At 73.9% G+C, this 57671-nt stretch carries 42 protein-coding genes, 5 tRNA genes, 1 pseudogene and 1 riboswitch (2 of these 49 only partly in view); of the genes and pseudogenes, 15 read left to right on the top strand and 33 right to left on the bottom strand.

Features of this window, described 5'->3' with window-relative positions; all coding sequences use genetic code 11:
* The 6 genes from AC0B61_RS03655 to AC0B61_RS03630 all read right to left on the bottom strand — a co-directional run.
* Window positions 1-699, bottom strand: partial view of a C40 family peptidase gene (locus tag AC0B61_RS03655; protein WP_471738976.1) — the 5' portion only. The gene continues 129 nt to the left of window position 1, outside the view; only the first 699 of its 828 coding nucleotides appear in the window; it begins with the start codon at window positions 697-699; its stop codon lies beyond the left edge, outside the window.
* Window positions 696-1991 (bottom strand): SPFH domain-containing protein, encoded by a 1296-nt coding sequence (locus AC0B61_RS03650; protein WP_471738975.1) that lies wholly within the window; start codon window positions 1989-1991, stop codon window positions 696-698. Before AC0B61_RS03650 ends, AC0B61_RS03655 begins: the two co-directional genes overlap by 4 nt.
* A 193-nt stretch (window positions 1992-2184) precedes the next feature.
* Window positions 2185-4971, bottom strand: a complete 2787-nt coding sequence (locus tag AC0B61_RS03645) for an Ig-like domain-containing protein (RefSeq protein WP_471738974.1) — start codon at window positions 4969-4971, stop codon at window positions 2185-2187.
* Window positions 4972-5360: 389 nt separating this feature from the next.
* Window positions 5361-5436, bottom strand: a tRNA-Arg gene (locus tag AC0B61_RS03640).
* Between the two features lie 31 nt (window positions 5437-5467).
* Window positions 5468-5543: transfer RNA gene (locus AC0B61_RS03635), tRNA-Arg, on the bottom strand.
* Window positions 5544-5760: 217 nt separating this feature from the next.
* Window positions 5761-5854: transfer RNA gene (locus tag AC0B61_RS03630), tRNA-Ser, on the bottom strand.
* 177 nt (window positions 5855-6031) lie between these two features.
* On the opposite strand from AC0B61_RS03630, the gene AC0B61_RS03625 reads away from it, so the two are divergent.
* Complete coding sequence (locus tag AC0B61_RS03625; RefSeq protein ID WP_471738973.1) at window positions 6032-9577, top strand: hybrid sensor histidine kinase/response regulator; 3546 nt, start codon at window positions 6032-6034, stop codon at window positions 9575-9577.
* A 102-nt stretch (window positions 9578-9679) separates the two neighbouring features.
* Here AC0B61_RS03625 and AC0B61_RS03620 read toward each other — a convergent pair whose 3' ends face one another.
* The 3 genes from AC0B61_RS03620 to AC0B61_RS03610 all read right to left on the bottom strand — a co-directional run bounded on the left by AC0B61_RS03620 (window position 9680) and on the right by AC0B61_RS03610 (window position 13787).
* Complete coding sequence (locus AC0B61_RS03620) at window positions 9680-11341, bottom strand: long-chain fatty acid--CoA ligase (RefSeq protein WP_471738972.1); 1662 nt, start codon at window positions 11339-11341, stop codon at window positions 9680-9682.
* A gap of 163 nt (window positions 11342-11504) precedes the next feature.
* Window positions 11505-12815, bottom strand: a complete 1311-nt coding sequence (locus AC0B61_RS03615) for a hypothetical protein (RefSeq protein WP_471738971.1) — start codon at window positions 12813-12815, stop codon at window positions 11505-11507.
* A gap of 102 nt (window positions 12816-12917) precedes the next feature.
* Entirely contained in the window at window positions 12918-13787 is an 870-nt protein-coding gene (locus AC0B61_RS03610; RefSeq protein WP_471738970.1) for a DUF1906 domain-containing protein, read from the bottom strand.
* A 152-nt stretch (window positions 13788-13939) separates the two neighbouring features.
* Here AC0B61_RS03610 and AC0B61_RS03605 point away from each other — a divergent pair, with 152 nt between their 5' ends.
* Complete coding sequence (locus AC0B61_RS03605; RefSeq protein WP_471738969.1) at window positions 13940-14917, top strand: EamA family transporter; 978 nt, start codon at window positions 13940-13942, stop codon at window positions 14915-14917.
* 140 nt (window positions 14918-15057) lie between these two features.
* On the opposite strand, the gene AC0B61_RS03600 is transcribed toward AC0B61_RS03605, so the two are convergent.
* The 7 genes from AC0B61_RS03600 to AC0B61_RS03570 form a co-directional block, all read right to left on the bottom strand.
* On the bottom strand, window positions 15058-15894 hold the full coding sequence (locus tag AC0B61_RS03600) for a pyridoxal 5'-phosphate synthase (protein ID WP_471738968.1): 837 nt from the start codon (window positions 15892-15894) through the stop codon (window positions 15058-15060).
* A gap of 402 nt (window positions 15895-16296) precedes the next feature.
* Complete coding sequence (locus AC0B61_RS03595; protein ID WP_471738967.1) at window positions 16297-16626, bottom strand: hypothetical protein; 330 nt, start codon at window positions 16624-16626, stop codon at window positions 16297-16299.
* 454 nt (window positions 16627-17080) lie between these two features.
* A complete protein-coding gene (locus AC0B61_RS03590) occupies window positions 17081-18445 on the bottom strand; it encodes an FAD-binding oxidoreductase (RefSeq protein WP_471738966.1) in 1365 nt (454 codons plus the stop codon).
* Window positions 18446-18575: 130 nt separating this feature from the next.
* The gene (locus tag AC0B61_RS03585) at window positions 18576-19823 is read right to left on the bottom strand and encodes an MFS transporter (RefSeq protein ID WP_471738965.1); all 1248 of its coding nucleotides are present in this window, start codon (window positions 19821-19823) and stop codon (window positions 18576-18578) included.
* A gap of 52 nt (window positions 19824-19875) precedes the next feature.
* Window positions 19876-20703 (bottom strand): MerR family transcriptional regulator, encoded by an 828-nt coding sequence (locus AC0B61_RS03580; protein ID WP_471738964.1) that lies wholly within the window; start codon window positions 20701-20703, stop codon window positions 19876-19878.
* 136 nt (window positions 20704-20839) lie between these two features.
* A tRNA-Ser gene (locus AC0B61_RS03575) sits at window positions 20840-20927 on the bottom strand.
* A gap of 79 nt (window positions 20928-21006) precedes the next feature.
* Window positions 21007-22878, bottom strand: coding sequence for a S1C family serine protease (locus AC0B61_RS03570; protein WP_471738963.1), 1872 nt, complete (start codon window positions 22876-22878; stop codon window positions 21007-21009).
* A gap of 209 nt (window positions 22879-23087) precedes the next feature.
* A riboswitch (TPP riboswitch) is annotated at window positions 23088-23234 on the top strand.
* Here AC0B61_RS03570 and AC0B61_RS03565 point away from each other — a divergent pair.
* The 4 genes from AC0B61_RS03565 to AC0B61_RS03550 all read left to right on the top strand — a co-directional run bounded on the left by AC0B61_RS03565 (window position 23227) and on the right by AC0B61_RS03550 (window position 27619).
* Complete coding sequence (locus AC0B61_RS03565) at window positions 23227-24660, top strand: purine-cytosine permease family protein (RefSeq protein WP_471738962.1); 1434 nt, start codon at window positions 23227-23229, stop codon at window positions 24658-24660. (Overlaps the previous riboswitch by 8 nt.)
* A 133-nt stretch (window positions 24661-24793) precedes the next feature.
* Window positions 24794-25618 carry a glycerophosphodiester phosphodiesterase gene (locus tag AC0B61_RS03560; RefSeq protein ID WP_471738961.1) on the top strand — a complete coding sequence of 275 codons (825 nt, stop codon included), beginning with the start codon at window positions 24794-24796 and terminating at the stop codon, window positions 25616-25618.
* A gap of 406 nt (window positions 25619-26024) precedes the next feature.
* Window positions 26025-26444 (top strand): ATP-binding protein, encoded by a 420-nt coding sequence (locus AC0B61_RS03555; RefSeq protein WP_471738960.1) that lies wholly within the window; start codon window positions 26025-26027, stop codon window positions 26442-26444.
* Window positions 26445-26635: 191 nt separating this feature from the next.
* A complete protein-coding gene (locus tag AC0B61_RS03550; protein WP_471738959.1) occupies window positions 26636-27619 on the top strand; it encodes a DUF5926 family protein in 984 nt (327 codons plus the stop codon).
* A gap of 275 nt (window positions 27620-27894) precedes the next feature.
* Here AC0B61_RS03550 and AC0B61_RS03545 read toward each other — a convergent pair whose 3' ends face one another.
* Window positions 27895-28530, bottom strand: coding sequence for a bifunctional DNA primase/polymerase (locus tag AC0B61_RS03545; protein ID WP_471738958.1), 636 nt, complete (start codon window positions 28528-28530; stop codon window positions 27895-27897).
* A 626-nt stretch (window positions 28531-29156) separates the two neighbouring features.
* Here AC0B61_RS03545 and AC0B61_RS03540 point away from each other — a divergent pair.
* Together AC0B61_RS03540 and AC0B61_RS03535 are read left to right on the top strand one after the other, a co-directional pair.
* Complete coding sequence (locus tag AC0B61_RS03540) at window positions 29157-30632, top strand: PP2C family protein-serine/threonine phosphatase (protein ID WP_471738957.1); 1476 nt, start codon at window positions 29157-29159, stop codon at window positions 30630-30632.
* Between the two features lie 177 nt (window positions 30633-30809).
* Window positions 30810-32309, top strand: coding sequence for an aminopeptidase P family protein (locus AC0B61_RS03535; RefSeq protein ID WP_471738956.1), 1500 nt, complete (start codon window positions 30810-30812; stop codon window positions 32307-32309).
* A 222-nt stretch (window positions 32310-32531) separates the two neighbouring features.
* Here AC0B61_RS03535 and AC0B61_RS03530 read toward each other — a convergent pair whose 3' ends face one another.
* From AC0B61_RS03530 to AC0B61_RS03520, 3 genes are all read right to left on the bottom strand, one after another.
* Window positions 32532-33056, bottom strand: coding sequence for a hypothetical protein (locus AC0B61_RS03530; protein WP_471738955.1), 525 nt, complete (start codon window positions 33054-33056; stop codon window positions 32532-32534).
* Window positions 33057-33563: 507 nt separating this feature from the next.
* Window positions 33564-35006, bottom strand: coding sequence for a hypothetical protein (locus AC0B61_RS03525; RefSeq protein WP_471738954.1), 1443 nt, complete (start codon window positions 35004-35006; stop codon window positions 33564-33566).
* Window positions 35003-35674 (bottom strand): RNA polymerase sigma factor, encoded by a 672-nt coding sequence (locus tag AC0B61_RS03520; RefSeq protein WP_471739366.1) that lies wholly within the window; start codon window positions 35672-35674, stop codon window positions 35003-35005. Before AC0B61_RS03520 ends, AC0B61_RS03525 begins: the two co-directional genes overlap by 4 nt.
* Before the next feature lie 240 nt (window positions 35675-35914).
* On the opposite strand from AC0B61_RS03520, the gene AC0B61_RS03515 reads away from it, so the two are divergent.
* Window positions 35915-37021 (top strand): helix-turn-helix domain-containing protein, encoded by a 1107-nt coding sequence (locus AC0B61_RS03515; RefSeq protein ID WP_471738953.1) that lies wholly within the window; start codon window positions 35915-35917, stop codon window positions 37019-37021.
* Between the two features lie 67 nt (window positions 37022-37088).
* On the opposite strand, the gene AC0B61_RS03510 is transcribed toward AC0B61_RS03515, so the two are convergent.
* The 7 genes from AC0B61_RS03510 to AC0B61_RS03480 form a co-directional block, all read right to left on the bottom strand.
* Window positions 37089-37862 (bottom strand): MerR family transcriptional regulator, encoded by a 774-nt coding sequence (locus tag AC0B61_RS03510; RefSeq protein ID WP_471738952.1) that lies wholly within the window; start codon window positions 37860-37862, stop codon window positions 37089-37091.
* Between the two features lie 134 nt (window positions 37863-37996).
* Entirely contained in the window at window positions 37997-39223 is a 1227-nt protein-coding gene (locus AC0B61_RS03505; protein ID WP_471738951.1) for a hypothetical protein, read from the bottom strand.
* Between the two features lie 260 nt (window positions 39224-39483).
* Window positions 39484-40608, bottom strand: coding sequence for an LPXTG cell wall anchor domain-containing protein (locus AC0B61_RS03500; protein ID WP_471738950.1), 1125 nt, complete (start codon window positions 40606-40608; stop codon window positions 39484-39486).
* A gap of 357 nt (window positions 40609-40965) precedes the next feature.
* A complete protein-coding gene (locus AC0B61_RS03495; RefSeq protein ID WP_471738949.1) occupies window positions 40966-41622 on the bottom strand; it encodes a flavodoxin family protein in 657 nt (218 codons plus the stop codon).
* A gap of 119 nt (window positions 41623-41741) precedes the next feature.
* Window positions 41742-42626 carry an NAD(P)-dependent oxidoreductase gene (locus AC0B61_RS03490; RefSeq protein WP_471738948.1) on the bottom strand — a complete coding sequence of 295 codons (885 nt, stop codon included), beginning with the start codon at window positions 42624-42626 and terminating at the stop codon, window positions 41742-41744.
* Window positions 42627-42792: 166 nt separating this feature from the next.
* Window positions 42793-43218: a YunG family protein gene (locus tag AC0B61_RS03485; RefSeq protein WP_471738947.1), complete on the bottom strand. Its 426-nt coding sequence runs from the start codon at window positions 43216-43218 to the stop codon at window positions 42793-42795.
* A gap of 194 nt (window positions 43219-43412) precedes the next feature.
* On the bottom strand, window positions 43413-43982 hold the full coding sequence (locus tag AC0B61_RS03480) for a GlcG/HbpS family heme-binding protein (RefSeq protein ID WP_471738946.1): 570 nt from the start codon (window positions 43980-43982) through the stop codon (window positions 43413-43415).
* 299 nt (window positions 43983-44281) lie between these two features.
* On the opposite strand from AC0B61_RS03480, the gene AC0B61_RS03475 reads away from it, so the two are divergent.
* Together AC0B61_RS03475 and AC0B61_RS03470 are read left to right on the top strand one after the other, a co-directional pair.
* The gene (locus AC0B61_RS03475; protein WP_471738945.1) at window positions 44282-45544 is read left to right on the top strand and encodes a sensor histidine kinase; all 1263 of its coding nucleotides are present in this window, start codon (window positions 44282-44284) and stop codon (window positions 45542-45544) included.
* Entirely contained in the window at window positions 45541-46203 is a 663-nt protein-coding gene (locus AC0B61_RS03470; protein WP_471738944.1) for a response regulator, read from the top strand. The genes AC0B61_RS03475 and AC0B61_RS03470 overlap by 4 nt, the downstream gene beginning before the upstream one ends.
* 537 nt (window positions 46204-46740) lie before the next feature.
* Here the strand turns inward: AC0B61_RS03470 and AC0B61_RS03465 are convergent.
* Window positions 46741-47235, bottom strand: coding sequence for a hypothetical protein (locus tag AC0B61_RS03465; protein ID WP_471738943.1), 495 nt, complete (start codon window positions 47233-47235; stop codon window positions 46741-46743).
* A 626-nt stretch (window positions 47236-47861) separates the two neighbouring features.
* On the opposite strand from AC0B61_RS03465, the gene AC0B61_RS03460 reads away from it, so the two are divergent.
* Window positions 47862-48980 (top strand): nucleotide disphospho-sugar-binding domain-containing protein, encoded by a 1119-nt coding sequence (locus AC0B61_RS03460; protein WP_471738942.1) that lies wholly within the window; start codon window positions 47862-47864, stop codon window positions 48978-48980.
* A 204-nt stretch (window positions 48981-49184) separates the two neighbouring features.
* Here the strand turns inward: AC0B61_RS03460 and AC0B61_RS03455 are convergent.
* Window positions 49185-49258, bottom strand: a tRNA-Gly gene (locus AC0B61_RS03455).
* A gap of 274 nt (window positions 49259-49532) precedes the next feature.
* On the opposite strand from AC0B61_RS03455, the gene AC0B61_RS03450 reads away from it, so the two are divergent.
* Both AC0B61_RS03450 and dcd read left to right on the top strand, forming a co-directional pair.
* Entirely contained in the window at window positions 49533-49754 is a 222-nt protein-coding gene (locus AC0B61_RS03450; protein WP_471738941.1) for a hypothetical protein, read from the top strand.
* A 93-nt stretch (window positions 49755-49847) separates the two neighbouring features.
* Window positions 49848-50423, top strand: coding sequence for a dCTP deaminase (gene dcd, locus AC0B61_RS03445; protein ID WP_471738940.1), 576 nt, complete (start codon window positions 49848-49850; stop codon window positions 50421-50423).
* A gap of 79 nt (window positions 50424-50502) precedes the next feature.
* Here the strand turns inward: dcd and AC0B61_RS03440 are convergent, their stop codons facing one another.
* The 4 genes and pseudogenes from AC0B61_RS03440 to AC0B61_RS03425 form a co-directional block, all read right to left on the bottom strand.
* Entirely contained in the window at window positions 50503-51393 is an 891-nt protein-coding gene (locus tag AC0B61_RS03440) for an alanyl-tRNA editing protein (protein WP_471738939.1), read from the bottom strand.
* 85 nt (window positions 51394-51478) lie between these two features.
* Window positions 51479-52516: a Yip1 family protein gene (locus tag AC0B61_RS03435; protein ID WP_471738938.1), complete on the bottom strand. Its 1038-nt coding sequence runs from the start codon at window positions 52514-52516 to the stop codon at window positions 51479-51481.
* Window positions 52517-52755: 239 nt separating this feature from the next.
* Window positions 52756-53829: pseudogene (gene manB, locus AC0B61_RS03430) on the bottom strand (mannose-1-phosphate guanylyltransferase); the annotation flags it as partial.
* Between the two features lie 416 nt (window positions 53830-54245).
* On the bottom strand, window positions 54246-56471 hold the full coding sequence (locus AC0B61_RS03425; protein ID WP_471738937.1) for a (Fe-S)-binding protein: 2226 nt from the start codon (window positions 56469-56471) through the stop codon (window positions 54246-54248).
* A 303-nt stretch (window positions 56472-56774) separates the two neighbouring features.
* On the opposite strand from AC0B61_RS03425, the gene dnaK reads away from it, so the two are divergent.
* Window positions 56775-57671, top strand: partial view of a molecular chaperone DnaK gene (gene dnaK / locus AC0B61_RS03420; protein WP_471738936.1) — the beginning only. It continues 945 nt past the right edge of the window; only the first 897 of its 1842 coding nucleotides appear in the window; the start codon lies at window positions 56775-56777; the stop codon falls past the right edge of the window.

The raw sequence follows: 57671 nt of genomic DNA, 5'->3' as shown, positions 1-57671 counted from the left end.
GGCCCGGCCGCTGTCCGACCAGAACACCAGGTCCCCGCGGCGCAGCTGCCCCGCGCTGATCGGTGTGGTGGCCGCGTACTGGTCGTCGGCCACCCGGGGCAGGCTGATCCCGCTGCGGCGGTAGGCCTGCTGCACCAGGCCCGAGCAGTCGTAGCCGGACGGGCCGTTGCCGCCCCAGACGTACGGCTTGCCCAGCTGGGCGAGCGCGTAGTCGACGGCCGCCTCCGTGCTGCCGGAGGCCGGTGCCCGGTCCGCGGCCGCCTTGCCACCGGCGCCGCCGGACCCGCCGGTGCTGCCGGTGCTGCCGGTGCCACCGGACTGGCCGGTGCGGCTCGCGTAGATGTCGTGGTGGCCGGTCCACCGCCACTCGCCGCCGCTGTTCTTGAACCAGTACTTCGACCCGTCCCACCCCTGCTTCCCGGCCGCGGCGTGCGCGGAACCGGCCCCGGCCGTCAGGCCGACCACTCCGGCGCCGGCCAGCACGGTGGTGGCCAGGCAGGTGCTCCGTACGGCGCGGTGTATTCGGCTGCCGCCGGCCGCCGCCGCGGGGCGGGCGGTGCGCGGCCGGGCCGCGCAGTTCGGGCAGCCGCAGCCCGCGATCGCGGGGATGCTGCCGAGGCGCTCCTCGAAGCCGATCAGGCCGGGATCGTCGTCGAGGCCGGTACCGGGTTCGGCGTACGCGCCGGTGGCTATCCTCATGCGGGTCGTCCTTCCTTCCGCCCGGCACGCGCGGCCGGGGACGGTACCGAGGCGGCCACTCCGGCCGGGGCGACGAAGGCGACCAGCAGCTGCTCCATCAGCGCGCTGCGGGCGGCCTCGTCCAGTTCGTGCGCGGTCGCCCGCTCCAGGCGGCGGACGGCGAGCGCCGCCGCCTCCACCGCGTCGTCCACCAGCACCGTCCGCAGGCCCGCGTCCAGGTCGGCCAGTCGGCGGCGGCGCATCGACTCGGCGACCTCGGGCGCGTAGTCCAGCGCCAGCGGCTGCACCGAGTAGACCTCCAGGCCCGCCGGGGCGGCCTCGGCGGCCAGCGCCCTGGTCAGCTCGTCGGCGAACCACTGCCCGTCGCGCAGCGCCGGCCCGGGGGCCGCGTTGCTGTCGCAGGGCAGCATGGACGCGGTGCGGGTGAGCACCGCCTGGACCTGCTCGCGCAGATAGCCCTCGTGGTCATCGATCGCCAGCAGCACCCGCGCGGTGTCCTTGACCCGCCAGACGATCAGCAGCCGGACCACGATCGGCGTGCCGGTGCGGTCGACCACTTTGGCCGGCTCGCTGCGCCAGTGCCGCAGCCGGACGTCCACCCGGCGGCGGCGCAGCAGCGGGTTGACCCAGACCAGGCCGGTCCGGCGGACGGTGCCCCGGTAGCGGCCCCAGCGGGTCAGCACCCGGGTCTCGCCGCCCGCGTTGGCCAGCAGCCCGGCGACCGCGAACACCACCACCAGGCCGGCCGCGCCGACCTCGGCGATCGTCTGGGCGTCCACCTCCGCCCGTCCGCTCGCCCGCGCGACGGCGCCGCGCAGGTCGGGCAGCACGTCTCCGTGCGGCATGACACCGGCGCGCAGCAGGACGACCAGCACCCCAGCCAGGCCGAGCAGCACCACCAGCAGGGCGAGCCAGCCCGGCAGTGCGGTGGCCCCGTGCTCGCGCAGCGCCTGGTCGGCGCGCGGGGGGCGCCGGGAGGTGGCGGCCGCGGGGGCGCCGACCGGGGTGGCGTCGTCCACGAGTCCGACGGTCTCTGGGGCGGCCGTCTCCAGCGGGTCGCGCAGGTCCGCCGGGCCGGCGGGTGACGGGCCGGGGACGACGGCGAGCGGGGTCGTCGCCGGTCCGCTGTCGGCCGGGCCGACCGGCTGGGCGGCCGTGACGGCCGTGACCGTCCTCACCGTCGAGGCTCTGACCAGCGGGCTGGAGCCGGAGGCGGAACGTTCCGGCACGGCCGGCGGGAGCGCCTTGGGCAGGTGGTCGGGTCGCTGCGAAGAATCGCGGGTGACGTCCATGCACGGATCCTCAGGGTCGGTGTGTCGCGCAACGGGCGGCCCGGATCTGACGGGCAGTGCCATGATCAGGCTAAGTTCATACGTCATCAAATGCGACATTTGAGCCGAGGTGTGTCGACATTTACTGACGTATCGTCCAAAGCCGACCTGACGCGCAGGCACATGAACGGACGGTCGGGAGAGTCGGCGCAGGTCAGCGCCGTCGAGCACCGGGCCCGCGACCGAACACCCGACGGGTGATCAGCCCGATCCCGGTGAGCACCAGCAGGACCCCGGCGAGTCCACCGCGCCAGCCGGCCTCCTCGGCCCGCACGGCCTCCGCCCGCGGCACGGGCAGCGGCCGGGCCGTACCCTCGACCGACTCGACGGCCTCGGCCGTTTCGGGCGTCCCCGCCGCTTCCGCGGCTCCGGTCGGCGAAGACCCGCCGGTGACGGCGACGACAGCCGCCCGGGCCGGGGTGACGACCGGCGTCGGCGTCGGCGTCGGAGAAGCCGTCGCAGCGGTCGAGGGCGTCGGAACGGTGGGCGGGGAGGGAACGGAGGGGACGGACGACACCGACGGAACCGGACTCGCCTTCGCGGAGCCCGACGGACCCACCGCCGGACTGGGCGTCGGCGTCGGCGTCGCCGGCAGAGCAGCCACCGGCGGAACCGTCACCCGCGGAACGACGATCGGCAGCACCCCGGAGGGAACCGGCGCCTCAGACACGACCCCGGCGGCCGGACTCTGCGAGGCCGAAGCCGAGGCCGAAGCCGTCGCCCCCGCGCTCGGCACAGCCGAGGCTGCCACCGGCACCGTCGGGCTGGACACCGCCGGGCTGGGAGCCGCCGGGCTCGGCACCGCTGCCGCAGCGGCGACCCGTACCGGCACCGGTTCGGCCGAGGTCCCGTTCCCTGCCAGGTCCGTGGCCGTGACGACCAGCGACTGCTCGCCGTCCGTCAGGTCCCGGTTGGCGGTGCAGGTCCAGCTCCCGTCGAGCGCCGTCGTCGCGCCGCACAGCACCGTCCGCTGGTCCGAGTCGGAGCCGGATCCCGCGCCCGCCCGTACCGTGACCAGCACGTTCGTGCCCGGCTCCGCCCGTCCGGCGAGCTTCGGCCGGTTGACCCGCAGGGTCTCCCCCGACGCCGGTGCGGTGAGCACCGGCCGGTCCGGCGGGATGGTGTCGACCACCAGGGGCACCGTCTGCCCGGCCGTGCGGTTCCCCGCCCCGTCGACCGCGACCGGGGTGAGCAGGTGGTTTCCGTCCGCCAGGTTCTCGACCGGGAGGCAGGACCACTGGCCGTCCGCCCGCACCGCCGTGCTGCACAGCTCGCCCGCGGCGGCCCGGTCGGCGACCGAGACGGTGGTGCCCGCGTCGCCGGTGCCAGTGAGCCGCAGCCCGGGGTCGTTGGTGTACGCGGGCAGGGTGAGCGCGGGCGCGGCCGGGGGCGCGGTCTTCACGGTGACCTTGACCGCCTCGCCGCGCAGCACGACGCCTCCGCTGGTGGTCTCCACGGGGGTGAGGCTGTGCGGGCCGGCCGCGAGGGTCGCGGTGGGGCGGCAGGACCAGGCGCCGCCGCGCGCGACCTTGGCCTTGCAGAGCGCGGTGTCGCCCTCCCGGATCTCCACGGTGGCGCCGGCCACCGCACCCTCGCCGCTGATCTCGGGGCGGGCGTCGGCGAGGACGGCGCCGTCGACCGGCTCGGCGATCTCCGGCCGGGCGGCGCCGACGGCCAGCTTGATCCGCTGGTCGGAGACCTGCCCGGAGTCGGCGAAGCCGCCGGATGAGACGAGTTGGCTGGTGTCGCGGCCGATCCGCAGCCGGGCCCAGGTCTCGCCCGAGGCGGCGCCCGACGGGACGGTCCACTCCAGGGTCGCGGTGTCGGCACCGGGCTGGACCTCGGTCTGCACCCGCCCTGCGGCGTCGAAGTGGCCGGTGTGCCCGAAGTCGATCCAGCCGGCCAGGGTGGCGGGCTGGTCGCCGACCGCGACCGGGACGGTGAGCCGGTAGTAGCGGCCGATCGCGGCGTCGGTGGGGTAGCTGATCGACGGGTCGGCGCCCTGGTACTCGCCGCGGCCGGGCTGGAGCCTGGGCGGCGGCGGCCCGGCGAAGGGGCTGCGCAGTGAGGCGCCGTGGTCGAGCCGGACCAGCGGTCCGTCGTTCGCGGCCGCGGCGGAGCCGTTCGGGGTGCGCCGCGAGGGGCCGGCGGCGTCGGCGCCGAGGAAGAGGTCGGAGACCACGTGGGAGGCGTTGCCGTAGTCCTGTGGCGCGGTGCCGAGTGCCTCGTCGACGCTGACGGTGTAGGCCTGGCGCAGGACGGGCGGGGCGGTGGTGCTGCCGGCCCGGGCGGTGGAGCGCTGCTCGACCCGGAGCACGGCGGTGCGGAACGTCCCGGCGAGTTCGAGGGAGCCCTCGGCGGCGGAGCCTGGCGCGCCGTCGGAGGAGCCGTCCGGGCCCGCGGGGGCCAGGGTGTTGCCGTCGAGCGTCCAGCCGGGCCAGTCCGTGCGGTTGACCAGGGTGGGGGCGGTGGGCGAGCCGCCGGCGACGGTCAGCCGGGCCGCGGTGCTGGTGGTGCCGGATTTCCCGGTGGCGACCGCGGCCAGGCCGCTGAGGTGCACCCTGGGATTGCGGACCGACCGGGAGAAAGTGAGCCGGAGTGTCCCCGCCGTTCGCCAGGAACCGTCCGCCTGCGGACGGTCGGGAGTGAGGACGAAGGCCTGCGCCGGGTTTCCGGGGCGCATTCCGTCCGCATAGGGGGCTGCGGACCGCCCCCCTCCCGATCGGTCGGCCAATTCGCCCGATTCGGCGGTGACCGCCGTTCCGGGAGAGGCCTCGAAATCGAACCGGACGGAAAGCCCGGAGGGCAGCACCGCCCGGTGCTCCGCCGACCAGGCGTCCGGGGACTGCTGGGCCACCGAGAGCGGGGCGTTCCAACCGGTCAGCAGCCCGGCCGTGAGGACGGCCAGGGCGGCAGCGGTACGGGGAAACTGTCGGCTCATCCGGCTCTCCTTCGTGGTCGGCTGCCGGGGTGGCGGGCAGTCTGGGCACAAGATCCGACAAAAAGGAATCACGATCCTGGGCCGGTCATACTCCGACACCTGCGCTTTCGACCGCGCCCCACCCGTTTGGCAGTCATCCGGGCGGCAGGACGGGATGTACCCGAAACAGCTGCATTTCATCCATTAGGCGGCAATAGGCCCCACCCGAATGAACGCGGGAATGGGAATTGCGGGGCTATTCGGGGGATCCCAGCGTCCGATACCTGACCATTCATCGGGGCTCTCTGTTCGAATGTCCCCGACCACCACGGCCGGCCCGCCACGCTCCGGAGGTGGTCACGGAGCCGGGAACGCGAGAAGCCCCCGGCCGGTGGCCGGGGGCTTCTCGTTGGTGCGCTCAGCAGGATTCGAACCTGCAACCTCTTGATCCGTAGTCAAGTGCTCTATCCGTTGAGCTATGAGCGCAAGGATCAGGCGGACCCGATCTTGCGGTGGTTGGTGCGCTCAGCAGGATTCGAACCTGCAACCTCTTGATCCGTAGTCAAGTGCTCTATCCGTTGAGCTATGAGCGCTCGCCCCGGTGAACGTTGCCAGCGGGGCGGTGCGGGGACAACATTACATGACCTGCGACGTGGGGCGAAATCGATTGCCCCGGGGCCCTCGCGGGGCTGTAGCGGGGCTCTCCCGGGGCGGGCTCCGGGATGCTCCGGCCAGCCGCCGCCGGACTCCGGGAACGCCCGGGAACGCGAAGAGCCCCCGTCGACGATGTCGTCGACGGGGGCTCCCGACTGGCGGAGGCTGAGGGATTTGAACCCTCGATGGGCTTTAAGACCCAAACCGCATTAGCAGTGCGGCGCCATAGACCGGACTAGGCGAAGCCTCCCCACAGGGACCATGCCCGCGCGAGCGGACCCGTTCCGTGTGTCAGTGATGATGCCACAACCGTGGGGCTCGGCACCAACCACCGCCAACGTTACTAGGCGGGTCGTCCCTGCCGCAAAGAAGAATGAGATACTGCCGTCTCCGGAGGAGCTGCCCCGAGCCGAGGAGACCTGTCGACGTGAGCAGCAGGCCGATCCGAGGCGCTGCTCGCCTCGCCGCCATACTCGACGCCCTGCCCGACGCACTGCTGCTGGTGAACAGCAACGGGACCGTCGTGGACGCCAACAGCGCTGCGGTCCAGGCACTGCAGGCGCCGGGCACCTCACTGGTCGGCATGGGCGTACTGGGCCTGCTCCCCGAGTTCGACCCCAGCCGGATCCCCGGCTCGATGCGCCCGGCCACCCGCGACGGCGACGCCCTGGAACGTCCGGTCCGGATGACCGCCCACCGCACCGACGGCACCACCTTCCCGGTCGAGGTCTCCGGCAACGACTTCGCCGACGACGGCGGCGACGGCCGCGGCTACGCGCTCTCCCCGCTCGTCCCGTACGACACGTACCGCGAGGGCTCCCGCTCGCCGTCCTCCTCCGACCTGCTCCTGCTGCTGGTCCGCGACCTCTCCGGCCGGCTCGGCGTCGAGGCCGAGCTGCGCCGCCAGCACAAGCAGACCGAGATGATCCTGCGGGCCGCCGCCGAGGGCGTGCTCGGGGTCGACCTCGAAGGTCGCTGCGTGCTGGTCAACCCGGCTGCCGCGCACATCCTGGAGTACCGGGCGAGCGAGCTGGGCGGGCGCGAGCTGCACCCGCTGATCCAGCACTCCCGGGCCGACGGCACCCCTCTGGCGCTGGAGGAGTCCGCGCTGCTGGACACCCTGACCTCCGGGCGCAAGCACCGGGTGCGCGGCACCGTGCTGTGGCGCAAGGACGGTCGGCCGGTCACCGTCGACCTCACCACCGCCCCGGTCCGGGACGGCGACCAGCTGGTCGGCGCGGTGATGACCTTCACCGACCGCAGCCGCGAACTCGCCCTGGTCGCCCGCAACGAGCACCTCACCGCCGTGCTGGAGAGCGAACTGGGCGGCGCCCTGAACGCGCTGAACCAGCGGCTGGACGCGCTCGCCGCCGACCCCGCCGGGCAGTTGTGGCCGGAGGCCAACTGGACGCTGCGCCGGCTCGCCGCCGAGTGCCGCCGCTTCGGGAAGCTGATCGACGGCGTCCTGGACCACCAGCGCTCCGAGGCCGGCGAGGGCGGCGGGGCCGAGGCCAGGGACGGCAAGGAGAGCCCGGGTGGCACGGACGCAAAGAACGGCACGGACGGCAAGGACGGCAAGGGCCGCCGGCCGGCCGCCGCGCCCCGGGTGCCGGTCGCGTTGGACGAGGTCGTCCGCCGGGCCGTCGAGGAGGCCGGCGAGCTGATCGGCCCGGGCCGGGTGCGGTTCTCGGTGCACGCCGCCGCCGTCGAGGTGATCGCCGACGAGCGGCGGCTCGCCCAGGCGCTGGCCCACCTGGTCGCCGACGTCAGCGGCCTCGGCCTGGCGCTGGACGCCCCCACCGCCCCCTCCCCCGGTCTGGCCGTTCCCGGACTGGCCGTGCCCGGGCTGACCGGCGGCGCGGCGCCGGCGCTGGCGCCCGCCCCCGAGCCGCCGACCGTCGTCCTGGCCGCCGCCCAGCGCGGCGAGGTCGCCCGGGTCGAGATCCGCGGCCCCGGCGTCGGCGGCAGCCCCGTCCACCTGCCGATAGCCCGCGCGGTGGTCGAGCGCCACGGTGGCGTGCTCCAGCCGCACGAGCTGCCCGGCAAGGCCGGCACCACGTACGTCGTCGAGCTGCCGCTGGACCCGGCCGCCGCGAAGGCCGCCGCCGAGCGCGCGTCCGTCGAGGGCCGCTCCGACCGGCCCAAGGAGGGTGACAGCGCCGTCCTGCCCGAGCTGCCGGGCATCCCGCAGCTGCCCGGCAGCGGCCGGCCCGCCGAGGCCGCCCCGGCCGCCCCGACTGCCCCGACTGCCCCGACTGCCGAGCTGCCGGGTCACGAGGCCCCGGAGACGGGCCCGGCACCCGCCGAGGAGCCGCCCGCCGCCGCCGAGCGGCGCGGCCGCCGAGGCCGGCCGGCCACCGAGACCCCGGCGCCCACCGCGCCCGACGCCCCGACCGACCAGTGGCCGAACGCCCCCGCCCGGGTCGATCGGGCCGTCCCCGAGCAGTGGAACGGCACCGGCCACGACCCCGCGTACGGCCGTCAGGGCCTGGCCGGCCCGGACGGCGTGCAGAGCGACCCGTGGGGCAAGGACGACGGCCGTTCCGGGCCCGCCTACGCCGTGCCCGTCGAGGGTGAGCGGCCGCAGCAGAACCGGACCGGAGGGCGCGAACCGCTCGCGCTCGGCCCGGCCCCCTCCGCCCCGACCGCTCCGACCGCTCCGACCGCTCCGACCGCCGATGGCACTCCGCCGGGCGGCACCCCGGCCGCCGGGGCCGCGCCGGAGGAGGCCCCGGGCGAGTCCAAGCCGCGTCGGCGCCGTGCCCTGCCCTCCGCCGAGGACTCCTCCGGCGGCTTCGCGCTGCCCGGGATGCCCGACGCCCCGGTGTACCCCGGCCTGGAGCACGCCCTGCCGGCCGACCCCGCGCCCGCGCCACCCGCACCGCCCGCCGAGCCGGCCGCCACGCCGACCGGGCGCCGCCGCCGGCTCGCCGTCCCGCCGGGGCCCGGCCCGGACGCGCCCGCGGGCACGACCGGCACCGCGCCGGCGCCCGCCCGGCCCGCGCTGCCCGCCGCCGAGGAGCCGTCGGGCCCGCGCCCGGTCGGCACCGGCCTGGGCGAGCTCGCCCCGCCTCGCCCGCTCGGCACCGCGCCGGTGCCCGCCGTCGCGCCGCAGCCGCCCGTCCCGGCCGAGGCCCGGACCGCGCCGCGCCCGAGAGCCGAGCTCGCGGCCGCCGAGGAGCGGCCCGCCGCCGGACAGCCCTTCCCCGAGCAGCCGCCGACCCCCGGTGGCGAGCTGGCCAACACCCGTCGTCTGCTGGTCTGGCCGGAGCCCGACCCGGCCACCAAGCAGGCCCTCCAGTCCCGCGGCTACCACCCGGTGATCGTCAGCTCCCGCGAGGAGGTCGACGCCCAGGTCCCCGGCTTCCCCGCCGCCCTCTTCGTCGACCCGCTGACCGGCCCGATCACCCGCACCGCACTGCAGTCGCTGCGCACCGCGGCGCTCAACCGGCGCATCCCGGTGCTGGTCACCGCCGGCCTCGGCCAGGCCACCCGGGACGCCGCGTACGGCGCCGACCCGGCCGTCCTGCTGCGCGCCCTCGCGCCGCGCGACGGCGAGCACCACGCCCCGCGCGTGCTGCTGGTCGAGAGCGACCCGGACATCGCCGCCGCCATGATCAGCAGCCTGGAGCGGCGCGGCATGCACGTCGAGCACGCCGTGGACGAGAACGACGCCGTGGCCCGGGCCAGCAGCGTGCAGCCCAACCTGGTGGTGATGGACCTGCTGCAGATCCGCCGCCGCCGGGTCGGCCTGCTGGACTGGCTGCGCGCCAACGACCGGCTGCACCGCACCCCGCTGGTGGTCTACACCTCGGCGGATCTCGACCCGCGCGAACTGCCCCGGCTGCGCACCGGCGAGACGGTGCTGTTCCTGGCCGAGCGCTCGACCGGCGAGGACGTCCAGGGCCGGATCGTGGACCTGCTCGGACGGATCGGCACGATGGGCGAGGCGGGCGTCGCCGCCGCCGGCTGATCGCCTGCTTCGCGCCCGGCGCGGGCGCGGCGCCGGAAGAGCGAGCGGGCCGGCCGCCCCCGTTCCGTACGGGGGCGGCCGGCCCGGTGCCATCCTCGGCGGCTACTCCTTGCCGAGCACGGTGACGTCCAGCTCGTCCGCCGCGTAACTGGCCCGGATCACCTTCTTGTCGAACTTGCCGACCGAGGTCTTCGGCACCGACTCCACGATCGACCAGCGCTCCGGCAGCTGCCAGGAGGCGATCCGCCCGGCCAGGAAGGCCCGCAGCTCCCGCAGCCCGACGGTCGCGCCCGGGCGCAGGACCACGGTGGCCAGCGGGCGCTCGCCCCACTTCTCGTCCGGCACGGCGACCACTGCGGCCTCGGCCACCTCGGGGTGCGCCATCAGCTCGTTCTCCAGCTCGACCGAGGAGATCCACTCGCCGCCGGACTTGATGACGTCCTTGGCCCGGTCGGTGAGGGTGAGGTAGCCGTCGGCGGTGATCGTGCCGACGTCGCCGGTGCGCAGCCAGCCGTCCTCGGAGAACTTGTCGTCCGGGCGGACCGGGTCCTGCCCGGCGCCGCCGTAGTACGCCCCCGCGACCCACGGGCCGCGCACCTCCAACTCGCCCGCCGCGACGCCGTCGTGCGGCATCCGCTCGCCGCCCGGGCCGATCAGCCGGGCCTCGACGGAGGCCGGGAAGATGCCCTGGGTGACCCGGTACGGCCACTCCTCCTCGGGGGTGAGGCCGCCCGGGGGCTGGGCGAATGAGCCGAGCGGGGAGGTCTCGGTCATGCCCCAGGCGTGGAGGACCCGGATGCCGTGGCGCTCCTGGAAGCCCTCCATCAGCGACGGCGGGCAGGCGCTGCCGCCGATGACCACCATGCGCAGGCTGGAGGTGTCGTAGTCGCCCGCGTCGAGCTCGTCCAGCAGGCCGCTCCAGATGGTGGGGACGGCCGCGCTCACGGTCGGGCGGACGGCGGCGATCATCTCGGCCATCGGCTTGGGCTGGAGGAAACGGTCCGGCATCAGCAGGTTGGCTCCGGACATGAAGGCGGCGTGCGGGATGCCCCAGGCGTTCACGTGGAACATCGGGACCACCGGCAGCGCGGTGTCGCGCGGCGTGAAGGCGAAGTTGTCGCCGGTGTTGACCTGCAGGCAGTGCAGGTAGACCGAGCGGTGGCTGTAGAGCACGCCCTTCGGCTCGCCGGTGGTGCCGGAGGTGTAACAGAGCGCGGCGGCCTGGCGCTCGTCGATGTCGCTCCGCCACGGGTACGCGGTGGGCCGGCCCGCGATCAGCTCCTCGTACTCGTGCACGCCGCCCGCGAAGCCCGCCAGCAGCGAGCGGTCGCCCGGGCCGCTCACCACGATGTGCCTGAGCGTCGGCGCGAGGTCGGGCAGGACGGCGGCGAGCAGCGGGAGGACGGTGCCGTTGACGATGACCACGCGGTCGGCGGCGTGGTTGACGATGAACGACAGCTGCCGCGAGGGCAGCCGCAGGTTGAGCGTGTGCAGCACGGCCCCCATCGCGGGGACGGCGAGGTACGCCTCCAGGTGTTCGGCGTTGTTCCACATCAGGGTGGCGACCCGGTCGTCCGCCGTCACGCCCAGCTCGTCGCGCAGCGCGCACGCGAGCTGCGCGGCGCGGGCGCCCACCTCGGCGTAGGTGCGCACGACCGGGCCGGTGCCGTCCCAGGTGGTGACGGTCGAGCGGCCGTGGACCGTGGATCCGTGCTCCAGGATTCGGGCGACGGTGAGCGGGACGTCCTGCATCGTGCTGAACACGGGTCCTCCTTGACCTGGCGGCACTGTCGGCTGCGCCTGCGGCACCTACTGGGCGGTAATGCGCGGACCTGCCCGATTTTGCCGCCCCGGGCGGCCACTGTCAGCATCCCGGCCCCGTTGCACGGATCACGGAGTCGGCCGCCCGCCCAGGCCGGGCGGCCGGTCAGCTCCGCTCGTGGCGGCAGAGGCGGAGGGAGTTGACGGGGTCGGGGGTGTAGGTGGGGTCGAGGGACCAGCCCTGTTCGGCGGCGATGCGCAGCGCCCGGTGGGCGCCGGCGCCCCGGTACGTCGCGCGGTGGAGCCGGATGCGGCGCAGGTAGGTGCCGTCGGGGGCGGTGACCCGGCGGTAGCTTTCGGCGGTGCGGGCGAGTTCGCGGGTGCCGTCGCGCTTGAGGATGCGGCGGATGTGGCGGTCCCAGGCGGCGGGGCTGCCGGTGAACTCGGCCCGGAAGGCGCGCGGGCCGACCGTCCAGCGGGCGCCCCAGCGCTCCCAGTAGTCCGGCTCGGGGCGGTTCACCCAGAACGTGAGCAGGCCGAACACCGGGACATAGACGATCTGAAGCAGGAACACGAACGGCAGCAGCAGCGCGAAGCGGTTCGGCTGCGGGCCCCACGGGGTGCCGGGAGCGGCGGGCGGGTCCTGCGGGGAGGGGGCGTTCAGGCCGGTCGGCGCGGGGAAGTGGCGGGCGAGCCGGACGTGCTCGGCGTCGGTGCCGGTGCCGGTGCTGGTGCTGGTGCTGGCGCCGGTGCTGGTGCCGGTGCTCGTGCCGGTGCCGGACCCGCTGCGGGTGGCGGTGCCGGGCGGCACCCCGTGCCAGCCCTGCCGCTCGGCGAGCCGGACCACGCCGTCCGCGCCGAGGCCCCGGTAGAGGCGCAGGGCAAGCCGGACCGACACCTCCCGGCCGAGGTCGGCCTGCACCTCGCCGCCGCCGGCCGCGTGGTTCGCCTCGGCGGCGGCGATGCGGCGCCGGAGGATCGGGGTGACGTAACGCTCCCAGTCCTCCGGCCGTCCGGTCAGCTCGGCGCGGAGGCGGCGCGGCGGCAGGAAGCTGCGGTTGACCCTCAGCCAGCCGTCGGAGGTGGGGCCGTTGCCGCTGTACTCCGCGAAGATCAGGACGACGAAGAGGACCACCAGGCCGACGATCCAGAGCGGGGCGTAGATCCACTGCAGGACGAACTGGATCAGCACGCCGACACGGCTGCGGCGCGGCGCGGGACCGGGGAAGCCCCCGGGCTGCGACTGCGGCTGCGCTCCGAACTGTGGTGTTGGGTAAGGGAGTTGAGCCGAGGCGGGCGGCTGAGCGGCGTACGGCTGCTGCGGGGCGTGCGGCTGCGGCGGCACCGGCTGGGCGTACGGGTTCTGCCCGGGCGGTACCGGCTGGGCGTACGGGTTCTGCGGCGGCACCGAGCCGTAGCCGTCCGCGGCGCCCTGGCCGTACCCGCCGGCTCCGCCGTGCTCCTGACCGTTCGGCATGCCGCCCCCCGTCTGCTGTGACCGGGGGCCACCCTACCGGCGGGCCTCTACGGGCGGACCCCATCCGACGGGCCCCGTCCGACGGGCCGCATCCGACGGGCCTCAGCCGGCGGTGGGGCCGTCCACCTGGTTGCGGTCGACGGTGAGGGCGGCGCCGCCGTAGCTCTCCTCGACGTTGCCGTGGTACTGGTGGACGCGCTGGTGGAGGCCCCAGAGGTCCGGGGTGAGGGCCCCGGAGCCGGCGGTGTCCGCGTGGTCGTCCCAGCGGGCGTACCAGAGCGCGTCGGGCATCGGGGAGCTGCCGGCCCGGGCGGCGGCGGCCAGGTCGGCGATGCCGGAGTCGAGGCTGGAGTAGTAGCCGGAGCGGTACCCGGCGGAGTGCAGGGCCTGGGTCCAGCCGAGGGTGAAGTCGACCACGGCCTGGCCGCAGGCCGGGTCGCGCATCGGGTAGGCCTCGATGTCCAGGTAGACCGGGCTGCCGGCGCCGAACCCGAGCGAGCGCAGCCCGCGGACGGCCTCGTCGGCCTCGTCCCGGCCCTGCTGCACGGCGTTCGCCGGGTCGATCCGCCGGGGCTTGCGGCTCGGGTCGGCGCACGGCGCCTGCAGTCCGACGTGCACCGGAAGGAACCGCCAGCCCAGCGCGCGGGCCTGGCCCACCCAGTCGGTGGTGAGGCGGGCCTGGGCACAGCCGCGCTGGGAGCCGCTGGTGTAGATGCCGACCGCCCCGTACGGAGAGGCGCCGCGCCAGGCCCGCAGGGTGTCGAGCGGGGGTGCGGTGCAGGCGTCGAAGGCGGCGCCGCTCCAGGATTCGCGGAACCGGGGCGGGACGGCACGGTCAGGGAGGGTGACGGTCCGGATGCGGGGGACGGCGGCGGCCGGGGCGGCGGCTCCGGCGCTCACGCCCGTCCCGTCGGTGGCCAGCAGGAGCACGAGGGAGGCGACGAGGAGGGCCGCGGGGCGGAGGTAGCGCACCCGGCCTTGTTACTGACGGTGCGTCGGGCGCATCCGGCAGCCACGCCGCGGGCCCCGCCGGGGTCCACCCTTTCGGGCGCACCCGTCCACTTCCGTCCCGATATTTGTAACGAGCTTGCCGGTTTGTCACTCCTTACGGCAAACTCGCCGCTATGCCCACGTCCCACGCCAGCGAAACCTCCGTCGCCTCGTCATCGGCCGCCGCCGTCGTCGAGGCCCTTGCCGCGCCGCCCGCTCCTCAGGGCGCGCCGGCCGGCGAGCGGAGCAGCTGGGAGAGGATCCCGGCGCCGCTCCTCTGCCTGACCGCGATGTTCCTGGTGCAGACCGGCATCGCCCTGTCCAAGCCGCTCTTCGGCCCGCTCGGGGTCAGCGGCACGACCTTCCTGCGGCTCGGCTTCGCCGCCGTCATCCTGCTCGCCGCCACCCGCCCGAAGCTGCGCGACAAGCGCCCGCGCGACCTCGCCGCGGCCGCGCTGCTCGGCGTGGCCTCGGCCGGGATGACCTTCCTGTTCGCCGGGGCGATCGACCGGCTGCCGATGGGCACCGCCGCGACCATCGAGTTCCTCGGCCCGCTCGCCGTCGCCCTGGTCTTCGCCCGGCGCGCCAGCCACCTGCTCTGGGCGCTGCTCGCGGCCGCCGGCGTGGCGCTGCTGACACTGCTCGGCGAAGGCGACGGCGGGGGCTCGCTCGACCCGGTCGGCCTGCTGTACGCCTTCGGGGCGGCCGCCTGCTACGCGCTGTACATCCTGTTCACCGACAAGGTCGGCGCGACCTTCCAGGGATTCCAGGGCCTGGCGGTGTCGATGACGGTCGGCGCGCTGACGCTGGCCCCGTTCGGGCTCGGCCAGGCCTGGCACGGGCTGACCGCCCCCGACGCCTCGCCGCTGTGGCTGCTCGCCGCCGTCGCCGGGGTGTCACTGCTGCTGCCGGTGATCCCGTACGCGCTGGAGATGACCGCGCTGCGCCGGATGCCGCAGCGGGTGTTCAGCGTGCTGGTCAGCCTGGAGCCGGCGGTCAGCGCGCTGGTCGGCCTGGTGGTGCTGGGCCAGCTGCTGGGCGGGCCGCAGCTGGCCGGGATCGGCTGCGTGGTGGCGGCCAGCGTGGGCGCCACGCTGGCCGGGCGGCGGTAGCTCCCAAGCCCCGCTTCCCGCGCGCCTCACGGCCAGAGCAGGGCCGTACGGCCAGAACAGGGCCTCACGGCCAGAACAGGGCCGTACGGCCAGAACAGGGCCGTACGGCCAGAACAGGGCTTCACGGCCAGAGCAGGGCCCTACGGCCAGAGCAGGGTGCGCGACCATTCCGCGGAGCTGACCGGGCCGGTACGGGTGTAGCGCAGCCGGACGTGTCGGCGCTGGGCGTCGCCCTGCCAGAACTCCACCTCGTGCGCCCACAGGGTGTAGACCGCGTGCCCGGGCGCCACGGCGTCCGGGTGCGTCTCCAGTCGGCGACGGGCGACCGCCACCGCCTCGTCGTACTCGGTGAGCGAGGCCAGCGGCTCGCTCTGCCGGCCGACCAGCGCGCCGACCCGGGCGGCGGGCGTGCGGGTGGCGAACTCGGCGGCGGCGACGACGTCGGCGGCCCGCTCGACGGTGCCGCGCACCCGCACCTGCCGGCCCAGCTGCGGCCAGTAGACGGTCAGCGCGGCGGCCGGGTGGTCGGCCAGCTGGCGGCCCTTGGGGCTGTCGGCGGCGGCGGAGAAGTTCCAGCCGGTGCCGGTCGCGTCGACGTCGCGCAGCACCAGCACCCGGGCGTCCGGCATGCCGTCCGCGTCGACGGTGGAGAGGGTGAACGCCTGCGGGTCCAGGACCCCGGCGGCCAGCGCGGTGGCGAGCCAGTCCACGAACAGCGGGCCGGGCTCGGCGGGGGCGCCCGCGTGGTCGAAGGCCGGCAGCGGGCGGGCCATCGGCGGCCGGCCGAGCAGCAGCTCGGGGACGGACCTCGGTTCGGGCTTCGGCTCGGACCTCGGCTCGGGATTCGACTCGGGCTTCGGCTCGGACGGGCGCTCGCCGGCCGGTTCGGCCGCCGGATTCCGGCGGGCGTCCGGCTGCGGCTCCGGTGCGGGACCGGCCTCGCCCGGGCCCGTCAGGCCCTCCTCCTCAGCCGCCATCACGCACCCTTCCTTCCGGTTGCCGCGGTCGTCACCCCGGCCGGGCCGCCCTTCCGGGCCCGGGCACGCGGTGCGCTGTCGGAGCGCAACCGTACCGCCGTGGGCCGACGGGCCCGGGCGCGGGCCCTCGGTGGGCGGATCACGGCCGGTCGGCGGGACGGGCTGCGGACACGCTCGTGGGCGGTGCCGATGGCGGCACCGCCCACGAGGCCGGTTTCGCGGTGACCCTTTCCGCTGGCCGGTCGATGCGCGGATCCCTCTGGTTGTTCCGGTGTCCGGTGCTGTTCCTGTCGTGCCTGGGGTTCCTGTCGCGCCTGCCGCTCAGCTCACCTGTGGTCACCCGTCTCCGGCGCCCCCGCCTTCGATGGTGTCCGGTGCGCTCACGCGGCCCCCCGGGGCAGGTCAGCCGTAGACCGGGGCGAAGATGACGTTGATGTTCTTGTTGCCCTGGCCGGCCAGAACGGCGCCCGCGTTGTCCTTCACCGCGAGGGTGTTGTCCTGGTTGGAGGCGCCCGAGCCGGTGGCCGTCTGCTGGGTGGACACGTAGTTGCCGTCGACCCCGCCGAACACGTTGCCGGTGCCCGTGTTGGACACCACGCCGGCGTTGGAGCCGGCCGCGGCGCCCGCGCCGTTGTCGGCGGCCGCGGCACCGGCGCCCGCCAGCAACAGACCCGCCGCGAGCGGGCCGACAAGCAGGAATCCGGACACCCGGCGGGTGTGGATGCGAGCCATGAAATCCTCCAAGAAGCTGTTAATCGTGTCAATGGTCGAGCATGGTGGGCAAGGTTCGCCGGCCAGACGAACACCTGCGGGCTGCGACGCCGGGAGACAGACTTCCGCAACAAATCGACAAAGCACTAGTCAGCCCCGCAATTTTCGCCCGTTAGCGTGATATCCACCCAGGCCGCGCATAACGGCAGGGAAATCGGACAGGGAGCCGAACCACCACCGATGAGCTGTGGTTCTTCGCGGCCGACGCCGACCTGGCGGCCACCAGAAAGGGTGATTCGGCGTCCCGCGGGCCACGGGTCGCACCGCGCCGGCGCAGACGAACCACGAACGCGTCCACCGAACGGTTCGATCACCCTTCGTTGTCGACTTTCCAGCCATGTGCAGACCATCGGAAAGTCACACCGATTCGCCAGAGGTCGCCGAGAAGGGAGACGCCGGAGGTTTCTGCCGAAAATCAGACCATCTTGCCCGGATTCAGGATCCCCAGCGGATCGAAGACCGCCTTCAACTGCCGCTGCAGATCCAGCGCCACCGGGCCCAGCTCGCGGGCCAGCCAGTCCCGCTTGAGCAGCCCCACCCCGTGCTCCCCGGTGATCGTGCCGCCCAGCTCCAGCCCGAGCGCCATGATCTCGTCGAAGGAGCGCTGCGCCCGGACGACCTGCTCCCGGTCCGCGGCGTCGAAGATCACGATCGGATGGGTGTTGCCGTCCCCGGCATGGCTGACCACCCCGATGGTCAGCCCGTGCCGCTCGGCGATCACCGCGACACCGTTCAGCATCTCGGCCAGCCGGGAACGCGGCACCGCCACGTCGTCGATCATCGTGGTGCCGAGCCGGTCCAGCGCGGGCAGAGCCAGCCGCCGGGCGGCCAGCAACAGGTCTGACTCCGCCTGGTCCTCGGCCGGCACCACCTCGGTCGCCCCGGCCTCCCGGCAGAGCTGCGCGACCCTCGCCAGCTCCGCCGCCCGGTCCGGCCCGTCGAAGGCCACCAGCAGCAGCGCCTGGGTCGACTCCGGCAACCCCATCTGCCCCAGCTCGTTGACGGCCCGTACGGAGACCGCGTCCATCAGCTCCATCAACGACGGGGTCAGGCCGCGCGCCATCACCTCGCAGACCGCCGCGCCGGCCGCGTCCGCGCTCGGGAACTCCGCCGCCAGCGCCAGCTGCGGAGCGGGCGCGGGCCGCAGCGCGAGAACCGCCCGAACCACCACCCCGAGCGTGCCCTCCGAGCCGACGAACAGCCGGGTCAGGTCGTACCCCGCCACGCCCTTGGCCGTCCGGCGGCCGGTGGACAGCAGCCGGCCGTCCGCCAGCACCACGTCCAGGCCGAGCACGTACTCGCTGGTGACGCCGTACTTCACGCAGCAGAGCCCACCCGCGCCGGTGCCGATGTTGCCGCCGATCGTGCAGGACTCCCAGCTGGACGGGTCCGGCGGGTACGAGAGGCCCAACTCATCGGCGGCCCGCGACAGTTCGGCGTTCACCACGCCGGGTTCGACGACCGCGATCCGGTTCACCGGGTCGATCTCCAGGATCCGGTTCAGCTTCACCAGCGACAGCACGACGCAGCCGTCCACCGCGTTCGCCGCACCCGACAGCCCGGTCCGGGCGCCCTGCGGCACCACGGGCACGCGCAGCTCCGTCGCGGTGCGCATCACGTGCTGCACCTGCTCCACCGTCTCCGGGAACACCACCGCGGCGGGCACACCGGCCGCGCAGAACCCCGCCATGTCGCGGCTGTACGCGACGGTCACGTCGGGATCCACCACCACGGCTCCGGCGGGAAGGCCCTGCACCAGTCGGTCCGTCAGATCACCCATCGCCGCCTCCGCTCACCGCCCGACCGCCGCCACCTCCGCACTCTGCCCGGACGGCGGGAGCCGGGCAAGTGGGCCCGGGCCGCCGCCTGGGCGCTACTCGCCGTCCGGCCTGGGCGCCACTTGGTCCAGGTCAGGCGCGGCGGAGGGCGGGGGTGGCCAGGGCGGTGAGGCCGGCGGTGGCGGTGGCGAGGGCGCAGAGGAGGGTGGGCAGCGCAGGGCCGACCTGGTCGGCGAGCAAGCCCAGCAGGGCGTTCGACAGCACCAGGGCCAGGCTCTGCACGAGCGTCAGCAGCGCCTGAACGCGCGAGAGATGCGACGGCGCGGCGCCCGTCAGCACCAGCGGACCGAGATGGCAGGCGAACAACCCCGAGCCGACCCCCGCAGCCGTACTGCCCGCCACCGCCGCCACCGCCGCCACCGGCCCGGCCGCCAGCGCCAGCAGCGCGATGCCCGCCGACGCCGTACAGAGCCCGGCCGCCGCCCCCACGCCGGCCCCGGGCAGCCCGCCCCGCCAGGCGACCAGACCGGCCACCGCGAGCACCCCGGCCGCCTGCCCGCCGGTCACCAGTCCGGCCGTGCCCGCCGTCCAGCCGTGCGCCCGGGCGAGCAGCGGACCGAGGAGCGACACCACCGGCAACAACGCCCCGGCGGCCGCGCCCGTGAGCAGCAGCGCGGCCCGCAGCACCGGGTCGCCCACGGCGAGCCGGACGCCGGCCGCGGCCTCGCGCAGCAGGCCGCCCGGCGCGGCGCCCGGCACGGCGGCCGGCGCTTCCTCCCGGGGCCGGACCCGCAGCAGGACCAGCAGGACGATCCCGAAGCTCACCGCGTCCGCCGCCGCCGCACCGGACAGCCCGCCGACGGCGACCAGCAAGCCGCCCAGCGGCGCCCCGAGCAGGACGGCGCTCTGCCCGCCGGCCTGGCGCAGTGCGAGCGCCCGGGGCAGCCGGTCGGCGGCCACCAGCCGGCGCGGCATCGAACCGCTCGCCGGGAGGTGGAAGGCGTCGACCGTCCCGATCACGGCGGCCGACGCCACCAGCAGCCACAGCGGTATCCCCGGGCCGCCCACTCCACCCACTCCACCCGCCGCGAACGCCAGGGCGACGGTCGCGGCGAGCATCACCGCGTCTGCGGCGAGCATCACCCGGCGGGCACCGAACCGGTCCGCGACCGCGCCGCCCAGCAGGACCAGCCCGGTGCGCGGCACGGTGACCGCCGTCAGGACGAGGCCCGCCGCCCCGCCGCCGTGCGCGGAGGCGGCCCAGCCGAGGGCGAAGTACAGCGCGGCGTCGCCGAGCAGTCCGGCCTGGGCGCCGGCCAGCCAGAGCAGGTACGGCCTGGGGAGCGCGGCCGGTGCCGGCGCGGAGGGGGCGGTGGTCATGCCCGGCGACGCTAGGACCCTCGACCGGGTCGAGGGCAAGCGCGGGCCGGGACTACCGGCGGACCACCGGTTCCTGGAGTTCGGTGACCCACCGGGCCTGGTCCTCCGGGCACTCCAGGTACAGCTCCCGGGCGTAGCCGGCCGAACGGTAGCCGTTCTCCTCGATGAAGCGGGCCAGTGCCTGGACGGTGCCCAGCACCCCGTCCATCGACCCCCGGTGCACGATGGCCGCCGCGCGTTCGATCGGCGGCAGGTCGAGCACCTCGAAGTCGTGCGCACCCGGCCGCACCGACGACCCGACCGGCACGGCGACCAGGACCAGCACCGAACCGTCGCCCTCCGCCGCGTCCTCGTAACGGGCGACGGACGGGCCGGTCGCCGCCACCCCGGCATCGGCCAGCCGCCGGCACAGCTCGGCGAACAGCGGGCCGATCACCGGGGTGATGTCCTCTGGGTCGTAACTCCTTGCCACGCCCGCCAGTTGGGCCACCCGGACGGACGGCACCGCCTTCACCACGACATCGTGCTCGGACATGGTCCCCTCGCTTTCGATCGTCCGGAGCCTCGCCTCCACCCGGGCCAACCGCTGCTCGTCCGCCGCGATCGCCTCGGCGAGCTGGGCCCGCCGCAGCCGCAGCATGCCGCGCAGTTCGGCCGCGTCCACCTCCTCGTCGAGGACGGCCCGCACCTGCTGCAGCGTGAAGCCGAGCTCCTTGAGCGCGATCACCCGGTTGAGCCGGGCTAGTTGGGCGGCCTCGTACGAGCGGTACCCGCTGACCGGGTCCACCCGGGCGGGCCGCAACAGGTCGATCGCGTCGTAGTGGCGCAGCATCCGCACCGACACCCGGCCGTGGCTGGCGAAGTCTCCGATGTTCAACATGGTGCTACCACTCCACGGCCTCCCACGGTGTCAGGGTCAACCCCGATCACCGAACCTCCCAACCGCCCCCGCGAACGCAGAAGGCGGGTGCCGAGCGAACTCGGCACCCGCCTTGCGCAGGTGGTTCTCCTACCAGCGGAGAGCGTGGGATTCGAACCCACGGTGAGGGGTCACCTCACGACAGTTTTCAAGACTGTTCCCTTAGGCCGCTCGGGCAGCTCTCCAGGCGGAGGTCAGCCTAACGGGTCCGGCAGGGTTCGGTGCACACCGTTTCGCGGGGGTGCGGGTCAGTGGGCGGGGCCGCTACTGGTCGCCTTCGCGCTGGCCGAGGGTGACCTTGGTGGTGGACGTCTGGCCGTTGCGGGTGTACTCGACGTCGACGGTCTCGCCGGGCTTGTGCGTCCAGATCCGGCTGACCAGGGCGGGGCCGTTCTCGATCGGCACGCCGCCGAGCTTGGTGATGACGTCGCCCGGCTTGAGGCCGGCCTTGTCGGCCGCGCCGCCGGGGGTGACGGCGGGCTGGCCCTGGATGTCCTTGGTCTGGATCTGCGCGCCGTCGCCCTTGTAGTCGTCGTTGCGGAGCACGTCGAGCTTGGCGTAGACCGGCTTGCCGGTCTTGATCAGGGTGTCCGCGACCCACTTGGCCTGGTTGATCGGGATGGCGAAGCCCAGGCCGATGCTGCCGGCCCGGCCGTTGGCGGAGGCGTTCGACTGGATCGCCGAGTTGATGCCGACCACCGCGCCGCCGGAGTCGAGCAGCGGGCCGCCGGAGTTGCCGGGGTTGATCGAGGCGTCGGTCTGCAGGGCGTTCATGTACGAGGCCTGCGAGCCGGTCTCGTCGCCGGAGGCCACCGGGCGGTCCTTGGCGCTGATGATGCCGCTGGTGACGGTGGACTCCAGGCCGTACGGCGCACCGATCGCGACGGTGGCGTCGCCGACGTTGACCTTGTCGGAGTCGGCCAGCGGCAGCGGGGCCAGCTTGCCCTTCGGCGGGTTTTCGATCTTGACCACGGCAACGTCGTAGCCCTCGGCGTGGCCCAGCACCGAGGCGTTGTAGGACGTACCGTCGGCGAACTTGACGGTCAGTTTGCCGCCGTTGAGGGTCGGCGCGACCACGTGGTTGTTGGTGAGGATGTGGCCCTCGGTGTCGAAGACGAAGCCGGTGCCGGTGCCCGACTCCCCGTTGCCCTGCGCCTTGATGGTGACGACGCTGGGCAGCGCCTTCTGCGCGATGCCGGCGATCGAACCGGGGGCGGGCTCGTTCTTCTGGGTGTCGCTGGCCTGGACGGTGGTGCTGCGATGGTCGTCCGCGGAGCTGCTGGTGCCGTTGCGGTCGGCGACGGTCACCCCGAGCGCGCCGCCGGCCACGCCGGCGACCAGCGCGACGGCCGCGATCAGGGCCACCAGACCGCCGCGCTTCTTGCCCGGGCCGCCGCCGTGGGGGCCGCCGGGGTACTCGGACGGGTAGCCGAGCGGGCCCGTCGGGCCGCCGGGGTAGCCCGCGCCGCCTGAGGAGGAGTCGTGGGTCGGACCCCAGCCGCCGAGCGGCTGGCCGGCACCGAACGGGTGGTGGCCGGGCGCGGCGGGCGCTCCGGGGACGGGGGCGGCCGGGGTGCCGGGGGCGGCCGGGGCCGCGCCGTACGCGTCGTGCGCGCCGGCGGCCGGGACGCCGTGGGTCGGGGTGGCGTACGGGTTGCCGGCCGGCGGCAGCGCCGGGGCCGCGGGCGCGGCGGCCGGCGCGGCTCCCGCCGCGGTGGCGGGAGCCTCCGGGGCCGGGGGCAGGACCGGCGGCGGCGCGTCGACGTAGCCGGTGGCCGGGTCGACGGCGGGCTCGTCGGCGACGGACGCCGCGGGCGTCACGGGTGCGACGGGTGCGACGGGTGCCGCGGGTGCGACGGGTGCCGCGGGTGCGACGGCCGGGGCCTCCGGGGCGGGGACCTTCGTGAAGGCGACGGTGGGCTTGTGCCCGCCGCCCGCCGGGGCGGCCTCGACGGGTGCGGCCTCCGCCGCGTCGGCCCCCGCGTCAGCGGCCTCCGGCTCGGAGACCCGGCGGAAGGCCATGGTCGGCTGGTGCCCGCCCTGAGCGGGGCCTTCGGAAGCGGACTCGGCCGCCCCCTGGCCGGCGGGCTGCTCCCCCTGCGGCCCGGTGGGCCCAACCTCGCGCTCGGTGCTCACGGACGACCTCCATAGCTGGCAGAACCAAGGACCATAGTTTTTCGCATTGTCGATTCGATTGCCGTAAGGACCCCTCTGAAGAACTCATAAGAATCCTTAGCCGGCGCCGACGGCCGCGGCTCCCCGCCCCCCGCCGGACGTTCCGCGATGCGGACCGCTCAGGCCGTGGCCTTGGGTGTTCGCCCCTGTGCCGGTTAGCCTGTCGTTCCAAACTGACACGCGGGAGCTTGGACCCACCAGGCTGAGAGTGCGCATGTCGACCGTACGCCACGCGATCGCGGCGGACGTTCGAGGGGGCGCTGACCGCCGGAACCTGTCCGGGTAATGCCGGCGTAGGGAGTATCGGCCATGCCGTCTGCTTCGTCATCCTCTTCTTCGGGCGCCCACGCGTCCAAGGGTTTCCCCGAGTCCGGAGCTCCCGGGTCGGAGGTCACCACGACCGCGACCGCCGTCCTGGACCCCGCCGGCCGCGTCGAGGCCCCGCTGGTGCTGGACACCGAGCCGCCGCGCACGCTGCGCTTCCGGGACCACTTCGCGCTCTGGATGAACCTGGGCGTCAGCCTGATCGGCTTCTCCACCGCCGCCACCGTGCTCGGCGCCCCCGGCAGCGAGCTGTCGCTGGCCGCCGCGCTGACCGCGATCGCGGTCGGTACGGCGGTCGGCACCGCGATGCTCGGCGTGGCCGCGCTGATCGGCGCCCGGACCGGCGCCCCCGCGATGGCCAACCTGCGCGGGCTGTTCGGCACCCGGCTGTCGTACCTGCCGACGGTGCTGAACATCGTGCAGTGCGTCGGCTGGGGCGTGTTCGAGCTGCTGACGATCTCGGCGGGCGCCCAGACCGTCGCCCACACCACCGGCTACCGCTGGTTGTTCGTGCTGCTCGCGGGCGCGCTGACCACCGCGCTGACCATCTGGCCGCTGGGCTCGATCGCGGTGCTGCGCCGCTTCGTGGCCGGGGCGGTCGCCGTCGCGATGGTGTACTTCACCGTCCAGTTGGGCCGCCATGGCGTGCCCGACCCGGGCGCCGGCAACTGGCACGGCTTCCTGGGCGCGACCGACGCGATGATCGCGGTGTCGGTCTCCTTCGTCCCGCTGGCCGCCGACTACACCCGGCACTCGCGCACCGCGCGTTCGTCGTTCTGGGGCAGCTTCTCCGGCTACACGATCGCCCAGGTCTGGTGCTACGCGCTCGGTCTGATGGCGCTGCTGCAGTCCGGCGGCGACCCGAACAGGGTCTTCGACTCCTTCCTCGGTGTCTGGGCGGGCTGGCTGTTCCTGCTGGTCCTGGTGCTGCGCGAGACGGACCAGTCCTTCGCCAACGTCTACTCGACCGCGATGTCGGTGCAGAACCTGCTGCCGAAGGTGGACCGCCGGCTGCTCAGCGGCGGGATCGGCGTGCTGATCACCGTGCTGGCGCTGCGGATCGACAGGTTCACCGACACCTACACCAACTTCCTCGGTCTGATCGGCTCGGTGTTCGTGCCGCTGCTGGCGGTGCTGGCGGTGGACTTCTTCCTCGGCGCCGGCCGGCACGGCTGGAACCTCTCCGAGGACGCGCCGTCGCGCTGGACGATGCTGCTGCCGTGGGTGCTGGGCTTCGCGGTCTACCAGTTCATCGCGCCGACCGCGGTGGCCGGCTGGTGGACGGACTTCTGGACGTCCGCCCAGGCCGCCCTGCACTTCACCCCGCAGGAGTGGACCTCCGCCTCGCTGTTCGCCTTCCTGGTGCCGGCCCTGGCCACCTGGGCGCTCACCCCGCTGTCCCGTCGCGCCGCGCGCTGACCCGTCGCGCCGCGCTGCCCCGCCGGGCGCTGACCCGTCGCACCGCGCGCTGACGCCCGGCCATCCGAAGACGGCCCCGCAGGTTGGGGCCGTCTTCGCCCCCGCGTCACCTGCGCCGCCTATCGTTGGCCCCGTGACCAGCCCAGACCTGTCCTCGGCGGCGGCGCGCACCGCGCCGCCCGTCCAGGTGATCGCCCACCGCGGTTCCTCCCACGCCCTGCCCGAACACACCCTCGCGGCCTACCGCCGCGCGCTCGACGAAGGCGCGGACGCGGTCGAGTGCGACGTCCGGGTGACGGCCGACGGCCGGCTGGTGTGCGTGCACGACCGGCGGATCGGCCGGGTCTCCAACGGCCGGGGCACCGTCTCGGCGATGACGCTCGCCGAGCTGGAGGCGTACGACTTCGGCGCCTGGAAGACCGGCCGCCCCAGCACCGACCCGGAGCTGCGCGGCGTGCTGCGGCTGGAGCGGCTGCTGGAGCTGGTGGTGGACTGCGGCCGCCCGGTGGACCTGGCGATCGAGACCAAGCACCCGGTGCGCTTCCGCGGCCGGGTGGAGGACGAGCTGCTGCGGATGCTGGAGCGGTACAAGATCGGCGCGACCCAGGAGGGCGGCCGCCCGTCCGCCCGGATCATGAGCTTCTCCTCGATCGCGCTGAACCGGGTGGCCGCCGCCGCGCCGGACTACCGGCGGGTGTTCCTCTTCGAGCGGACGCTGCCGCTGCGCGGCCGGCTGCGCGAGGGCGCGCCGCTGCCCGGCGGGGCGCGGATCGCCGGGCCGGGCATCGAGCTGGTGCGGGCCCGCCCGCAGTTGGTGACCAGGCTGCGCGAGCTGGGGCACCAGGTGCACGTGTGGACCGTGGACGAACCGGCCGACGTCGAACTCTGCCTGGAACTCGGGGTGTCCGCGATCATCACCAACCGGCCCGCGGAGGTGCTGGCGCAACTCGGCCGGTGATCCGCGGACGCACCGTGGGCCGTGCCCGCCCGGCCGTAGCGCGCTGGTCGGCAGTCAAACCTTCACCGCGCGGTATTGCCGGAATTCCTGCCCCCGGACGACAGAGGGTGAGCAGGGAATGACCTGGTGTCGACCCTCCGTCGCGACACTCGAAATGGGCTCGCGGGATCGTCCGGTGCCTGTTTCCGACGCATTACGAAGGGGCATCTCTCCCTCGGCTGACGCTGAAGGAGGTCCGGGGGTGGCGTTGATGGTGGCGCGTGAAGTGCCGACTTCATCGACCATGGCAGTGCCGCACGGCCCAGCGAGTGTCGGGGTCGCGCGGCGCCGACTGCGTCGAGATCTGGGTGACCGGCAGATACCGGAACCGGTCATCGATGATGCCGTACTGATCCTTTCCGAACTGTTGAGCAATGCGTGTCGATACGCCCGCCCGCTCGGCCCGCTGCCCGCGCTCGGCCGCAGTGCCCGGGCCGAGGTGCTCGGGCAGGTCCTGGTCGGCGTCCCCTCCGGGGCGCACCCCGTGCCGGGCGGCCGGGAGCCCGGCGAGGGCGCGGCCGAACCGGACGGCGGTGTGCTGGTCCGCTGGCAGATGCACGCCGACGGCGTGCTCACCCTGGAGGTCACCGACGGCGGAGCGGCCACCCGGCCACTGCCCGCCAGCCCCTCGCTGACCTCCCGCGGCGGCCGTGGCCTGAGCATCATCGACCAGCTGGCCAGCGACTGGGGCGTGCGCGACGCGCCCGGCGAGGTCACGGTCTGGGCCGCCCTGCCCGCCCGCGCCCGGCACGCGCGGCGCGACAACGGCGGCGCCCGTAGCGCATAAAGGGCACCCGTCACGCATAAGGCACCCGTCGCGCGCCTCGCGGCACCCGTCGCGCACAGCGCGGCACCAGGACGCGCAGCGCGGCGCCCGCCCGCCCCGGCGCGTACGCGCGCGCCGGGGCACGCACGGGTGCCCCGCGAACGTCAGTAGGCTTCCGGGACCAAGACCACCGTCCCCGGGAGAGCCGCACCATGGGCAAGAAGGCCGCCAAGAAGGCGCCGCAGCGTCAGTCCACCACCGCCGCCACGGGCGAGGTCCCCGTGGTCGGGGCCCGGGAGGACTGCCCCTGCGGCTCGGGCCGCCGGTACAAGGCCTGCCACGGCCGGGAGGCCTCGCACGCGGTGCAGGAGCTGGTGCACCGCCCGTTCGAGGGCCTGCCGGGCGAGGCCGACTGGGTCGCGCTGCGCGAGCTGGTGCCCGCCGCCACGGTGCCGCTGACGCTGGCCGCCGGCGTCGCCGAGGGCGCCATCGGTGACGTGCCCTCGGTGACCCTGGCCACCGTGCTGCCGCTGGCCTGGCCGGCGCTGCGCCGTCAGGACGGCTCGATCCTGCTCGGCCTGCAGACCCAGTCCTCCTCCGGCGACCTCAGCCGCGACCTCGCGGACGCCCTGGAGCTGGCCCTGGCCACCGAGCCGGGCAACCCGGTGCCGGCCCGCCGGACCGTCCCGGGCGGTCGCCGCCTGCAGGACCTGCTGGACACCACGGCCGCGTTCACGCCCGACGTGCACACCGGCTTCGAGTTCTGGCTGGAGGACGCCGAGACCGCCACCGGCGAGGTCGCCGCCTCCCTGGAGCGCGCCAACGCGTCGGCCATCCCGACCCGGAAGCTGGCCGGCCTCGACGCCGCCTACTGGTGCGGCACCCCGGACAAGAACCACCTGCGCTGGGTGATGACCGTGCCGGAGGAGCAGCTGCTGGACGCGCTGGCCCGACTGAACGCCGCCGACGAGGCCTCGCTCGGCCCGGACACCCGCCTGGTCGGCTCGTTCCGCGCGCACGGTCTGACCGTCCCGGTGTGGGACCTGCCGCTGTCGATGACCGCCGCCGACTGCGAGAAGCCGGCCGCCGAGTTCGGCGAGCGGCTCGCCGCCGTGCTCGCCGACGCCACCCCGCTGACCGCCGAGGAGCGGCGCGCCCGCGCGAACCTGGTGAACCGTCAGGTCACCTTGAACTAAAGCGTGCAGGATCCGCGTGATACGCGTCACATTGTCGCCGTGAACGCGCAATTTCCGGGCGTGGAGGGCGTCTTGGAAATTGGCGCGAGCGCAGATCCTTGTTACTGTCTAAAGAGTCCGGCCGCTGGTGCATCCCCCGTCGCCAGCGGCCGGATCTTTTGTTTTTCCGGACGGCCGCGTGGATCACCGCGGATCAACACCCGGAGCCCGGACCGGATCCCGGCCCTGATCGCCGCGGGGCGGCCGGCCCGGATCGCCGCGTGGACCACCGCGGGTCAGTACGCCGAGCGCCCGCTGTCCAGCCGGACCGTCGCCTCCACCAACTCGCCCAGCAGCGGCCCGACCTGGGGCAGCCAGACCCCGCCGCCCGCGCCCGGTCGCGGAGCCAGCACCCAGCGCACCCGCCCGGCCGGCCCGCCGGGCGGCAGGGCCAGGAAGCCGCCCGGCCCGTGGTAGCGCAACGAGCCTGGCACCCAAGGAAGTTGGGCGAGCATCTCGCCGAGCACCGCCAGCGAGTACGGGGCCACCAGCAGCGCGTAGCGGCCCGGCATGGCCAGCACCGGGCCCAGCGGCATCCGCAGCGCGCCCAGGTACGCCACCGCCCGGGCACCGGCCGCCGCGGGCAGGCTGACCGCCGAGAGGGTGGTGCCGGTGGCGGCCAGCACCGGCGCGTCCGGGTTCTGCCGCTCCCACCACCAGCGCACCATCCGGGCGTCCGTGGTGGCGGCCAGCAGCGAGGGGTCGTGCGGATGGGCGCCCGGGACGCCGCAGTCCGGGTCACCGCAGGAGCAGCGGCCGCCGTTCAGCACGGTTCCCGGCACCACGGGCCAGCGGTGGTCTCCGGCGGCCGTCAGGGCCGCGCACAGCCGGGCGGCACGCTCCTCCGACCGGTCCTTCGGGTTCTCACGCATGGCGCTCGTTCCTTTCCCTGACCGCTCGGTTCGCTCCACCTTCCATCGGCGTCGCCGGCACTCCCCGCACGGGCCGGCCCGCGGCACGGCCCCGGGCGGAGCGGGGCGGAACGGGGCGGGCGGCATGGCGGACGGCGCGGCTACGACGTGGAGCACGGTGTGGAGCACGACATGAGAAGGGCCGCGCACTGGAACAGCCCTTGGAACGAGAATCCCGTATGCGACCGGATGGACGCCGCCCGGGCGCGCTTGGTTCCACCGTACGAGTGAGAGAGGCCCGGCCGAACCGGCTCGCGGGCGGCGCGGGCATACGATCCGGACGGCCGCCCGGTCCGTCCCCTCGGTTCTGCCCGCTTGCGGCTCGCTCCATGCCTCCCGGCCCGACCGGCGCGCGCCCCAAGCGTGCACGCCCCCCGACCGGGTCGCGGTGGCCGTGGAACCGGCGACCGCGTCGTCCTGGATCTGGACATGCCCCGAATGGCCTGTGTAGAAGTGGTGGCATTGCTGTCGATCAATCACGAGTAGTAGCGAATCGAGGCGAAACACGCCCTTTGGCCGTGCTCGCTCCACATCGGCCGTACCTGGGGGTTTCGCATGGCACGTAGCACCGCGTCAGGAGTGGCGGCATGAACGAGTCCCACCAGTCGGCGTCCCACCCGTCGACGACGACCGTCGAACCTGGCCGCCCCGGCTGCTCAGGCGGGCTCACCGTCCTCGACCCGCCGGGCCTGCCCGGTCCCGCCGACGCGCCGGCCGACCCGGCGGACGGCTCGGCGGACGGCCCGGCGGACGAGCGCACGGCACCGTCCACCGCGGTGCAGGACCGTTTGGCCGGACGCCTGTCCGATATCACCAGCCTGCACGAGCACACCGAACGGCTCGTCCGGGCCCGCGGCCTGGCCGCCACCCTCGACACCGTGCTCGCCTCCGGCGCCGCCCTGCTCGGCGCCCGCCGCGGCGTCCTGGTCACCAGGCTGCCCGGCGGCGGCCCCGGCCAGCCGGTCGGCTTCGGCCTCGACCGCTCCAGCCTCGGCGCCCTGGAGACCGTCCCGACCGAACAGAGCCTGCTCACCCGGCTGCTGCGCGAACGGGACCGGCCCGAACAGCTGCACTCCCCCGACCTCGCCACCGACCCGGGCGTCGGCGCCCGGCTGCGCGAACTCGCCGTCCACCTCGGCCTCGGCGGCGCCTACGGCCTGCCGCTCGCCACCACCGAGGACGGCCCGCTCGCCGCCGTCCTCTGGTTCTACGACGAGCCCGCCGAACCGACCGCCTGCCAGCGCGAACTGGCCCACCACTACTGCGAGATCGCCGCCCCGCTGCTTGCCAAGCAGCTGGAGGCCGACCGGATCCGGCGCACCACCGAGGCGCTGCGCCGCGGCCTGCTGCCCGACTGCCTCCCCCGGACCGCCGGACTGCGGCTGGCCGCCCGGCTCGTCCCGGCCGGGCTGGAGCGCTCCTGCGGCAGCGACTGGTACGACGCGATCCCGCTGCCGGACGGCACCGTCGGCCTCACCGTGGGCTCCGTCTCCGGCGACGGACCCGGCGCCGGCCCCGGCTCCGCCCCCGGCGCGGCCGCCGCGATGGGCCGGGTCCGGGCCGCGCTGCGGGCGTACGCGGTGCTGGAGGGCGAGGACCCGGTCTCCGTGCTGGGCGACCTGGAACTGCTGCTCAAGACCACCGAGCCGACCCGCACCGCCACCGCCGTCTACGCCTGGATCGAGCCCGAGGAGCGCCGGATCACCCTCGCCGGCGCCGGGCACTGCCCGCCCGTCCTGGTCGGCCGGCACGGCGCCGAGTTCGTCGAGACCTCGCTCTCCGCCCCGCTCGGCATGTTGGCCTGCTGGGAAGCGCCCGGGGTGGAGTTCACCGCCGAGCACGGCGACACCCTGCTGCTCTACACCGAGGGGCTGGCCCGCCGCTGCGGCCCCACCCTGCACGCCGGGCAGGCCAACCTGCGCCGGGCCGCCGCCGACGCCCCGCGCGACGTGCGGATCGACCCGGACCGGCTCTGCGCCCACCTGCTGGCCGTCTGCCCGGAGCCGGTGGCCGCGTCGACGGCCACCGACGACCTGATGCTGTTGGCCGCCCGCTTCGACTGACCGCGCGTTCCACGCGTTCCACGCAACCGCGGGCCCCGACCGGTCGTACCGGTCGTACCGGGCCCGAACGAACGAGCGGCCGGGCGTCCGTACCATGGACGCACGGCCGCCCGCGCGTGTCGCGATCCGACACCTCCCCCGAGGGGCGGCAGTACCACCCCCAAGGAGGCGTTGCACGTGACCGAGGACCGTACCCCCGCGGTGGCCGAGAACCCCGAGGCCGAGGGCGGCGAGGAGCCCGAGGAGTTCAAGGGCCGCAAGAACGGTCTCTACGGCGAGATCTCCGACGAGCTGGCCGCCTCGATGAAGTCCGGCTGGGCCGACACCGAGCTGCACGGCCTCACCGCCGTCGCCCAGGCCCCGTACGCGGCCGAGCGCCGCGCCAAGCTGTCGGCCGCCTACCCCGGCGAGCGCCTGGTCGTCCCGGCCGGCAACCTGCGGGCGCGCTCCAACGACACCGACTACGCCTTCCGCGCCTCCAGCGAGTACGTCCACCTCACCGGCGACCAGACCGAGGACGCGGTACTGGTCGGCGAGCCGACCGGCGCGGCCGGCCACGAGTTCACGCTCTACCTGCTGCCCCGCTCGGACCGCGAGAACGGCGAGTTCTGGCTGGACGGCCACGGCGAGCTGTGGGTCGGCCGCCGGCACAGCCTGACCGAGCAGGAGCAGCTGCTCGGCCTGCCCGCCCGCGACGTCCGCAAGGCCGCCGATGAGCTGGCCGAGCAGGCCAGGGACTCCGCCGTGCCGACCCGGATCGTCCGCGGCTACGACGCCGGCCTGGAGGCCGCGCTCGCCGACACCCTCGACGCCGACAAGGACGCCGAGTTCAAGGAGTTCCTGAGCGGCCTGCGGCTGGTCAAGGACGCGTGGGAGATCGGCGAGCTGCGCGCCGCCTGCGACGCCACCGTCAAGGGCTTCACCGACGTGGTCCGCGAGCTGGGCCAGGCCGTCGCCACCTCGGAGCGCTGGATCGAGGGCACCTTCTGGCGCCGCGCCCGGGTCGAGGGCAACGACGTCGGCTACGGCACCATCGCCGCGGCCGGCCCGCACGCCACCACCCTGCACTGGGTCCGCAACGACGGCGACGTGCGCCCCGGCGACCTGCTGCTGCTGGACGCGGGCGTCGAGACCCACACCCTCTACACCGCCGACGTCACCCGCAGCCTGCCGATCAACGGCCGCTTCACCGAGCTGCAGCGCAGGATCTACGACGCGGTGTACGACGCCCAGGAGGCCGGCATCGCCGCGGTGAAGCCCGGCGCCCGCTTCCGCGACTTCCACGAGGCCTCGCAGCGCGTCCTCGCCGAGCGGCTGCTCGCCTGGGGCCTGCTGGACGCCTCGGTGTACGACGTCCAGAAGGTCCTGGACCTCGGCCTGCAGCGCCGCTGGACCCTGCACGGCACCGGCCACATGCTCGGCCTGGACGTCCACGACTGCGCCCACTCGCGCCGCGAGGAGCACGTCGACGCGCTGCTGGTGCCCGGCATGGTGCTCACCGTCGAGCCCGGCCTGTACTTCCAGCAGGACGACCTGACCGTGCCGGAGGAGTACCGCGGCATCGGTGTCCGGATCGAGGACGACATCCTGGTCACCGCCGACGGCAACGAGAACCTCTCCGCCGGCCTCCCGCGCCGCGCCGACGACGTCGAGGCCTGGATGGCCTCGCTCGCCTGAGCCCGAGCGTGCCGGAGGGCTCGGCCTCCCGAGCAGCGGGAGGCCGGGCCCTCGGTCATCCGCGCGGATCCGTCACCGCGCGATCGGCCCCGCGAAGGGGTTCCAGCGGGCGGCCTGGTGGCCGTTCGCCCGCGCGCCCACCAGGACGTCCACGCCGTGCTGCGGCGCCTTCTTCAGCGTCACCCGGAAGGCGTACTCCGCCGAGTCGTCCCACCGCTTGACCTACAGCCCGGTCGGGGCGACCGAGACCAGGCCGTCGCAGTCCTCCTGCACGTCCACCGGCTTCCACGCGCCGCCGGCCATCGCCTCCACGACGACGTCGTGCGGGTCCAGCGGATCGACGCCCGACAGGGCCACCACGGGACGCACGTTCGCGGTGCCGCCCGGCGAGGCGACGACGAAGGAGAAGACGGTGGGGGTGGTCCCGACGATCCCCGTGGCCGCCGACGACACCGCCGTCACCGCCGGCCCCTGGTGGTCGACGACCGAGGCGTTCACCACGGCCTTCGCCAGGCCCCGGGTGTCCTCGGAGTTCGGCACGGGGGCATCCGCCTCGATCGCGAGCCGGCCCGGGGTGTTGGCCAGGGACATCCGCATCCGGTACTCGATGGTCCGGCTCTCACCGGCGGCGAGGGCGAAGGCCCCGTCGTTGCGGTTCAGCACGTAGTCCATCCCGGAGCCCTGGCTGAGCCGGTCCAGCGTCTTCCAGCCCGAGGCGTCCTTGCGCTCCAGCGTGCCGTCCGCCATCGCGACCGCCCGTCCGCAGGGCGCGCGGCGGCGGCCGGTGCAGCGGCCTGGGCGGACGCGGGTGCCGGGACGGCGCCGGCGCCGGGCGTCGCCGAGGAGACAGCCGCGGGGGCGGCGGCGACCGGGGCTGCGGCCGGGGCGGCGGCGACGGAGGCCGCGCCGTCCGTCGGTCCGCATGCCGCGGCCCCCACGGCGACGACGACGGCCAGTGGAATAATCTTCGCAATACGGGCGATAACGGACGCGTTCATGTGACAGTCCCCCCAAGAGACCTGGTGCTGGTGGTGAGCGAAGGATCGGGCGCGTCGTCGCGCGCCCCGAGGAGCCGGCCCGAGCCCCGGACCCGCCGGCTCGCTCTCCCCGCCTCTCACCCGTATGGACGCATATCCCGCCGGAGGGTTGCAGGCGGGCTCGAAATACTTTCCGCAGGCTCCCCGGAACGCCGAAAAGGCGCTGTGACCAGTCGAAACCGCAGGTCACAGCGCCCAGACGAGGGCCGTGGCAGGCCTACTTCACGGTCACCCGCAGCGGAACGCTGCGCTGGCCGAGGCTGTCCGGCACGCCCTCGGCCGGGATCAGCAGGGCCTCCGCGCTGACCGGCATCACTCCGGCGCCGTCCTCCTTGGTCAGCTTCATCCGGTACTTCAGCGTCACGCTCTGCCCGGCGGCCAGCGGGAAGCTCCCGGCGGTACCGGGCTTGCCCATGGCCGGCCGGTTGAGGTTCACCGGGTTCCAGGCCGTGCCGTCCTGCCGCTCCAGCGTCCCCTGCACGGTCGGCTGGCTGCCCCCGTACGCCTCGGCGACCACGAGGGGGGTCACCTGGTCGTAGCCGGTCCTGCCGGTGTTCTTGAAGGTGACCGAGAACATCGTGGGAGTGCCGTCGTTCGGCACCTGCTGACCCGTGACGAGGCCGTCCACGCTGACGGTGACGGCGTTCGCGTTCGCGTCCGCCTGCGCGGCCGCCGGCGGCTGGTGCCCGCTGACGTCCAGGGTGTCCAGGATCGAGACCAGGGCGGGCTGGTACTCGGCCTTCAGCCCGTTCGCCACGATGTACACCTGGTCCGACTTCAGCCCCCACATCTGGGCCGTGAAGGAGTCACCGGGCCGGCAGGTCACCTGCCACTGGGTCTTGTCGATGGTCTCCCCCGCCACGACGTCCTTGGTCCACAGCGGGGAACCGACCGAGGAGTAGCCGTTCTCGGGGACGTAGGGGTGGCCCCAGACCGGGCAGTTCGGCTGGTGGCCCCAGCCGGACGGGGCCGCCAGGTCGGCCATCGTGGGCCAGGCGCCGGCCGCCGGTTCGTCCGGACTGTTGTAGGCCACCACCAGCACGCCGTACGGCTCGCACTTCGCCTGCGACCAGCCCTGCTGCGGCTCGGTCGGCGCGCCCGGGCTCAGGACGCAGACCCGGTCGGCCGCGACCGGCACGGCCTTCCAGCCCGCCGGGACCTTGAACCTGACGCCCCGGAGGTTGTACGAGCTCACGGCACCGGGCGCCGGGGGGCCGGTGGTCCTGGAGGCGGAGGAGGACGGCAGGCCGCCGGCGAGCGGGGCCTCGGTCTCGGACCCGCCAGTCTCGGACCCGCCGGTCGGGGTGCCGGGGTCGGTGGGGGCGGCCGTCGGGCTGGGGGTGTCCGTCGGCTCGGGGGTCGGGCTGGGCGAGGTCGTCAGGGTGGCGGCCGGCGGCGGGACCTCGTCCTGGGCGGCCGGCTCGCCGTGGAAGGTGAGCACACCGATCGCCATCGCGGCGGCCAGGCCGAGCGGCACGGTGACGGCGTACACCGGGCGCAGCCGGCGGACCCGGCTCTTCGGGGGCGCGGCCGGGCGCAGGCTCGTCGCCGTGACCGCGCCGGCCCGGGCGGACATCGCCTCGCGGAGCAGCCGTTCCGTCGGGGTCTCGGCCGGCCCGTCGCCGTCACCGCCGGTGCGGCGGGGGAGCTTGTCGGTCATCGAACCTTCTCCAGGTGCTTTTCCAAGGCGTCCAGAGCGCGACTGGCGGTGGACTTCACGGCACCCCGGGACAGTCCCAGGGTCTCGGCGATCTGCGCCTCCGACAGGTCGGACCAGTAGCGCAGCACCAGCACCTCGTGCTGGCGGGGAGTCAACTCCTGCAGGGCCACCAGGACCCGGCGGTGCTCGTCGTTGAGCACCGCGTGCTCCTCGGCGGACGGGGCGTCGGCCACGTGCGGCGGCACGTACTCGCGGGCGGTCTTGCGGCGGCGCAGCATCGAGCGGGCGCCGTTGACCACCGAGGTCCGGAGGTAGCCGAGCGCGTTGTCGAGGTCGTCCAGCTCCTCGCCGTAGCGCTGGTAGAGCCGGGTGAAGGCGTCCTGGACGACGTCCTCGGCCAGGTCCTGGTGGTCGACCAGCAGGACCGCCATCCGGACCAGACCGAGCCGGTGGGCGTGGTACAGGTCGGTCAGGGTGGGCCGGTCCTCGACCGGCTTGCGGCCGCCGCGCAGCAGCCGGAAGCCGGAGCGGCGCTGCTTCGCCTCCTGCTCGGTGGCGGCACCGGCGAGCGGCTCGTCGGCCTCCTGCGCACCGAACAGCAGGGCAACCACCCCACGGACGGAGAAACCGCGCGCTCCGGTCGGCGCGGCGGTCGGCCCGATGGCCATGGACATGTGCGTTTCCGCTTTCCCCCGGGACGGTGACGGCGCCGGCCGTTCCGTCAGGTTCACCTGATCAAGATCGTGATCGGGGGGATCCTCTCGACCGCCCTCGGCCCGGCTCCCTCCGCCCCGTACCAAAGGACGTGCGACGGGAGTGAAGGTTGCAGGCGGGTTCGAAGAAAGTTCCGAGCAGGCCCGGACGGCTACACTCACCGGCATTCCGCCACCCGTGAGCAGGGGGTTCGCATGGCCGAGCAGGACGTCGAGGGCGCCGTCGAGGGCGCGGTCGCGGGCGCGGTCGCGGTCGGCACCGGGCAGGCGGTCGGCCCCCGGCCGCGGTCGGTGGACGTCGCCATCGGCCGGCGTCCGGAGCCCGTGCACGATGTCGCGGTGTACGCCTTCGCGGGCATGGCGCCGTTCGAACTCGGCGTGGTGGTCGAGGTGTTCGGGCTTGCCCGGCCCGAGCTCAGCGGGCTGCTGGCGGCACCCTGGTACGGGCTGAAGGTGTGCGCCGACCGGCCCGGGACGGAGCTGGACGCGGTGGGCGGCTTCGCGCTGACCGCCCGGCACGGGCTGGACGAACTGGCCGCGGCCGACACCGTGGTGGTCCCCGGGGTGCCGAACGCGTTCGGCGGCGAAGTCTCCTCCGGGCTGGTCGCGGCCCTGCGCACGGCGCACGAGCGCGGCGCCCGGATCGTGTCGATCTGCTCCGGCGCCTTCGCGCTCGCCGCCGCCGGACTGCTGGACGGCCGGGAGGCGACCACCCACTGGCGGTACGCCGAACTGCTCCAGCAGCGCCACCCGGCGGTCCGGGTCGACCCGGACGTGCTGTACGTGGACAACGGCGACGTGCTCACCAGCGCGGGCAGCGCGGCCGGCATCGACCTCTGCCTGCACCTGGTCCGCCGCGACCACGGCGCCAAGGTCGCCAACGCGGTGGCCCGCCGCTTCGTGGTGTCGCCGCACCGGGACGGCGGGCAGGCCCAGTACATCGAGGCGGCGGTCCGCCCGGTCGCGGAGGACGACGACGGGGTCGCCCGCAGCATGCAGTGGGCCCTGGACCACCTGTCGTCCCCGCTGACCATCTCGGCGCTGGCCCGCGCCGCCCGGATGTCCGACCGCTCGTACCTGCGGCACTTCACCGCCCGCAACGGGACCAGCCCGATGCGCTGGATCGTCACCCAGCGCATCGCGGCCAGCCTGCCGCTGCTGGAATCGCCGGACGGGACGGTGGAGGAGATCGCCGTGGCGGTCGGCTTCGAGAGCTCCGCGACGTTCCGCCACCACTTCGGCCGGGTGATGCACACCTCCCCGACCGCCTACCGGCGCTCCTTCGGGCGCGGGGTGGCGTAGCCCGCGGGTGGCTTCCCCTCGCGGAACCACCCCGAGGGCTGCCACCCCTCGCGGAGCCGCCCCGGGGCTACTTCCCCTCGCGCCGGTCCGCGTTGGCGACGATGGCGTCGTGCAGCCACTGCGCCAGGCCCGGGGCGATGTCCTCGTACGTGCTCGTCCAGCGCGGGTCGGAGACGTAGAGGGACGCCAGGCCGCGGTGGATGATGTACGTGCAGTCGTAGAAGTTCTGGCAGATGTGCTGCCGGTGCGCCTCGGCGAGGTCCGTGGCCACCGTGCCGTCGGCGGGCTCGCCGGCGGTGATCGCCGCGGCCAGGCGGGTGTTGAGCTCGGCCATCTCGGTCTGGATCCGCTGCCAGTCGGCCTTGGTGTAGCCGCCGGTGCGGCGCTGGGACTCGGCCCAGGCCGCGGTGTCGCCCCAGCGCTGCTCGGCCTCCTGCTCCCACTCCTCCTGGTAGCCCTCGCCGAAGATCTCGAACTTCTCCTCCGGGGTCAGCTGAATGCCCATTCTCCGTGCCTCCATGGCGTGTTCGACGGCTGCGGCGAGCTCCTGGAGGTGACTGATCCGGTCGGTCAGCAGCCGGTGCTGCCGCCGGAGGTGTTCGCTCGGGCTGACCGAGTCGTCGTCCAGGATCGCCGCGATCTCCTCCAGGGGGAACCCGAGTTCGCGGTAGAAGAGGATCTGCTGCAGCCGGTCGAGGTCGGCGTCCCCGTACCGGCGGTAGCCGGACCGGGTACGGCCGACGGGGGACAGCAGGCCGATCTCGTCGTAGTGGTGCAGCGTGCGGACGGTCACCTTGGCGATCTTCGCCACGGCACCGACCGAGTAGCCCTCACTGGTCATCGGGGTTCCTCCCTGGTGCTGACCACCAGCCTCGGCTCTCACGTCGCGTGAGGGTCAAGCCCGATGCACGGGGCCGCCTCGCGGGCCGATGCGCGGTCCCGAGGCAGCGGGCCCGAGGCACGGCGCGCGGCCGTTCACGACCCGGCGCCGACCAGCACCCGCTCGCGCCGCCGGGCCGCCCGCCGTCCGCCGTCGCCGTGCCCCCTGGCCCGCGGGCGGCGGGGCTGCTGGGTCGGCCAGAGCAGCACGTACGCGGCCGAGACCACCACGAAGGCCAGCCGGACGAAGCCGCGGGCCGAGTCGGACGGGATGACCAGCGTGCCGCCGTACAACGCGACCAGCGCGATCCAGCTCCACCACGGGACGAGCCGCTTCTGCCCGACCGCGTCCCAGAGCAGCGTGCCGAGCAGGATCGACGCGGTGTAGTAGGTGTAGACGCTCGGGTCGAGCAGGATCCGGGCGTCCGCGCCGAGCAGCACCACGGCCGGCCAGCGGCCGCGCCACACCGCGATGCTGCCCAGGCCGAGACCCAGCGCGAACTGGGTCGGGCGGTCCCACCACGGGGTGGCGGGGTCGGTCACCCCGAACCAGCGCAACGCGGAGGCCGGCTGGTTGGGGATGGTGAACTTGGCGGCCGCCATGGTGTCCAGGTTGCCCAGGTAGAACGGCAGCCAGGCGACCGCCACCAGGGCGGCGAACCAGAGCGCGGTACGGAGCCAGGTGCGCCGGGGCAGCGCCAGGATCAGCGGGGTGAAGGCGATCGCCCAGGGCTTCGAATCCACCGCGAGCGCCAGGAACAGTGCGACCTGGGTGGGCTTGCCGCGGGCCAGGGCATGCGCGGCGAGCGTGGTGAAGAACAGCGCGAGGACGTCGTCCAGGTGCGCGAAACGGACCGACACCTCGACCCACATCGGGATGAAGGCCAGCCCGGCGATCAGCAGGCGCTGCTGGAGCCGGCGGTGGTTGGTGCCGGTACCCAGGTAGTAGAGCGCCGCCGTGCGCCCGACCACGACCAGCATCACCAGGCCGAGCGCGGCGCTCGCCGCCTCGGCGATCAGCTCGCCGGTGTGCGCCGAGAACGGGGCGGTGAGCCCGGCCGCGGCCAGACTGACCGGGCCGATCTGCAGCTCCGGGTGGTGGGCGTAGAGCGACAGGCCGCCGTCGGACTGGCCGCTGAAGAGCAGCTGCTCGCCCTGGCGCAGGTAGTGCCAGGAGAAGCCGCCGCTCGGCTCGACCAGGAAGAACCAGAGCACCGTCCAGGCGGCCAACAGGATGTGGTGTCTGCGGAGCGGCAGCCCCGCGATGCGTCCGGTCGCCGCCTCGTAGTCGGTGCCGGCCCGTGCCGTGCGTACTTCCCGCACCTGTCCTCTCCCCGCCGGTTCCGCCCCCCTCCGGCCGGACATCCTATGTGACGCGGGGGTACCGTCCGTGCCGCCCGCGGGCCCGTCCGGTGGACGGGCGCGGGCGGCACGGGGCACTCGGGCAACCGGCGGGTGGGGTCCGCGCCGCTTCGGCGCTGCTACGGCGCGGCGTCGGCGCTGCTACGGCGTCGCTTCAGTGGTGCGGCAGTGACACGGCAGCGGTGCTTCAGCGGTGATCAGCGCTGAAGCACCGCCGGGGGTCAGCCCTGCGAGCCGGTCTTGCGGCGGCGCAGCACCACGAGGGTGCCGACACCGGCCACCAGGACGGCGGCGCCGGCGGCCGCGATCGCGGTGGTGTCGTCGCCGCCACCGGTCTGGGCGAGGGCCTTGTCGCCGTTGTCCGCCGCGGCCTTGGCCTTGTCGACGGCTGCCGGGGTGAGCGGCGGCGGGGTGATGACCGGGGGCTCCACCGGGAAGTCGATCGGGCCCGGGGTGTCGCTGCTGCTCCCGGCCGGGGCCGGGGTGGTGGTCGACGCGCCGGGCGACGGCTCACCGGTGGCCGGGGTGGTCGGCTTCTCGGTCACCGGGGTGGTCGGCTTCTCGGTCACCGGGCCGGTGGGAGTCGCGGGGGCCGTCGGGGAGGTGCTCCCCGACGGCGAACCGCTCCCGCTCGGGCTCGGCGTGCCCGGGTGCGTGGGGGAAGGGCTCGGCGTACCCGGGTGGGTCGGGGTGGGGCTCGGCTTGCCGCCGTGCGCCTTGATGACGAATCCCACGCCGCCGTCGCAGCTGAGGCGGCCGTTGTCGACCGGCTGGTGGCTGGTGTCGTCGAGCTGGGCGGAGAAGACCACGGGGATGACGCCGGCCCGGCCGAGCGGGGTGTCGTCGGCGAAGGAGGCCCGGACCTTGATCGCGTAGTTGGCGCCGCGGTTCACCGCGTGCAGGTCCTCGTCGACCGGGTTGCCGGCCGCGTCGAGGGTGCCGAGCATCAGGAGGACCGAGCTGTTCTTCTCCCCGCTCTGGTCGGGGGCGACCACCGCGGCCTGCCACTGGCCGCCGGGCAGCTGGAACTGGACCTTGAGGTCCTTCGCCTGGAGCGAGCCCGCCTTGTTCTTGAACTTGAGCAGCGGGATGAAGACGAAGTCGTGCTTGGTGCTGTTGTCGATCTTGAACGTGAACTCGCGGGCGTCACCACCGGCGATGAACGTGCCGGGCACGCCGTTCAGCGAGAGGTCGAGGCTCGCGTGCGACGCCTTGTCGGCCGGCGGCGCGACGGCGGACGGGGAGCCGGTGGTGCCGACGGCCATGGCGCCCTGGGCGCCGGCCAGCACGAGCGAGGACGCGAGCGCGGCGGCGCCGGCAAGGGCAAGACTGCGACGTATGGACAAGGAGACCTCACGGAAGTTTCCGGGCGAGGCCCGGGCGTGAGAGGGCGGCCGCGGACGCCGCGAACCCCCCACGAAGCTGAAAGTCCGACGGAGAGTACCGAACGATCGAGCCGGTCCGGAAGGCGGGTGCCGCACTGTGACGGAGCCTCGGAACGGGTCCGTCCGAATAGTTCAACTCTGTCCAGGGGTAAGGCTTTTGCGCTTTGCCAAAAGGTGACCCAAGGTGACGGGTACACGTCCACCGAGGACCGTACCGCACGGCCCCCGGCGGCCTGCCTCCGGTGGCCTGCCCCCAGCCACGGGCCTCGTGCGGATCCAGCGCGGATCCAGCGCGGACCCGCGCGGACCCGCGCGGACTCAGCGGGCGAAGAAGGACTTGGCCGCGATCAGCGCCCGCTCGTCGCGCAGGACGTCCCCCGGGAGGGTGCCGTTGCCCAGCAGTACGCCGCCCCAGCGCATCCCCATGTACTCGGCGGTCAGCCGGAGGGTGTCGATCAGCGGCCCGGCCTTGTCGTCGCCGTCGGCGAGTGCGGTGACGCCCCAGAGGGTGCCGCCGCGCATCCCGGCGCGGAAGTCCGCTCCGGGCGCCCGGAACCACGCGGACCAGTAGTCGAGGTAGAGCTTGGCGGTGGTCGGCAGCGAGTACCAGTAGAGCGGTGCGACGAAGACCAGGTCCGTGGCGGCCAGGGTGGCGTCCAGCAGCGTCCGTTCGTGGCCGACCGGCTCGGGGTAGCGGCCGTCACCGGTGTGCCGCAGGTCCCGGAAGGGCGGCAGCGGGTGATCGTCCAGGCGCAGCCAGCGCTGCTCCGCGCCGACGGGCAGGCTCGACTCGGCTGCCAGCCGGGCGAGTTGCACGGAGTTGCCGTCGACGCGCGAGCTGGCGTCGAGGAACAGGAACCGCCGCCGCGCCCCGGTATCGGACGGCTCGTCGGATGACTGGGATGACGGGGACGGCTGCCCGGACGGCTGGACGGACGGCTGGACGGTCAGGCGGTCGGACGGCTGGTCGGACATCGGAACTCCCCCGGTCGGTTGCTGCGGTTGCTGCGGCTGGAGATGCGAGCAGCCACCGCACGCCGGTTATTCCACGCCCGCGCCCACGCTCCCGCCCGGCCCCGTGCCCCCGCCCGGGATCACTCGGGCAGCCCGGCCCGGCGGCGGGCGACGGCGGCGACCGCCGCCCAGTCCTTGTCCCCGTCCCCGTGGGCCAGCGCGTCCAGGAAGGCGTCCCGCAGGACGCTGCCGAACGGCAGCGGGACGTGGCGCGCGGCCCCCGCCTCCAGCGCCAGGCCGACGTCCTTGAGTCCGAGCGGCAGCCGGAACCCGGCCGGCTCGTAGCGGCGCTCGGCCACCATCGCGCCGTAGCCGGAGTAGACCGGCCCGGGGAAGAGCGTGCCGGTGAGCATCTCGACCAGATCCGTCGGCCGGACCCCGTTGGCATCGGCCAGGCTGCACGCCTCGGCCATCGACTCGATCGCGCAGGCCAGCAGGAAGTTGGCACTGATCTTGGCGGTGTTGGCCTGACGGGGACTCTCGCCGAAGTACCAGGTGCGCTCGCCCATCGCGGCGAACAGCGGCTCGGCCCTGGCCAACAGGTCCGCCGTGCCCGCGGCCAGGATGTTCAGCCGGCCCTCCGCCGCGACCGGCGGCCGGCCGAGGACCGGCGCGGCGACGTAGCCGATGCCGTACTCGGCGTGCAGCGCCTCCGCCCGCTCGGCGAGGCCGAGCGAGACGGTGGCCATGTTGACGTGCAGGGTCGCCGTGGCGCCGGCCAGCAGGGCGGGGTCGAGCAGCAGCCGTTCGACCGCCTCGTCGTTGGCGAGCATCGAGACCACCGTGTCGGCGGCGAACACCTCGGCGAGCGAGCCGGCCGCCTCCGCGCCCTCGTCCGCCATGGCGGCGACCGGTTCGGGCGACCGGTTCCAGACCCGTACGGCGTGACCGGCCCGCAGCAGGCTCCCGGCCATGCCCCGGCCCATCGCACCCAGCCCCACGAAGCCGACCGTCGTCCCCGTCATCTGTGCACTCCTGTCGCCATCGCCACCCATCTGCGGGCGACTGTACGTCAGGAGCCTGGCGGGGCAACGTCATGCGGGCCGCCGGGGCCTCCCGGGCTGCTCCCGTGCTGTCCCTACTGCCCGGCGTGGTGGCGCCGGCCGGGCCCGCTCGTGCTGGTCGGGCCGCTCAGGCGCAGGCGCGTTCCGGCAGCCGGCTGCGGTGCGCGGCGGCCCCGCGCTCCAACTCGGCGACCACCCGGCTGCGCAGCAGCTCGTACTGCGCCTGCAGCCGACCGGGGCGGGCCGGTCGGGCGACCGGGCGGCCCGGCCCGATCAGCTCGTCAGGCCCGAACTGCTCGCGGGTGAGGTCGATCTCGAAGCCGGTGGCGAAGCGGTTCCACCAGTGGAGGTCCGTCCGGACCCCGTCGACGTACACCTCGCCCATCATCAGGTCGCCGCCGAGCAGGTCGTGCACCACCATCGCCGTCACCCCGCACTGGCCGCGGGCGGGATTGTCGGGACGCCAGTGGGCCAGATCCTCGGGCGCACAGGTGTCGACACCCCAGGAGGAGCGGATCGCACGTTCGATGTCGTTGAGGGTCCACGCCGTCATAGCGGGAAGCCTGCCACGGGGCACTGACAGCGGCACCGGCTTTTCGAAGGGTCATCCCGTGTTCTGCGGCAGCCCTTCCGGCGTTCACCCGAACGAGTCAATGGCCCGGCCGGGAGCGGTGGCCTGCCCGGTGCGGTGGCCTGCCCGATCAGCGGGGCGGGTCAGCGGGGCGGGTCAGCGGGGCGGGGCGGGCGTCACTTGGACAGCTCGCCGACACCGGCCTGCGCGAACTGCTCGTCCAGGTCGCCGCTGGGCGCGCCCGCGACGCCGACGGCCGCGACCGGAGCGCCCTTGGACTGCACCGGGGCGCCGCCGGCCAGGAACAGTGTGCCCGGGATGTCCTTGAGGTTCGGAGCCTGGGCCAGCCGCTTGGCCAGCTCCGAGGTCGGCGCGTTCCAGGAGACCGCGGTGAAGGCCTTGCGCGCGGCCGACTCCGGGGCCTGCGGGCTGGCGCCGTCGCCCTTCAGCAGCACCCGGGTGACGCCGTCGCGGTCGACGACCGCGACCGAGACGTGCTGGCCGGCCTTGTTCGCCGCGTCCAGGGCGGCCTGGGCGGCGCGGGTGGCGGCGTCGATGGTCAGGCCGGTGCTCTGGGCGAGGTTCCTGTTCTGAGCGTCGGTCTTCACCGCGGCCGGGGCGGCCGAGGCGGCCGGGGTCTCGGAGGTCTCGGCGCTGGCCGAGACGGCGCCCACGGTGGCGGCGGCGAGCGCGGCAGCGGCGACGGTGCCGGTCAGCACCCGGGTGCGCACGGAGGTCTTCTTCATGGTCCAGCTCCTCAGCGGGTCTGCGGGGTGGTGTGGGGGATCGGGGACCGCCGGGTCGGGGGACGCCCGGCGGCGTGCTTCGATCCTCCGGCCGAGGACGGGCCCGCCACATCGACGGTCCGGCGGGAGCATCCCGGCGTGATGGAGGACGGCGGCGTCAACCGATCGGCTGATGCGGCACCGGGCCGGACGGGCCACCATCAAGGGATCGGTGCAGGTCAGCGCGGATCGCCGCGGGTCAGCGCCGCGGGTCAGCGCGGATCGGCCGCCCCGCACCGCCGTTCGACCAGGAGCCACCCGTGCAGCAGCCACGCCCCGCCGCAGGCCGTCCCGGAGCCACCGACCGTCCGGGCGCCGTCGACCGCGACGCCGGCGATCCGGACGCGGGCCGGCTCGCGCTGCTGCTGGACTCCGCCTTCGTGGTGCTGCTCGCCGCCGCACTCAACCGCTACCTCACCCACCACTCCGGCAGTTCCCAGGCGCCCTGGGTGATCGGCCTGAGCGCCGCCCTGGCCGTCGCCCAGCCGGCCGGCTCCTGGTTCGACCGCCGCCGCCCGCCCACGTCGGGTCAGCGGCGCCGGTGGCCGTCGGCGCTGGTGGTCGCACTCTGGGTGGTGCTGGTACTGCTCGCGCCGAGCTTCGCCTGGTGCGCCGTCCCGCTGATCTACACGGCGCTGCGGGCGCTGCCCGCGAAGGCGGCGATCCCGCTGGTGGCCGCCTTGACCCTGCTCGTGGTGATCGCCGAGATCCGGCTGCCCGGCGGGGCGGACGCCACGCTCGTGCTGCTGCCGCCCACGGTGGCCGCGCTCGCCACCGGTGTCTTCCTCTTCATGGCCCGGCAGGCCGCCCGGCAGCGCGCGCTGATCACCGACCTGGTCCGCACCCGGCGCGAACTCGCCGCCACCGAACGGCGGGAGGGCACCCTGGCCGAGCGCGAACGGCTGGCGATGGAGATCCACGACACCCTGGCGCAGGGCCTGTCCAGCCAGCAGATGCTGCTGCAGGCCGCCGAACGCACCTGGGACACCGACCCGGTGACCGCCCGCACCCATGTCCGGACCGCCGCCGAGGTGGCCGCCCGGAACCTGGCCGAGGCCCGCCGCTTCGTCCACGACCTCGCGCCCGCCGAGCTCGCCGACGGCCGGGCGCTCGACCAGGCGCTGCGGGCGCTGGCCGGGCGGGAGTCCGCCGAGAGCGGGCTGCCGGTCCGCTTCCACCTGGACGGCACGCCCGTGCCGCTGCCCGCCGCCGCACAGTCCGCGCTGCTGCGGATCGCGCAGGGCGCGCTGGCCAACGTCCGCGAGCACGCCGGGGCGTCGACCGCGGCGATCACGCTGTCCTTCCTCGGCGACCAGGCCGTCCTGGACATCGCCGACGACGGGCAGGGCTTCGACCCGGGCGCCGCGGGCACCGGGGGCACCGCGGGCACCGGGGACGGCCGCGGGTACGGCCTGCCCGCGATGCGCGCCCGGCTGCGGCAGCTGGGTGGCACGCTGACCGTGGAGAGCACCCCCGGCGAGGGCACCGTCGTCTCCGCCGCGATCCCCCTGGAGCCCCGATGAACACGACGCCCGCCCGGACGACTCCCGCCCGCACGGCCCCCGTACGGCTGCTGGTCTGCGACGACCACGCGGTGGTGCGGGCCGGCCTGCTGGCGCTGCTCGCCAGCGCGGGCGACATCGAGGTGGTCGGCGAGGCCAGCACCGGCGAGGAGGCCGTCGCCCTGGCCGCCCGGCTGGCGCCCCAGGTAGTCCTGATGGACATTCAACTCGACGAGGACATCGACGGCGTGGAGGCCACCCGCCGGATCACCGCCGCCCCGGGCGGCCCGCACGTGCTGGTGCTCACCACGTACGACACCGACGCCGACATCACCCGGGCGATCGCCGCGGGCGCCACCGGCTACCTGCTGAAGGCCGAGCAGCCGGAGGAGCTGTTCTCCGCCGTCCACGCGGCCGCCCGGGGCCGGACGGTGCTCTCACCGCCGGTCGCCTCCCGGGTGATGGCGCAGATGCGGGCGCCCGCCCCGCAGTTGACCGAGCGCGAGCAGGACATCCTCGAACAACTGGCGCAGGGGCTGGGCAACCGGGAGATCGCGCGGGCACTGTTCATCAGCGAGGCGACGGTGAAGACCCATCTCGGGCGCATCTACGACAAGTTGGGCGTGGACACCCGGTCCGGCGCGGTCGCGGTGGCGAAGGAACGCCGACTGGTGCGCTGACTCCGGGCGTTGGCCTGCCGGGCGTTGGCCTGCCCGGTCCACCGGCTCGTCCTCGGCTGCGCTGGGCGCTCGCACGGTGTCACTGTGTGCTGCCATGATGGGGGGAATGTCGGATTCCGGGCAGCGTGCGCGCGACTCGCAGACTCGCCTGGCGTGCCAGATTCGACTTCCAGACGCCCGAAGAGGCACACAAGTCCCTGGTCCAGCGCCTGTCGTCGCGGCACCAGCCGATCACCACAATGTGGATGTTTCGTGGATTTCCCTATTGACAAACCAACCACGCGGTTTGTTAGCGTGAGGTCAACGACGCCCCCGGAGGAGGGGGCTCGCCGGGGCCTGTGCGGACCGCTCTCGCCGGAGGGGGTTGCCAGGGGGGAACGGCGGGATTGCCGGGGGGTCGGGGGGAGCGGCAGCGCCGAAGCCGCGTGACGAGGCGGCGTGGAGCGTGTCCGGGGGGACTCGCTCCACGCCGACCCGCCCCTTCCGCACTCCGAGCTCCGAGCTCCGGTACGCGGCGCGTTTCGGTACGACCGCTCGCTACACCAGCGCGCTCCAGTACGGACAACACACGTACGGCAGTGGCCCGGAGCCGCGCCCGTCGTCCCCCGGCAGCACCGGGAGCCGCTCCGACCGGGCCACCCCCGGCGAACTCGCGGTCAGCCCGGCCTCGCCCAACTCGCCGAAGCAGAGCGCCAGTCGGTAGCCGTCCCGGGTGGCCGCACCGACTCCGGGGCGGTCATAGCCGGCGCTCAGTGAGGTGATCGTCCAACCCCGCCGCCGCCAGTGCCGCTCCACCACGCCCACCATCACCGACCGCCGGGGCAGCGAGACGACGGTGAGGATGTCCCGCCCCCGGGTGACGTACCAGCGCAGTTCCGACCCGCGCCCCGCCGAGCCGCGCCCCGGCTGCGGCAGCCGCGCGCCCGCCCGGGGCGCCGCCTCCTGCCAGGCCGGTGACGGGTCGAGGGCGTCCAGGGTGTCCTGGAGCAGCGTCTCGCAGCGTTCGGCGGCACCGAGTTGGTCGACCGCCACGCCGGTCGCCGGTCTCGGCCACCGGACGGACGCGACCGGCGCTCCGCCGGGGCAACCGCCCGGGCATCCGACGTTCAGTTCGGCACCACCTGACTGCACAGGGCCCTCCGCACTCCTCCCGGCATTCAACCGGGCAGGGATTCCGTCACTGCTTGGACGGCGGACGGGTGCGGGCAGTTCCATCCGTCCACGCCCGCGCCGGAACGCCGTGACGGACCCCTCTCCGCCCGGCGCCGACGACGCCGAACACCGCCCACATGCGGCCAACTCGCGCCACTCTGCGGCCCCTACGACCCACTTCAGCACCTCGCCCTAGACCCGGACGTCGACCTCGGCGTGCACTTCGGCGGCGACTTCACCCATTGCTCCCCGCGTTCCGACCCCTACTCTGCATGTCGGCTGCGCCCGGGGACGCCGCCGTCCTGGCGGGAAACACCCGCCGCCCGACCCATCGCCGCCCGGGCCTCCACCACCCCGACCGCGCCGCGAAGAGCACACCGACCCCCGGGTAACAAGCCCCTGTTCAAAACGGCCGATAACCGCGCATGGTGATCCCAACCAAATTGACGAACCATCAACTTCCGGGATGAGACTGCCTGGTTGGTTTCACTGACCGGGAGTAGACGATGCGCATACTTTTCACCGGCCCCGCCGCGGCCGGCCACCTCTTCCCCATGGTGCCGACGGCACAGGCGCTGCGCGCCGCCGGGCACGAGATCCTGTTCGCCTGCGGGCAGCCGCTGGAGCAGCTCCGCAGCGCGGGCTTCCCGATCGTCGAGATCGGCGACGGCCGGAACATCCGGGAACTGTTCGAGGAGCGCCTCGGCGGCAAGATCGAGTACGTCGACCGGGGCAGGTCCCAGGAAGAGATCTTCGACATGGCGGCCGCGATCTTCGCGCACGCCTCCCGCCCTGCCGTCGACGACCTGCTGGAGGCCGCCACCGCGTGGGGCGCCGACCTGCTCGTCCACGACTCCTTCCACGCCGCTGCCCCGCTGGTGGCGGCCCGCCTCAAGATCCCGTCGGTGGTCCACAACTTCGGGGTCAGCGCCGGCCTCCCCATGACCGACCTGCTCGCCTCCCACTTCACCGACGTCTACGAGCAGCACGGACTGGCCGGCCCGGCCGCCGCCACCGCGCTCAACGTCGGCCCGCTCGGCGGCGACCCGGCCGGCCTGCCGATGCGCTACGTCCCGTACAACGGCGGCGGCGTGGTCCCGACCGAGTTCCTCCGCCCCGCCGACCGCGCGCGGATCGTCGTCACCCTGGGCACCGTCCTCACCGAGCTCGACGGCGTCCGTGCCGTGGTCCGCCTCGTCGAGGCGGCGGCCGAGGTCGACGCCGACTTCCTGCTCGCCGTCGGCGGCGCCGACCTCGCCCCGCTCGGCACCCTGCCCGCCAACGTCCGCGGCCTGCCGTGGGTACCGCTCAACGAACTGCTCGGCCACGCCGACGCGTTGGTCCACCACGGCGGCTCGGGCACCATGCTCACCGCCCTCCAGGCCGGCCTGCCCCAACTGCTCCTCCCCCAGGGCGCGGACCACTTCATCAACGCCGACGCCCTCACCGCCACCGGCGCCGCCCTCCGCTCCGCCTCCGACGCCGTCGACACCCGGCTCCTCGACCAGCTCATCACCGACCCGGCCCTGCGCGACGCCGCCCACCGCCTCCGCTCCGACAACGCCGCCCTGCCCACCCCCGCCGCACTCGTCCCCACCCTCGAAGCCCTCACCACCACCTCCTGACCCCACCACCCGCGGGTCGGGGCCGGCCAGCCCCGCCCCGCGGGCATGCGCGCAGCGGCTCGGTTGCCGCGGTCTCCTGGGGCCCGCTGGGATCAGTCCCCGTCGGCAGTCCGGTTCCGCGCCTTGCGTCTCCTGGTACTCAGTGATCCGGGTTGGTCCGGACAACGCGAAAGCCGCAGGTCAGATGACCTGCGGCTTTCGGTATGGAGCGGGCGACGAGAATCGAACTCGCGCTATAAGCTTGGGAAGCTCATGTTCTACCATTAAACTACGCCCGCCTGATGAGCCGTCAGAGACCGCTCGATCCAGTGCCACTGTACCCCATTCGCGACTGTGGTTGCACAAGTGGTCGGGGGTGCGGCGGTGTGAGGTGGGGGCGGGGGTTGGGGCGTACTGTGTGGGCCGCGTGCGAGTGCTCCGGTGGGTGGGGCCGGGGCGGCGAGCCATGGTGAGGAATGTCTGGAACATCCCCTAATGTGACGCTGGCCCGGGGCTCGGCCGCCAGGTGTGCGAGTACGGGTGAGTACTGGGTTAGGGATGGGAAGGGGATCGATGGAGCAGCGCGCCGTCGTTCGTTGTGCCGAGGGGCACCTGTTCAGCACCACCACGTTCCCTATGCAGAACCTCGGTCCGGGCCGGCTCGGTCCCGGGCGGTTGATCCGCTGTCCGCAGTGCGGGCGGCTTCGGAGCTCGGTGCTGGCCGACCTGCGGGAGCTGTCGGAGCCGCAACTGGCGCAGGCGATGCGGCTGGAGGCCGCGGAGTTCCTGGCCTGACGGTCGGCGGGAGGTCGCGGGAGGGCCAAGGAGGACGTCGTGGGGCCCCGGGCGGATTCGTCCGGGGCCCTTTCTTGCACGTAACCTCGAAGCGTGCTGCTCTCTGACAAGGACATCCGGACCGAAATCGACCTGGGCCGGGTCTCGATCGACCCGTTCGACCCGGCGATGATCCAGCCGTCGAGTATCGACGTGCGCCTCGACCGCCTCTTCCGCGTGTTCGAGAACCACAAGTACCCGCACATCGACCCCTCCGAGGAGCAGCCGGACCTGACCCGGCTGGTGGAGCCGGACGGCGACGACGCGTTCATCCTGCACCCCGGCGAGTTCGTGCTGGCCTCGACGTACGAGGTCATCACTCTGCCCGAGGACGTGGCGTCCCGGCTGGAGGGCAAGTCGAGCCTGGGCCGGCTGGGCCTGCTCACCCACTCCACGGCCGGCTTCATCGACCCCGGTTTCAGCGGCCACGTGACGCTGGAGCTGTCGAACGTCGCGACGCTGCCGATCAAGCTGTACCCGGGCATGAAGATCGGGCAGCTCTGCCTGTTCCGCCTCTCCTCGCCGTCGGAGCACCCGTACGGCTCGGAGCGGTACGGCTCGCGTTACCAGGGCCAGCGCGGCCCGACGCCGTCCCGCTCGTACCTGAACTTCCACCGCACCAAGGTCTGAGCGCGGAGCGCGGGCCCGGACGAGCGCACGCAGACGGGCGGCCATCCCTCACCGCGAGGGGTGGCCGCCCGCGGCGTTGTCAGGCCCGCTTGGGCCTGGTGACGGCGACCAGTTCGGTGCCGTCCTCGGACAGCCGCAGCTCGGTGCGCAGTTCGGCCAGCTCGCCGAGGTGGTGCAGGTGGGTGCCGCCGCAGAAGATCTGCGCGCCGCCTTCGGGCAGTTCGCAGTGCCACTGGCGGCGGGCGGTGAGTTCGGGGCCGGGCACCTCGATGCGGACCGGGGCGTCGGCGGCGACCCAGGCGGCGAGGCGGGCGTTGACGGCTTCGGTGAGGGCGGGCAGGGCGTCGGCCAGGGCGGGGAACTCCTCGGTGGCGTCCGCCGTGAAGCCCTTCTTCTTCAGCGACTTGCCGAGCCGGTAGGTGTCGGTGCTGGCGTCGGTGTCCATCACCGATGCGGCCATGGCGAGGCTGTCGAAGTCCGGGTTGCCGAAGGCGTCCGAGCGGCCCGGGTCCTTGCGCCAGCGCGGGGCGAGGGCGGCGTTGAGGGCGAGGGCGAGCAGGTGGCAGCCGCTGTGCGAGGCGCTGAGGGCGCCCCGGCGGTCGGCGTCGACGGCGAGGGCGGCGGTGCGGCCGACGATGTCGCCGGGGTCGGTGTCGAGGACGTGCAGGACCAGCCAGGACCACTCCTCGTCGCCGCGCCGCACCGGGATGTCGGCGCCGACCAGCAGCGCGTCGTCGTCCGGGCCGACGGCGCCGGTCAGGCAGTCGGCCACGGCGAGCTCGGTGCCGTCCACGGTGAGGGTGCCGTGGTCGGCCGGCTGGTCGGGCCAGGTGTGGTCGAGCGGGTGGAACGGGGTCGTCCCGGTGACGACGGCGTACCGGCCGTCGGCCAGCGGGTGCACCGCAAGCACCGGGGACTCGCCGGTCACCGCCCCGGTCGGGAAGCTGACGTGGGTGGTGGGGAGGGTCATGCCTGTCTCCGGTGGACGTCGACGACGGGAGTGGGCGGGCTCCGGCGCTCGGCCGCGGCCCGCCCACCATTGTGCCCTTCGCCCGTCAGCCCAGGGTCGGCAGCTTGATCAGTACCAGCAGGGCGAGCAGTTGCAGCGCCGAGGCGGCGGCGGCCTTGCCCCAGGGCAGGTCGTGCAGCCGCCGGACCATGCTGGTCAGCAGGAACGCGCAGAGCATCCAGGTCGCCCAGCCGACGACCTGGACGACGGCGCTGCCGGAGGGCAGCACCAGGTCGAGCAGCAGCCGGGGCGCGTCGGTCAGCCAGCCGATCAGCGCGGCCAGGCCGACGGTGGACTTCCACGGGCCGTCGCCGCCCAGTTGGCGGGCCAGCGCGTACGTGACCCCGCCGAAGATCGCGCCGGTCACGGCGAAGCCGACGGCGGCGGCGGCGATGCCGGTCAGCGCCACGGTGAAGGTCGAGTTGACGATGTCGTCGTGGGTGAGCCCTATGCCGAGCACCGCGAGCGCGCCGTACAGCAGCGAGACGGTGAGGGCGGGCAGCCAGACCTGGTGGTCGCGGGTGCGGTCGAAGATCGCGGTCGGGTTGCGGACGAGGCCGACGAACAGCTCGCGCCAGTGCGGCCGGGGGCCGGCGACGTGCGGGGCGGACTGGCCGCCGGCGCGGTAGACCGCGACGTTGTCCTGGCCGTACGGGGGCTGCTGGTCGTACGCCTCGTCGTGGCCGTAGCCCTGGTCGTACGCCTGGTCCTGGCCGTAGCCCTGGCCGTGGCCGTAGCCCTGGTCGTACGCCTGGCCGAGGCCGTAGCCCTGGTCCTGGCCGTACGGCGGCGGCTGCTGCCCGTACGGGGCGCCGCCCGGGTACGGGTCGCCGGCCGGGAAGGCCCGGGTGTTGCCGGGCCGGTCGGCCGCGTACGGGTCGTACCCGTCGCCCGCCGTGTATCCGGGCCCGGCGGGCGCCGGGTGCCCGGGCCCGGCCGTCGGGTGCTGGGCCGTGAAGTACTCCGGCCCGTCCGTCTGCCCGTGCCCCCCGGGCGCTCCCGCCGCCGGCGGCGGCGGAGGGGCCGACCAGCCGCCGTGCGGACGGTCGGCACCCTGACCGCTGTCGTATCGATTACCAGCCACGCTCCGAAGGTACCCGTCCGGCCCAGTCCGCGTCCGGCCCGGACGAAGCCGGGGCCGGTTTGCAGCGAGCCTGAGACGAACGGGGCCGAAAGCCGCCCCAGGGCCCGTGGAAACGGGCCTCGGAAAGCCGGGCCCCGGGACTGCCCGGGCGGAGCGTCGTCCCGCTACCGCTGGGCGCTGACCGACGGCCCGTGCACCGCGGCCGCCGCGCTGGTGCCGGCCGGGCAGCCGCCCGGGCCGGCCGAGGTGCGGACGGCGCCGACCGGCAGCAGGGTGCCGCAGGCGATCCGGATGCCGTTGGGCAGCTCGTTGTCGGACTCGACGATCGCGCCGTCGCCGATCACCGCGCCGTCCAGGGCCGAGCGGTCGCCGATGGTCGCGTAGGCGCCCACGATCGAGTCCTTGACCAGGCTGTCCGGGCCGATCACCGCGCCCGGCAGGATCACGCTGCCCTCGACGATCGCGCCGGCCTCGACCACCGCGTCCTCGGCGACCACGGTGCCGCCGCTGAGCACCGCGCCCGGGTGGACGGTGGCGCCGGGCAGCAGCAGGGCGTCGCCGGTGGGCCCGGGGACGGCCGGGGAGTCGACCTTGCCGAGGACCAGGTCGGCCGAGCCGCGGACGAAGGCGGCCGGGGTGCCGAGGTCCAGCCAGTACGAGGTGTCGACGACGCCGCGCAGCAGGGCGCCGGTGGCCAGCAGTTCGGGGAAGGTCTCGCGCTCGACGGACACCTCCCGGCCGGTCGGGATGCGGTCGATCACGGACCGGGTGAAGACGTAGCAGCCGGCGTTGATCTGGTCGGTGACGATCTGCTCCGGGGTCTCCGGCTTCTCCAGGAACTCCAGCACCCGCCCGTTGCCGTCGGTCGGGACGAGGCCGAAGGCGCGCGGGTCCTCGACCCGGGTGAGGTGCAGGGTGACGTCGGCCCCGGCGGCCACGTGGCCGTCGCGCAGGGCGGCGATGTCGACGCCGGAGAGGATGTCGCCGTTGAAGACCAGGACCGGCTCGTCGGGGCCGCAGGTCAGGCCGGAGGCGGCGTTGCGGATGGCCCCGCCGGTGCCCAGCGGCTCGCGTTCGGTCAGGTAGACCAGTTCGATGCCGTACGGGGTGCCGTCCTGGAAGTGGTCCTCGAACACCTCGGCCAGGTACGAGGTGGCCAGCACGACGCGGGTGACGCCGGCGGCGGCCGCCCGGGCCAGCTGGTGGGCGATGAACGGGACGCCTGCCACCGGCAGCATGGGCTTGGGGGTGTGGGTGGTCAGCGGACGCAGTCGCGTGCCCTTACCACCGACCAGCATGATCGCCTCGGTCATGGTCTGCGCTGTTCCCCTTGTGGTCTCTGCGGCCCGGCCCGGCGGGCCGATACCTCCGTCGGTGTGCTGACCCGGCCGTGCGGCCGGCGCGGGTCGGTTCCCGTCCGGTCCTCCGTCCGGAACGGGCGGACCGGCACGAAGCCGGTCCGGCGCCTACTGTATTTCCTTCCGACCGAATGCCCGTCCGGCGCCTGTGCGATCGGCGTCGTCCGCCGCCCGCCCGCCGTGCTCGCGCGGGTCGGGGCCCGGCGCCAAAAGCCCGGCCTGGTGGGCGCCTTGGCGGCGTCCACCGGGCCGGGCAGTTGTAGCAGAACTGTCGAACAGCAGAACTGTCGGACAGCGGGGCTGCACGGGCCGCGGGGCTGCACGGGCCGCGGGCCCGCCGGACGGCCCGGCCGTACGGGCGGGCCGTCCGGCTACGCGTCGACCGTCTCCGGCTGCTCCTCGGTCTCGGCCGGCGGGATCGCCTTCACCGAGTCGAGCAGCAGCTGGGCCACGTCGACCACCTTCAGGTGTTCCTTGGCCGCGCCCTCGTTCTTCTTGCCGTTGACCGAGTCGGAGAGCATCACCAGGCAGAACGGGCAGGCGGTGGAGACGATGTCGGGGTCGAGCGACAGCGCCTCGTCCACGCGCTCGGTGTTGATCCGCTTGCCGATGCGCTCCTCCATCCACATCCGGGCACCACCGGCGCCGCAGCAGAAGCCGCGCTCCTTGTGGCGGTGCATCTCCTGCTGGCGCAGGCCGGGGACCTTGTCCATGATCTCGCGCGGCGGCGTGTAGACCTTGTTGTGGCGGCCCAGGTAGCACGGGTCGTGGTAGGTGATCAGGCCCTCGACCGGGTTGACCGGCAGCAGCTTGCCCTCGTCGATCAGGTGCTGCAGCAGCTGGGTGTGGTGGATGACCTCGAAGTGGCCGCCCAGCTGCGGGTACTCGTTGGCGATGGTGTTGAAGCAGTGCGGGCAGGTGGCCACGATCCGCTTGGTCGGGGCGTCCTCCAGCGCGGCGTTCAGGGTCTCGACGTTCTGCGCGCCGAGCATCTGGAACAGGAACTCGTTGCCCAGGCGGCGCGGGGAGTCACCGGTGCAGGTCTCCTCCTTGCCGAGGATCGCGAACTTCACGCCCGCGGTGTGCAGCAGTTCGGCGAAGGCCTTGGTGGTCTTCTTGGCGCGGTCCTCCAGGGCGCCGGCGCAGCCGACCCAGTAGAGGTACTCGACCTCGGCGGGGTCGATGTCCTCGCCGATCACCGGCACCTCGATGCCGGTCTCCTTCTTGAGCTCCTTGACCCAGGCCAGGCGCGCCTTGGTGGCCAGGCCCCACGGGTTGCCCTTGTTCTCCAGGTTCTTGAGCATCGTCCCGGCCTCGGTCGGGAAGTTGCTCTCGATCATCACCTGGTAGCGGCGCATGTCGACGATGTGGTCGATGTGCTCGATGTCCACCGGGCACTGCTCGACGCAGGCGCCGCAGGTGGTGCAGGACCACAGGACGTCCGGGTCGATGACACCGTTCTCTTCCGCGGTGCCGATCAGCGGGCGCTCGGCCTCGGCCAGGGCGGCCGCGGGGACGTTCGCCAGCTGCTCGGGGGTGGCCTGCTCGTTGCCCTCGGCGTCCTTGCCGCCGCCGGCCAGCAGGTACGGCGCCTTGCCGTAGGCGTGCTCGCGCAGGCTCATGATCAGCAGCTTCGGCGAGAGCGGCTTGCCGGTGTTCCAGGCGGGGCACTGCGACTGGCAGCGGCCGCACTCGGTGCAGGTGGAGAAGTCGAGGATGCCCTTCCAGGAGAAGTGCTCGACCTGGGAGACGCCGAAGACGGCGTCCTCGGCCGGGTCCTCGAAGTCGATCGGCCGGCCGCCGCTGGTCATCGGACGGAGTTCGCCGAGAGCGGTGGAGCCGTCCTCCGCGCGCTTGAAGTAGATGTTGAAGAAACCGAGGAAGCGGTGCCAGGCCACGCCCATCGAGGGGTTGAGGCCGATGGTGGTCGCCCACGCGAACGAGATGCAGATCTTCAGCATCGCGAACAGGTAGACCAGGTTCTCCAGCGTGCCGTGCGACAGCCCGCTGAACGCGGAGACGATCGGGTACGAGACGAGGTGCTCCGGGCCGTACGAGTGCACGCCGCCGAGGGCGCCTTCCAGGGCGCGCAGCATCAGGATGCAGATGCCGATGCCGAGGATCGTGTACTCGACGTAGAAGGCCTGCCAGGCGATCGAGCCGGCGAAGCGGGACTTGCGGCCGGACTTGGACGGCAGGCTCATCAGCCGGATCACGATCAGGGTCGCGATGCCCAGCGTGGTCAGGGTGCCGACGAGCTCGACGAAGAGCTGCCAGATCATCCAGTGGCCGATGATCGGCAGTTCCCACTCGGCGTCGAACAGCTGGCCCATCGCGTTGACGATGGTGAGCACCAGGCTGAAGAAGCCGACGGCGACGAACCAGTGGGCGATGCCGACGATCCCCCAGCGGTTCATCCTGGTGTGGCCGAAGAACTCGACGGCGACGGTCTTCACCCGCTGGGCGGGCTTGCCGAAGCGGGTGGAGTCCGGCGCGCCGGTCAGCACCACCTTAAAGATGTGCCACGCCGCACGAAGGGCGAGCGCGGTGCCGATCACGAAGGTGACCAGCGAGATGACGATCGCTGCTAGCTGCATCGGCTCTCCGTCTCCTGCGGCTTCCTGTTGGGCTGTCTGCTGGGATTCTGAACGAATTGTACTCGTCGGTAACTTGCCGGGCCGACGGCCCGGACACTACCGGTCGTCCACACGTCTCCAGAAGGTTCCCAGGCTATGGCGGCAGTCACGTAACTCCACCCTCACCGCCGCTCCGCCCCGCGGGTCGCCCAGCCGACGGGCTCAGCAAAGTTGAGCGACTGCCACTCATGCCTGTTGACGCCGCCCGTCCGGTCATGCATCCTTGAGCCTGTAAAGCTCAACTCTTCCGTGGAGGTATTTACGATGGCACGCGCGGTCGGCATCGACCTCGGTACGACGAACTCGGTCGTCAGCGTTCTCGAAGGTGGCGAGCCCACCGTCATCACGAACGCCGAGGGCGCCCGGACCACGCCGTCCGTCGTCGCCTTCGCCAAGAACGGCGAGGTCCTGGTCGGCGAGGTGGCCAAGCGGCAGGCGGTCACCAACGTCGACCGCACCATCCGCTCGGTCAAGCGCCACATGGGCACCGGGTGGAAGATCAACCTGGACGGCAAGGACTTCAACCCGCAGCAGATCAGCGCCTTCATCCTGCAGAAGCTGAAGCGGGACGCCGAGGCGTACCTGGGCGAGACGGTCACCGACGCCGTCATCACCGTCCCGGCGTACTTCTCGGACTCCGAGCGCCAGGCCACCAAGGAGGCCGGTGAGATCGCGGGCCTCAACGTCCTGCGCATCGTCAACGAGCCGACCGCGGCCGCCCTGGCGTACGGCCTCGACAAGGACGACCAGACCATCCTGGTCTTCGACCTCGGCGGCGGCACCTTCGACGTCTCGCTGCTGGAGATCGGCGACGGGGTCGTCGAGGTGAAGGCCACCAACGGTGACAACCACCTCGGTGGCGACGACTGGGACCAGAAGGTCGTCGACCACCTGGTCAAGACCTTCCAGAGCGGCCACGGCGTCGACCTGTCCAAGGACAAGATGGCCCTGCAGCGTCTGCGCGAGGCCGCCGAGAAGGCCAAGATCGAGCTGTCCTCGTCCTCCGAGACCTCGATCAACCTGCCGTACATCACGGCCTCCGCCGAGGGCCCGCTGCACCTGGACGAGAAGCTCACCCGCGCCCAGTTCCAGCAGCTGACCGCCGACCTGCTCGAGCGCTGCAAGATCCCGTTCCACAACGTGATCAAGGACGCCGGCATC

This window comes from Kitasatospora sp. NPDC023385 (assembly GCF_055664045.1).
This window is presented reverse-complemented; position numbering and strand designations above follow the sequence as displayed.

Bases quoted from the DNA above. Each gene is read 5' to 3' on its own strand.
- AC0B61_RS03520 (WP_471739366.1), bottom strand. From the start codon at position 35,674: ATGGCCATCGGGCCGACCGCCGCGCCGACCGGAGCGCGCGGTTTCTCC.
- AC0B61_RS03545 (WP_471738958.1), bottom strand. From the start codon at position 28,530: ATGCGTGAGAACCCGAAGGACCGGTCGGAGGAGCGTGCCGCCCGGCTG.
- AC0B61_RS03495 (WP_471738949.1), bottom strand. From the start codon at position 41,622: ATGTCCGACCAGCCGTCCGACCGCCTGACCGTCCAGCCGTCCGTCCAG.
- AC0B61_RS03470 (WP_471738944.1), top strand. From the start codon at position 45,541: ATGAACACGACGCCCGCCCGGACGACTCCCGCCCGCACGGCCCCCGTA.
- AC0B61_RS03490 (WP_471738948.1), bottom strand. From the start codon at position 42,626: ATGACGGGGACGACGGTCGGCTTCGTGGGGCTGGGTGCGATGGGCCGG.
- AC0B61_RS03485 (WP_471738947.1), bottom strand. From the start codon at position 43,218: ATGACGGCGTGGACCCTCAACGACATCGAACGTGCGATCCGCTCCTCC.
- AC0B61_RS03585 (WP_471738965.1), bottom strand. From the start codon at position 19,823: ATGACCACCGCCCCCTCCGCGCCGGCACCGGCCGCGCTCCCCAGGCCG.
- AC0B61_RS03515 (WP_471738953.1), top strand. From the start codon at position 35,915: ATGGCCGAGCAGGACGTCGAGGGCGCCGTCGAGGGCGCGGTCGCGGGC.
- AC0B61_RS03525 (WP_471738954.1), bottom strand. From the start codon at position 35,006: ATGACCGACAAGCTCCCCCGCCGCACCGGCGGTGACGGCGACGGGCCG.
- AC0B61_RS03565 (WP_471738962.1), top strand. From the start codon at position 23,227: ATGCCGTCTGCTTCGTCATCCTCTTCTTCGGGCGCCCACGCGTCCAAG.
- AC0B61_RS03530 (WP_471738955.1), bottom strand. From the start codon at position 33,056: ATGGCGGACGGCACGCTGGAGCGCAAGGACGCCTCGGGCTGGAAGACG.
- AC0B61_RS03580 (WP_471738964.1), bottom strand. From the start codon at position 20,703: ATGTTGAACATCGGAGACTTCGCCAGCCACGGCCGGGTGTCGGTGCGG.
- AC0B61_RS03510 (WP_471738952.1), bottom strand. From the start codon at position 37,862: ATGACCAGTGAGGGCTACTCGGTCGGTGCCGTGGCGAAGATCGCCAAG.
- AC0B61_RS03615 (WP_471738971.1), bottom strand. From the start codon at position 12,815: ATGCCGAACGGTCAGGAGCACGGCGGAGCCGGCGGGTACGGCCAGGGC.
- AC0B61_RS03440 (WP_471738939.1), bottom strand. From the start codon at position 51,393: ATGACCCTCCCCACCACCCACGTCAGCTTCCCGACCGGGGCGGTGACC.
- AC0B61_RS03550 (WP_471738959.1), top strand. From the start codon at position 26,636: ATGGGCAAGAAGGCCGCCAAGAAGGCGCCGCAGCGTCAGTCCACCACC.
- AC0B61_RS03540 (WP_471738957.1), top strand. From the start codon at position 29,157: ATGAACGAGTCCCACCAGTCGGCGTCCCACCCGTCGACGACGACCGTC.
- AC0B61_RS03645 (WP_471738974.1), bottom strand. From the start codon at position 4,971: ATGAGCCGACAGTTTCCCCGTACCGCTGCCGCCCTGGCCGTCCTCACG.
- AC0B61_RS03450 (WP_471738941.1), top strand. From the start codon at position 49,533: ATGGAGCAGCGCGCCGTCGTTCGTTGTGCCGAGGGGCACCTGTTCAGC.
- AC0B61_RS03605 (WP_471738969.1), top strand. From the start codon at position 13,940: ATGCCCACGTCCCACGCCAGCGAAACCTCCGTCGCCTCGTCATCGGCC.
- AC0B61_RS03600 (WP_471738968.1), bottom strand. From the start codon at position 15,894: ATGGCGGCTGAGGAGGAGGGCCTGACGGGCCCGGGCGAGGCCGGTCCC.
- AC0B61_RS03595 (WP_471738967.1), bottom strand. From the start codon at position 16,626: ATGGCTCGCATCCACACCCGCCGGGTGTCCGGATTCCTGCTTGTCGGC.
- AC0B61_RS03590 (WP_471738966.1), bottom strand. From the start codon at position 18,445: ATGGGTGATCTGACGGACCGACTGGTGCAGGGCCTTCCCGCCGGAGCC.
- AC0B61_RS03650 (WP_471738975.1), bottom strand. From the start codon at position 1,991: ATGGACGTCACCCGCGATTCTTCGCAGCGACCCGACCACCTGCCCAAG.
- AC0B61_RS03425 (WP_471738937.1), bottom strand. From the start codon at position 56,471: ATGCAGCTAGCAGCGATCGTCATCTCGCTGGTCACCTTCGTGATCGGC.
- AC0B61_RS03480 (WP_471738946.1), bottom strand. From the start codon at position 43,982: ATGAAGAAGACCTCCGTGCGCACCCGGGTGCTGACCGGCACCGTCGCC.
- AC0B61_RS03460 (WP_471738942.1), top strand. From the start codon at position 47,862: ATGCGCATACTTTTCACCGGCCCCGCCGCGGCCGGCCACCTCTTCCCC.